The following is a 54,618-nucleotide window of genomic DNA, read 5'->3' as shown; positions in this document are numbered from 1 at the left end:
CGGGCGCCGGGACGATGTCGTCCGGGCGCAGCAGCACGTCCACCGCGCTGCCTTCCGGCCAGGCGTAGGCACGGTTGCCGCTGATCACCCCGAGCTCGGTCTGGACCGTATCCGGGCAGACCTGCTGGCCACGGATGAAGTAGCCCTGGCCGACGAAGCTGGCGACGAAGGGGGTCGCCGGCTCGTGGTAGAGGTTGTAGGGGGTGTCCCACTGCTCCAGGTTGCCGTTGTTGAACACGCCCACCTGGTCGCTGACCGCGAAGGCCTCTTCCTGGTCGTGGGTCACCAGCACGGCGCTGGTGCCGCGGGCCTTGAGGATGTCGCGCACCTCATGGCTGAGGCGGCGGCGCAGCTCGCCGTCGAGGTTGGAGAAGGGCTCGTCGAGCAGCAGCAGCGCCGGCTCCGGCGCCAGGGCGCGGGCCAGGGACACGCGTTGCTGCTGGCCGCCGGAGAGCTCGTTGGGGTAGCGCTTGGCGAGGTGGCCGAGCTTGACCAGCTCCAGCAGCTCGCCGGTGATGCGCTCGCGCTCGGGGTGCTTGCGGATGCCGAAGGCGACGTTCTCCTCCACCGTGAGGTGGGGGAACAGCGCGTAGTCCTGGAACACCATGCCGATGCGGCGCTTTTCCGGGGCCAGGGTGAAGCCGGCCCTGGAGATCACCTCGCCGGCCAGCACTATCTCGCCTTCGAATACGGGTTCGAAGCCGGCGATGGCGCGCAGGGTGGTGGTCTTGCCGCATCCGGACGGCCCCAGCAGGCATCCGATGTCGCCGGCGTTGAGGTGCAGGTTGAGGTTCTGTACGACGCGCTGGTCCTGGTAGCCGCAGCTCAGGTTGCGCAGGTTTAGAAGCAGTTCGTGGCTCATGCTCGGGACGCGTGTTCGACGAGGAGTTCCAGCAGCGCCTTTTGCGCATGCAGACGGTTTTCTGCCTGGTCCCAGGCCACGGAACGCGGGTCGTCGAGCAGGTCCATGCTGATTTCCTCGCCCCGGTGCGCCGGCAGGCAGTGCATGAAGATAACCGCTTCATCGGCCAGCGCAAGCAGCGCCTGGTTCACCTGGTAGGGCTTGAACAGCGCAAGGCGCCGCGCGGTCTCCTCTTCCTGGCCCATGGAGGTCCAGACGTCGGTGCTCACCAGGTGGGCGCCGCGTACCGCTTCACGCGGGTCGCGCATCACCTGCACGCGGTCGCCGGCCTGGGCGAGGAACGCCGGGTTGGGCTCGAAGCCCTCGGGGCAGGCGACGTTGAGGCGGAAGTCGAACTGGATCGCCGCTTCTATATAGGTGTTGCACATGTTGTTGCCATCGCCGATCCAGGCCACGGTCTTGCCCTGGATGGCGCCGCGGTGTTCCTGGAAGGTCTGCATGTCGGCCAGCAACTGGCAGGGGTGCAGGTCGTCGGACAGGCCGTTGATCACCGGAACGCGCGAGTTGGCGGCGAATTCCACCAGCTTGCTGTGGGCGAAGGTGCGGATCATCACCGCATCGAGCATGCGCGACATGACGATGGCGCAGTCGCTGATCGGCTCGCCCCGGCCTAGCTGCGTGTCGCGGGGCGAGAGGAAGATAGCCTGGCCGCCGAGCTGGATCATGCCGGCCTCGAAGGAGAGGCGGGTGCGGGTGGAGGCCTTCTCGAAGATCATGCCCAGCACGCGGCTCTTCAGGGGCTCGTAGGGGACGCCTCGGTGGCGCAGGTCCTTCAGCTCGATGGCTCGACGGATCAGGCTGCTCAGCTCCTGGGGGGTGCAATCCATCAGGGAGAGAAAGTGCCTTGCGCTCATTGCTGACTACCTTTTTTTGCCTCTGGCCGCGGGTCCTGGTCGGTTTTTTCAGGGAAAAGCAGGCGGGACCGGCGGGCTAAGCCGCACGGGGCGACGGAATAGGGGGAGGCGCGATCTTATAAGGAATTGTCGCACTCTGCCAACCAGTGCCTCGAAGGGCCCGTGCCAGAGGTGTGCGGGCGTCTTCTTCGGTGTCTGGTCGAGGGGCGGGGCGGAAACCATCCTGAGCGTTAAGCAGAGAGTGCTGCCAGGGATAGCGGCCGGACCGGGTGGCACGAACGCCTGGCCCAATGCAAGGAAATTCGGCGAAAAGGTGGGGTTTGGGAAATTTCCAGAGGACAAATCAGCCTGCATGAACTTATGTGACGCAGGGTGCGTTGCTAGCTTGTGCCGCCTCGAAATCATCCGGTTTCGGGGGCGGGGCCCGCCTATGGATGTTGGGTCCGGCCAGCATGTTCTGATCATGGAGATACCAATGAAGAAGTTCCTCGTACCTGCCGCCCTGGTCGTCGCAATCGCCGGTATGACCGGTTGCAGCAGCTACAACGTCAGCCAGCCGAGCTCACCGCTCAACGGCAACGTCAAGACCGGCCTGAAGGCCGACGTGGCGGTAGGCGAGCCGATCAGTGGCCAGTCCGAAGTGAACATCCTGTTCCACTTCCTGCAGTTCGGCGGCGACTCCCAGTTCGCTGATGGCGTGGTCTACGGCGGTGATGCCGGTGGCAGCCTGCCTTTCGGGCCCGATCCCATCTCGGCGGTGAAATCCGCTGCCGCGTTCAAGGCCGTCAAATCCTCCGGTGCCGACCTGATCGTGGCGCCGCGCTACGAGCTCACCATCCAGGACTATTTCGTCTTCAAGAAAGTGAGCGCCAAGGTGACCGGCAACAAGGGCACCATCCAGTCCATCCGCTGACCCGCGAAGCGAATCGGCAGGCCTGATGCCTGCCGATTCATATCATTGAATCTACTGGCCGACCGATCGATCTGCTTCCATAGTTCTACCCTTGCGACCCGACCGGTCGTCTCGACACAAGAACATGAGGCAAGGCCATGACCAAGTCCGTTCACCACCGTGCATGCCATCTCTGCGAAGCCATCTGCGGGCTGACCATCGAAACCGAGGATCGGGAAGATGGCTCCCGGCACATCCTGTCCATCAAGGGGGATGCCCAGGACAGCTTCAGCCGTGGCCACATCTGTCCCAAGGCCGTTGCCCTTCAGGACATCCAGAACGACCCCGACCGCCTGCGCCAGCCCATGCGCCGCGCCGGCAGCGAGTGGCAACCCATCGGCTGGGACGAGGCGTTCGCACTGGTGGCGGAGCGCATGGCCGACATCCAGGCGCGCCACGGCAATAACGCAGTGGCCGTGTACCAGGGCAACCCGAGCGTGCACAACTATGGGTTGATGACCCATAGCAACTACTTCCTGGGCCTGCTGAAGACCCGCAGCCGCTTCTCCGCCACCTCCGTGGACCAGTTGCCCCACCACCTGGTGAGCCAGCAGATGTACGGCCACGGCCTGCTGATTCCCATCCCCGACATCGACCACACCGATTTCATGCTGATCCTCGGCGGCAACCCGCTGGCGTCCAACGGCAGCATCATGACCGTGCCCGACGTGGAGAAGCGCCTGAAGGCCATCAAGGCGCGCGGCGGCCGCCTGGTGGTGGTGGACCCGCGTCGCAGCGAGACGGCCGCCATCGCCGACCAGCACCTGTTCGTGCGGCCGGGGCAGGATGCAGCGCTGCTGCTGGCATTGCTCAACACCCTGTTCGAAGAGGGGCTTGGCCGTCCGACGCACCTGGCGGTCGACGGGCTGGACGAGGTCCGCCGTGCCATCGCCGCGTTCACCGCCGAGGCCATGGGCCCGCGTTGCGGCATCGATCCCGCCGCCATCCGCCAGCTGGCGCGTGACTTCGCCGCTGCCGGGAGCGCCGTCTGCTACGGGCGCATGGGGGTTTCCACCCAGGCCTTCGGCAGCCTTTGCCAGTGGCTGATCCAGGTGATCAACCTGGTCACCGGCAACGTCGACAGCGTCGGCGGTGTCCTCTGCACGGAGCCGGCCGTGGACCTGGTCGCAACCACTTCGGGCGGTCATTTCAACCGCTGGCAGAGTCGCGTCTCCGGGCTGCCGGAGTACGGTGGCGAGCTGCCCGTCTCGGCCCTGGCCGAGGAGATGCTGACCCCGGGTGAGGGGCAGATCCGCGCGTTGGTGACGGTCGCCGGCAATCCGGTGCTGTCCACTCCCAACGGGCGACGCCTCGAACAGGCCCTCGACGGGCTGGAGTTCATGCTCAGCATCGACCTTTACATCAACGAGACGACGCGCTACGCCGACCTGATCCTGCCGCCCACCGCGCCGCTGGAACATGATCACTACGACACCACCTTCAACCTCTTCGCCGTGCGTAACGTCACCCGCTTCAACGAGCCGGTGCTGGCCAAGCCCCAGGGTGCATTGCATGACTGGGAGATCTTCGTCGGCCTGGCCAAGGCGTTCGCGGCGCGTACCGGCGTGGAGCTGAAGCCGACCCTGGAGCCCAGGCAGATGATCGACATGGGCCTGCGCTTCGGCCCCTATGGCGATCGTTCCGAGCACAAGCTGTCCGTCCAGCGCCTGGGCGAGTTCCCCCACGGGCTGGACCTGGGCGCGCTCAAGCCCAACCTGGCGGGTCGCCTGAAAACAACCGACAAGCGGGTGGTCGCAGCCCCCTCGATCTTCCTCGACGACCTGGCCCGCTTCGCCACGCAGGCCGCACCCGAGGAAGGCGGGCTGGTGCTGATCGGCCGCCGTCACGTACGCAGCAACAACTCCTGGATGCACAACTACCACCGGCTGGTGAAGGGCAAGCCGCGTCACCAGCTGCTGATGAACCCGGGCGACCTGGAGCGTCGTGGGCTGGTCGATGGCCAGCGGGTGAAGGTGCGTTCGCGGGTCGGGATGATCGAGGTCGAGGTGGCGGCCAGCGAGGAGATGATGGCCGGCGTCGTCAGCCTGCCCCACGGCTGGGGGCATGCGCGCCCGGGCGTGATGATGGGCATCGCCAGCGAGCAGCCGGGGGCCAGTGCCAACGACCTGACCGACGAGCGGTATCTGGATGCGGTCTCCGGCAACGCCGCACTCAATGGCGTGCCGGTGGAGGTGGTGGCGGCCTGAATGTCGCGGGGCAAGTCCGAGCGTTGAGCTCGGACTTCCGTTACAATGCCGCCATCCTGCCGACCGACGAGTCGGAACGTTCAGCCGAGGTAGCCATGGATATCATCGAAACCATCAAAGAGCAGATCGCCAACAACACCGTACTGCTGTACATGAAAGGCTCGCCGAATGCGCCCCAGTGCGGCTTCTCGGCACGTGCCGCTCAGGTCGTCATGGGCTGTGGCGAGAAATTCGCCTACGTCGACATCCTGCAGAACCCGGAAATCCGCGCCAACCTGCCCACCTACGCCAACTGGCCGACCTTCCCCCAGCTGTGGGTGAATGGCGAACTGGTCGGCGGCAGCGACATCCTCGCCGAGATGTTCGAGAAGGGTGAGCTGCAGCAGCTGATCAAGGACGCGGTGAGCAAGAAAGCCAGCGCCTGATTCCCCGCTGCAAAAGAAAAGCCCCGCCGATGCGGGGCTTTTTCATGTCCGGACGTCTTACTCGTCCATCTGCGACTGCAGGTAGTTCTCCAGGCCGACCTTCTCGATCAGGCCCAGCTGGGTCTCCAGCCAGTCGACGTGCTCTTCCTCGGATTCGAGGATGTCTTCCAGCAGTTCGCGGCTGCCGTAGTCACCGACGCTCTCGCAGTAGGCGATGGCGGCTTTCAGGTCCGGGATGGCGTTGAGCTCCAGCTTCAGGTCGCTGGCGAGCATTTCCTTGGTGTTCTCGCCGATCATCAGCTTGCCCAGGTCCTGCAGGTTGGGAATGCCTTCCAGGAAGAGGATGCGCTTGATGAGCTTGTCGGCGTGCTTCATCTCGTCGATGGACTCGTGGTACTCGTGCTTGCCGAGTTTCTCCAGGCCCCAGTCCTCGTACATGCGCGCGTGCAGGAAGTACTGGTTGATGGCCACAAGTTCGTTGCCGAGGATCTTGTTGAGATGCTGGATGACTTTCTTGTCGCCTTTCATGTGGAGTCCTGCCGTGCAAATGGGTGTAAGTGGTCGAATTTTATCCAGTTGCCCGGCAAAGTCAACGTAAGTTATTGATATGTAAGATAATTTGAATGTGAATAAGAATGTTTAGATTCTGCGTCTTGGCGCTAACTGTTTGAATTGCAGGCATAAAAAAACCGGACGCCAGGTCCGGTTCTTCAAAACTATTTCACCTCACGCAGGCACGAAACTCGCGGGGTAGGCGAGGGACGCCTGGCTGCTCCGTACGTCCGAGAGGGTTTCACGCACGACCTGCTTGGCGAGGCAGGCGCACTTGCCGCATTGGGTGCCGACGCCGAGGGTCTCGCGGACCTCGCGGTAGCTGCAGCAGCCTTCATAGATCGCATCACGAATGTGGCCGTCAGTGACACCTTGGCAGAGACAGACGTACATGGGTGGGCTCAATGCTCGGTTGTGGGCTTGATGGAAAGCGATACTAATCAGAATGAGAATGATTGTCAAAGTCCGTCCGTCAGGCCCCGTCCCAGAGCGTTTCCGAGGGGGCGGCTGGTTCCAGGCCGATAGTGGGAGGACGCAGCGTCTTGCTGCTCGGTGGCGAGAGGGGTCGAATCCAGGCAAAAGAAAACCCGGCATCGGCCGGGCTTCCTTCTTATATAGAGGCGTTGGAGCGGGGACGTCAGTCGTCGTCCTCCATCCAGCCGCCCATCTCCTTCCAGCGGTTGACGATGCCGCAGAACAGCTCGGCGGTCTTCTCGGTGTCGTAGCGCGCAGAGTGGGCTTCGCGGCCGTCGAATTCGATGCCGGCCACCTGGCAGGCTTTCGCCAGTACGGTCTGGCCGTAGGCGAGGCCCGCGAGGGTCGCGGTGTCGAAGCTGGAGAAGGGGTGGAAAGGGTTGCGCTTGATCCCGGTGCGGTTCACCGCCGCGTTGAGGAAGCCCAGGTCGAAGCTGCTGTTGTGCCCCACGAGGATGGCGCGCTTGCAGCCGCTCGCCTTGATCGACTTGCGCAGGCCCCGGAAGATTTCGTTCAGCGCGTGCTCCTCGCTAACCGCCATGCGCAGCGGGTGGTCGAGCTTGATGCCGGTGAACTCCAGCGCCGCCTGTTCGATGTTGGCGCCCTCGAAGGGCTCGACGCGGAAGAAGTGGGTGTGATCCGGGTAGAGGAAGCCCTGTTCGTCCATGGCGATGGTGGTCGCCGCGATCTCCAGCAGGGCGTCGGTGGCCGCATTGAAGCCGCCGGTCTCGACATCCACCACCACCGGCAGGTAGCCGCGGAAGCGGGCGGCCATCGGGTGGCGGGGACCTTGCGGCAGGCTGCCGTCGAGCTCTTCGTCGTACAGGTCTTCGCTCACGCGTTGTCCTCCAGCAGGCGCCAGCGCAGCGTCTCGCCAGCGCGCAGCGGGATCACGGTCTGCTCGCCGAGCGGCAGGCTCGCAGGGGCGGTCCATTCTTCACGGACCAGGGTGATGGTGTCGGTGTTGCGCGGCAGGCCGTAGAAGTCCGGGCCGTTCTTGCTGGCGAAGGCTTCCAGCTTGTCCAGCGCGTTGCGCTGTTCGAAGGCTTCGGCATAGAGCTCGATGGCGGCGTAGGCGGTGTAGCAGCCGGCGCAACCGCAGGCCGCTTCCTTCGCGTGCTTGGCATGCGGTGCCGAGTCGGTGCCGAGGAAGAAGCGCTCGCCGCCACCGGTGGCTGCGTCCAGCAGGGCTTCCTGGTGCACGTTGCGCTTGAGGATCGGCAGGCAATAGAAGTGCGGGCGGATGCCGCCGACCAGCATGTGGTTGCGGTTGTACAGCAGGTGGTGGGCGGTGATGGTGGCACCGACGTTGGCCGAGGCCGATTCCACGAACTGCACGGCATCGCGGGTGGTGATGTGCTCGAAGACCACCTTCAGGGTCGGGAAGCGCTCGACCACGCGACGCAGGTGCTCATCGATGAAGACCTTCTCGCGGTCGAACACGTCGATTTCGCTGCGGGTGACCTCGCCGTGCACCAGCAGCAGCATGCCGACCTCGGCCATGGCTTCCAGGGCCGGGAAGATCGTGTCGATGCGGGTCACGCCCGAATCCGAGTTGGTGGTCGCGCCGGCCGGGTAGAGCTTGGCAGCATGCACGAAGCCGGAAGCCTTGGCCGCACGGATGTCCTCGGGGCTGGTGCGATCGGTGAGGTAGAGCACCATCAGCGGCTCGAAGCGGCTGCCGGCCGGGCGTGCGGCGAGGATGCGCTGGCGATAGCCGTCGGCCTCTTCGGCGTTGCGCACCGGTGGCACCAGGTTGGGCATGATGATGGCGCGGCCAAAGGTGCGCGCGGCATCGGCGACTGTGTTGGACAGCACGGCACCATCGCGCAGATGGATGTGCCAGTCGTCGGGGCGCAGCAAGGTCAAACGGTCGGACATGGGGGGCTTCCAGGCGGGCAAAACTCGTCGTGCATGCTACCGGAAAAGCTTTTTCGGGGCACGCGGGGCTTGTGTTTCAGGGCGTCGGCGGCTTTTCACGATGTGACGGGGGAGGGCGCCACCGCTGGCCTTCTCCTACAAGGGCATGCGTCGAATCCACTCAAGTTTTACCCGACGCCACCGATAGCCCTGGGGAGTGCAGAAATTTCTCCGTGGAGCCCGCCGCCGTGCGCCAGCGCTATGTCGCCCTGCTCAGCCTGTTCGCCAGCCTTCCGGCCATGGCCATTACCTTCCAGACGCGCCTGGAGAAGGCCGAATGGACGGTCGAGGGGGACAAGTTCGAATGCCGCCTGTCGCAACCGATCACCGATTTCGGCAGCGGCGAGTTCGTACGTCGCGCGGGCGAACAGGTGACGTTCCGCATCAAGGCCCGCGAGCGCTGGCTGGGCGCAGGCTCCGCCACCCTGCTGGCCGCCGCCGCGCCCTGGCAGCCAGGACGCGGCGACATCAACCTCGGCGCGGTCAGCGTCGGCAATGGCGATGTGCCCTTCAACAGTTCCCAGCTCCAGGGCGGTCGCCTGCTCGCCGGCCTGCTGGAAGGGCGTAGCCCGCTGGTGCGCCACCGCACCCTGCAGGGGGGCGATGCCATCGAGGTGCGCCTGTTGCCGGTGAAGTTCAACAAGGCCTACAACGACTACCTCGCCTGCACGACCAAGCTGCTGCCGGTCAACTTCGACCAGATCAAGAATGCCCAGGTCGGCTTCGCCGGCGGCGGCACGGCGCTGGACGAGATGGCGCGGGCCCGGCTGGAGATCATCCTCGACTACCTGAAGGCCGATCCCAGCGTCAATCACCTCGAAATCGACGGCCATTCCGACAACGCCGGCAACCGCCTGACCAACCGCGACCTGTCGCGCCGCCGCGCCCTGGCCGTGTACGACTACTTCAAGGCCAACGGCATTCCCGAGTCGCACATGGTCATGCGCTTCCACGGCGAGCGCTACCCGTTGGTGCCCAACAACAACGAAGCCAACCGCGCGAAGAACCGCCGCGTCACCCTCAGCCTGTCCCGCGAGGCCGAGGCGCCTCCTGCAGAAGCCCCCGCAGCCGCTCCCGCGCCGATCATCCCCGAGGCCGACAAGGCCACCCAGGGCGCTGCTTCCTGATTCCGTTCAGGTCGATTCGACGAAAGAATCTGTCGCTTGGTCGTCATTGCCTGTCGCGCCACTGTAATTTGGCCGCCAGGGTCAGTAGAATCACGGGTTTTTCGTACAACCCCGTGGAGTTGATGGCATGGCGGACGTGAAGAAGGTTGTCCTGGCGTATTCCGGTGGCCTGGACACCTCGGTAATCCTCAAGTGGCTGCAAGACACCTATAACTGCGAAGTGGTGACCTTCACCGCCGACCTCGGTCAGGGCGAAGAGGTCGAACCGGCCCGCGCCAAGGCCCAGGCCATGGGCGTCAAGGAAATCTACATCGACGACCTGCGCGAAGAATTCGTCCGCGACTTCGTCTTCCCGATGTTCCGCGCCAACACCATCTACGAAGGCGAGTACCTGCTGGGTACCTCCATCGCCCGCCCGCTGATCGCCAAGCGCCTGATCGAGATCGCCAACGAGACCGGCGCCGACGCCATTTCCCATGGCGCCACCGGCAAGGGTAACGACCAGGTCCGCTTCGAGCTGGGCGCCTACGCGCTGAAGCCGGGCGTGAAGGTGATCGCCCCCTGGCGCGAGTGGGACCTGCTGTCCCGCGAGAAGCTGATGGACTACGCCGAGAAGCACGCCATCCCGATCGAGCGCCACGGCAAGAAGAAGTCCCCGTACTCCATGGACGCCAACCTGCTGCACATCTCCTATGAAGGCGGCGTGCTGGAAGACACCTGGACCGAGCACGAAGAGGACATGTGGAAGTGGACCAAGTCGCCGGAAGCGGCGCCGGACACCCCGACCTACATCGAACTCACCTACCGCGCCGGTGACATCGTCGCCATCGACGGCAAGGACATGACCCCGGCCCAGGTGCTGACCGAGCTGAACCGCATCGGCGGCGAGAATGGCATCGGCCGCCTCGACATCGTCGAGAACCGCTACGTCGGCATGAAGTCCCGTGGCTGCTACGAGACCCCCGGCGGCACCATCATGCTGCGCGCCCACCGCGCCATCGAGTCCATCACCCTGGACCGTGAAGTGGCCCACCTGAAAGACGAGCTGATGCCCAAGTACGCTAGCCTGATCTACACCGGCTACTGGTGGAGCCCCGAGCGCCTGATGCTGCAGCAGATGATCGACGCCTCCCAGAGCAACGTGAACGGCGTCGTGCGCCTGAAGCTCTACAAGGGCAACGTCATCGTGGTCGGCCGCAAGTCCGACGACTCGCTGTTCGACGCCAACATCGCGACCTTCGAGGAAGACGGCGGCGCCTACAACCAGGCGGACGCGGCGGGCTTCATCAAGCTCAACGCCCTGCGCATGCGCATCGCCGCCGGCAAGGGTCGCAAGCTGTTCTGAGCTGGAAGCCGAGAGCCTGAAGCGGGAAGACTTCCCGCTTCGGGCTTCCGGCTTTAAGCTGCCTTCCAAGCCCCGGTCACGAGCCGGGGCTTGTCGTTTCAAGCCAATGAGGAGAAACCGAGATGCGACTGCTGCATACCATGCTGCGCGTCGGCGACATGGACAAATCCATCGCCTTCTACACCGAAGTCCTGGGCATGACCCTGCTGCGTCGCAAGGACTACCCGGACGGCCAGTTCACCCTGGCCTTCGTCGGCTACGGCAACGAGGCCGAGAACAGCGTCATCGAGCTGACCTACAACTGGGGTGTGGACAAGTACGAGCTGGGCACCGGCTACGGCCATATCGCCCTGGAAGTGGCCGATGTCTACAAGGCCTGCGAAGACATCCGCGCCCGTGGCGGCAAGATTACCCGCGAGCCGGGTCCGATGAAGCACGGCACCAGCATCCTGGCCTTCGTCGAAGACCCGGACGGCTACAAGATCGAACTGCTCTCGCCCTCGCGCAACGACTGAGCCGCCAGAGCCTGAAAAGCCCCGCCGATGCGGGGCTTTTTTCCGTCTGCAGGTTGGGGAGAGGCACGAAGCCCAACGCGTCCATGTTCGGCCCTCGGCCCTCGGCGTTGGGCCTCGCCGGCCCGGCGCCGACCTGCGGGGTGTGAAACCCGGCCAACAAAAAGCCCCGCATCGGCGGGGCTTTCGGCGGCTTCACAGATCAGAAGTCGAAATCGTAATCGGACAACTGCTTCTGCAGGCGGCGCTCTTCCAGGTAGTTGTCGATGATGCGGCGCTTGGTCAGGTTGGTCTTGGCAACTTCGACGGGAGTTTCGCCTTCATCGCTGTCTTCGGCGACGAAGTCTTCCTCGGTCTCGATCTCTTCTTTGCCTGTGCTCATACGGTCACTCCACGATGCGGGGCGCTATTGGCGCACCTTATAGCGACAAAGCCGGAGCCGGTAAAAAAGATTTTTTCAATCGAAACATTGGGCGATTCAATGAAGCTTCAATCGTCCGAGGTTTTCGCCTTGTATTCGCACAGGTCCTCGATCCGGCACGCGCCGCAGCGCGGCTTGCGGGCCACGCAGACGTAGCGGCCATGCAGGATCAGCCAGTGGTGGGCGTCGAGCAGGTAATCCCTTGGTACGAATTTGAGCAGCTTCTTCTCCACCTCCAGCACGTTCTTGCCGGGGGCGATGCCGGTGCGGTTGCTGACGCGGAAGATGTGCGTGTCCACCGCCATGGCCAACTGGCGGAAGGCCGTGTTGAGCACCACGTTGGCGGTCTTGCGACCGACGCCGGGCAGGGCCTCCAGCGCCTCGCGCTCCTGCGGCACCTGGCTGCCGTGCTTCTCGACGAGGATGCGGCAGGTCTCGATGACATTCTTCGCCTTGCTGTTGTAGAGGCCGATGGTCTTGATGTACTCCGACAGCCCCTCCACACCCAGCGCATGAATGGCTTCCGGCGTGTTGGCCACCGGGAACAGCCTGGCCGTGGCCTTGTTCACCCCGACATCGGTGGCCTGGGCGGAGAGGATCACCGCGATCAGCAGTTCGAAGGGCGAGGAATAGGCCAGCTCGGTCTTGGGCTCGGGGTTGTCCTCATGCAGGCGGCGGAAGATTTCCAGGCGTTTGGCGGCATTCATGGTCGAGGGCTTCTGATTAGGGTTTGAGGCGCGCTAGCGCCAGGAGCAGGCCGAGGAGGATAAGGCCTCCCGGTGCCGAGGCGAAGAGCGGCAGGCCATCGGCCGCGGCCTGCCAGTGCAGGGCTCCGAGGCCCAGCCACTCGCCATGGGCCAGCAGGCTGGCATGGCCGAGCAGTTCCCGCAGCGCGCCCAGTGCCAGGGCGAACGACGCGAACACCAGCCCCTGGCGCAGGCCCATGCCAGGGCCGGCCGGCTCGTGCGCCACCAGCAGCAGGCAGGGCAACGCCAGCAAGGCGAGGAAGGGGCCGAGCGCGCGCAGCAGTTCGAACGCTGCGGCCTGCATCAGCAACTGCGCGGCGCCTATCAGCGCGCCGGCGAGCAGCGAGGCGCCGAGCCACAGGGCGCGCCCCTGGAGCAGCCGGCGCAGGGTGGGCAGCGCCGCGCCGAATAGCGTCAGCAGCGGCAAGGCGACCAGGGTGATGCCCAGCGCCTTGACCAGCAGGTCGCTGGTGCCCAGCAGCGGCGCCAGGCATAGCAGCGGCAGGGGGCCCACGGGCTTCATGGCGCCGCTCCCAGCAAGTGCTCGCGATGGCTGTCGAAGTAGCGCAACCCCTGCTGGGTCGCGGCGAGCACGGCACGCGAGGTGAGGGTGGCACCGGCGATCTGGTCGAATCCGCCGCCATCGGCCCTGACCCGCCATTCCCCGGGCCGGGCGCCGAGCGAGACGCCGTCCAGGCTCGCCAGCCAGGGGCTGCGTGAGGGTTCGATGCGATCGCCGATACCGGCGGTCTCGCGGTGCTCCAGCACCTTGCTGCGTAACAGGCGGCCGTCCGGGGCGATGGCCAGCAGCAGGCGGATCGGGCCTTCGTACCCTTGCCCCGTGACGGGCAGGAGCAGCGCCACCACCTGGCCCTCACGGCGGGCCCGCCACGCCGAGCCGGGCGCCGGGCGGCCCAGGGCTTCGGCATCCGGGAGGGCGACGGGCTCGCGCAAGGGGTGATTGTCATAGCTGCCGGGCGGCAGCAGGTCGAGCAGCGCGCGCTCCTCGGCCGCCTGGCGCGCCTCGTCGATGCGCGGGGCGAGGCCCAGCTGCAGGGCGACCAGCAGGGCGGTTCCCGCCAGCGCCAGGGCCAGCAGCGTTACCAGGGCGCGGCCGTTCATCGGCGTTCGCTCCACGCCGCCAGGCGTTCCAGTGTCGGCACCAGCAGGTTCATGGCCAGTACCGCGAAGGCCAGCCCGTCCGGGTAGCCGCCCCAGGTGCGGATCGCATAGACCAGCAGGCCGACGCCGACACCGAACAGCAGGCGCGCACGGTCGCTGGAGGGGCCGGAGACCGGCTCGGTGACGATGAAGAAGGCGCCGAGCATGGTGGCGCCGGAGAACAGGTGCAGCAGCGGCGAGCCGTTGGAGTCCGAACCGCTGCCGTTCCAGCACAGCAGCGCGATGACGAACAGTGCGGTGAGCAGGCCCACGGGCGCGTGCCAGCGGATCACCCGCTGCTGCAGCAGTAACAGGCCGCCCGCGAGGAAGGCCAGGTTGACCCACTCGACTCCGCGCCCGCCGACGCCCCCGAAGGCATTGTGACTGGCGAACAGCTCGTCGATGGTCAGGCGATCGTTGTGGCGCAGGCTGTCCAGCACCGTGGCCTGGCTCCAGCCGTCCACCAGGCCGTCGCCGATGCCGAACACCTGGTGCGCTGTGGCCCAGAGTCCATGGACATGACCTGCGGCGGGCCAGTGGGTGAACTGTGCGGGGAAGGCCAGCAGGGCGAGGGCGAAGCCGAGCATCGCCGGGTTGAAGGGGTTGTGGCCGAAGCCGCCGAACAGCGACTTGCCGAGCAGGATGGCGCTCGCGCTTGCACACAGCGCCAGCCACCAGGGCGCGTAGGGCGGCAGCGCCAGCGCCAGCAGCACGGCGGTGACCAGGGCGCCGCCCTCGGCCAGGGGCGCCAGGCCGAACAAGGCGTCGGTCGGGGCGATGCGCTGGTTGCGCAGGTGCCGGACCAGCGCCTCGCAGGCCAGCGCCGTGGGGATGGCGATGGCCAGTTGCACCAGGGGGCCGCAGCCGTATTGCCAGAGCAGTGCGAACAGGCCCGGCAGGCAGGCCAGCAACACCAGGCGCATGCCTGGGCGCGGGTCGAAGCCGGGCTGCTCGGTCATGATGCCGCGTGCCCGTCGAGCTGCGCCTGGGCGCGCTCCAGGCGTTCACGGGCGCGGGTCAGTGCCTGTTCGTCGACGGGCTGGCGACGTTCCAGCTTGCTCACCTCGGCGCGGGCCATGGCCAGCTCGGTCTTCAGGGCGCGCAGGGCCGGGTCGATGGGATTCCTGTCGATGCGTTGCAGGTCCGGCGGGGTCTTGCCGCTGGCGTCCTCGGCGGCGTGCAGTGCCTGCTCGGCATCGGCCAGGGCCTGGCGCAGGGGGCCCAGCTCCGTTTCGGTGGCGCCCCGCGCCTCGGCGCTGCGCAGTTCGGCGCGGCGGCTGACCAGGGCGATCTTCGCCTGCTTCAGCGCGGCCATGCCCGGCGTGGGGGTGGCGGCGGCCTGGGCGCCCTGCAGGCGATCCAGCTCGGCTTCGGCCTGGGTCACGACGCCGCGCAGCTCCTCCAGTTGGGCGCGTTGCTCGGGCGTCGGCTCATCGCCGAAGGCCTTCTCCGCCTTGGCCAGCTGGGTGCGGCCCATGGCAGCGGCGATCTTGGCCTTCTTGTAGGCGGCTTCGTCGAAGGCCGCCACCGGTGCCTGGTTGGCGGCCTCCAGCGCGGCCTGTGCCCTGGCGTTGGCGACGCGCAGCGCTTGCACCTGGGCGGCGATGTCGGAGGTGCCATAGACCTCCAGCTGCTTCTCGGCCTTGGCCAGGGCGACCCGGGCCTGGGCGGCCTCGATCTTCAGGCGTTTCTGCAGGTCGGTCTGGGTGCCGGCGGCGGCCTTCTGTGCCTTGACCCGCTCGATGGCGGCCTGCACCGGGTCCGGGGTGGCCGCGGCCTGCTGCCGCGCCTGTGCCTGGGCGGCCCTGGCGGCACGGGCTTCGCGCTCGGCCAGGCGGCGGGCTTCGTCACGGGCGAGGCGGCGGTTGCGTTGTTCGTAGCGGCGGCGGAACTGGTCGGCGTGCTGGCGCTGCAGGCTGGCAGCGGGCTCCGCCAGGGGCAGGATGTCGATGCAGTCCACCGGGCAAGGGGCGACGCACAGCTCGCAGCCGGTGCATTCGTCGGCGATCACCGTATGCATCTGCTTGGCGGCACCGACGATGGCGTCCACCGGGCACGCCTGGATGCACTTGGTGCAGCCGATGCACTCGGCCTCGCGGATGAACGCCAGCTGTGGCGGCACCGGGCCGCCGGGCGCCTCTAGGGGCAGGGCCGGCACGTGCAGCAGATCGGCCAGGGCGATGATGGTGGCGTTGCCGCCGGGCGGGCACTTGTTGATCGCCTCGCCCCGGGCCATGCCTTCGGCGTAGGGCTTGCAGCCGGGGTGGCCGCATTTTCCGCATTGGGTCTGCGGCAGCAGGGCATCGAGGCGCTCGACCAGCGCGGCCTGGTTCATGCCGCCACCATGCCGTTGAAGCCGAGCAGGGCAACGCCCATCAGCCCGGCGCAGACGAGCATCACCGGCAGGCCGCGGAAGGGCGCGGGCACGTCGGCCGCCTCCACACGCTGCAACAGGTCGTCGAACAGGCGCAGGGCGACCCAGAAGCCGATGCCGCCGCCGATGCCCAGGCCGATGGCGCTGGTGAAATCACCGGCAGCGGCCAGCAGCATGGCGCCCAGTGCCGCGCCGTTGCCCAGCAGCAGGGGCAGCAGGCCGTCGCGGGGCAGGCGCGGCGCTGCGCGGGCGAGCAGGGCTAGGCTCGCCCAGGCCAGCGGCAGCAGGGCGGGGATGAACAGGGCGATGCCCAGGTAGCCGAGGCCCAGGGGCGCGAGCAGCCGGTCCAGCGCCCAGGCCAGCGGCGTGGCGAGTGCCAGCAGCAGGCCGCCGGCCAGCGCCAGGCTGCGGCTGCGGGGCTGGCGCAGGGCGTCGGTGCCCAGGGGCAGGACGAGAATCAGGTTGTTGACCAGCGCTGCGCCGAGCAGGGCGAGGATGAAATCAGTCATGGTCAGGGGCGTCGGGTCTATCGAAAAGGCCGCGCATTATCCGGGATGCCGCCGGAGCGGTACAGGGCCGCGCGGTCGCGGCCCTTGTCAGCAAGGCTAGCTCAGGGCTGGGCGGCGGCCTTGCCGCGACGCGTGGATTTGCGCCACAGCCAGCGCACCAGCAGCGCCAGGGGGAAGAGGATGATCACGAAGGGGATGCCGTAGCCGAGCATCTCCAGGGCCTGGGCGGTGCCCTCGGTGGCGTTGTCCAGCAGGCCGGCGGCGGCATCGCCGATGCGCGACAGGCGGCTCGGGCGCTGCTGGTCGGTGGTGAAGTCCAGGGTCAGCAGGTTGGTGGCGATGCGGCGCTGCTGCTGGGCGGATTCCTGGGCGGTGGCGGCCAGCTGCACCTCCAGCTCGGCCATTTCCCGGGCCAGGGCCAGCAGGTCGGCGACGGCCAGGTCCTTGCGCCCCTGGAACGCTTCCAGGGTCTTGTACTGGCGCTCCAGGCGCTCGCGGGTGCGGGCGTTGTCGCCCACTGCCTGGGCCAGGTCCTCGGCGCGGGTGTTGCGGCTTTCCAGCGTGCCGCCCTCGGCCGCCAGGGCGACCATCTTCTCCACGCCTTCGGGGACGATGCGCAGCACCAGCTGGCCGGCGCGGTAGCCGCCCTGGCTCTGCTCGATGGCCAGCAGGTCGCAGGTGCCGAAGCGGCCGTCATTGCAGGCTTCCCGGGCGGCGGCCAGGCGCGGGGCAACCTTGTCGGCGGCGAGGTGGATGGAGACCTGGTGCTCGTAGGCGAGGAAGGCGCCGGGTTTGGAGGCTTCGCCCTGGAAGGCGGCACCGCCGCTCGACTCGCGCTCCGATGGGGAGCAGCCGGCCAGGGCGGTGAGGGCCAGCAGCAGGGGCAGGGTCCAGTGCTTGATCATGTGCGTTCCTTGCGTGGTGTCGCGTGGTTTGTCGGTTCCTGAAACGACGAAGCGCCTGGCCGGTGAGCGGGCAGGCGCTTCGTGAGGGACAGCGTGCTTACTTCACGCGCTGGCCGGGCTTGGCGCCGCTGTCGGGGCTGAGCAGGTAGATCTCCTCGCCACCGGGGCCGGCGGCCAGGACCATGCCTTCGGAGACGCCGAACTTCATCTTGCGCGCGGCCAGGTTGGCCACGTACAGGGTCAGGCGGCCTTCGAGCTTGCTCGGGTCCGGGTAGGCGCTCTTGATGCCGGAGAACACGTTGCGTTTCTGGTCGCCGATATCCAGCGACAGGCGCAGCAGCTTGTCGGCGCCTTCGACGAACTCGGCCTTCTCGATCAGCGCGATGCGCAGGTCGACGGCGGCGAAGGCGTCGAAGCCGATCTCGGCGGCCAGCGGGTCCTTGGTCAGCTCGCCGTTGCCGGCGGGGGCCGGTGCGGCGGCGGCCAGGTCTTCCTTGGACGCGGCGACCATGGCTTCGATCTTCGCCGGCTCGATGCGGGTCATCAGCGGGGTGAAGGCGTTCAGTTGGTGGTCGGCCAGCAGCGTCTCGTGGTCGGCCCAGCTCAGCGGGGCGACGTTGAGGAACTGCTCGGCAGCGGCGGAGAGGTTCGGCAGCACCGGCTTGAGGAAGATCACCAACTGGCGGAACAGGTTGACGCCTGCGGCGCAGACGGCCTGGACCTCGTCCTGCTTGCCTTCCTGCTTGGCCAGGGCCCAGGGCGCCTTGTCGGCGATCCAGGCGTTGGCACGGTCGGCCAGGGCCATGATCTCGCGCATGGCGCGGGCGAAGTCACGGTTCTCGAAGGCCTCGGCGATGCTCGGCGCAGCGGCCTTGAACTCGGCGAACAGCTCGGGCGCGGCATTGGCGGCCACCAGGCGGCCGGCGTTGCCCTTGTGGATGAAACCGGCGCAGCGGCTGGCGATGTTGACCACCTTGCCCACCAGGTCGGAGTTCACCTTCTGCACGAAGTCCTCGAGGTTCAGGTCGAGGTCGTCCACGCCGCGGCCCAGCTTGGCCGCGTAGTAGTAGCGCAGGTATTCCGGGCTCAGGTGGTCGAGGTAGGTGCGCGCCTTGATGAAGGTGCCGCGGGACTTGGACATCTTCTGCCCGTTCACCGTCAGGTAGCCGTGCACGTTGAGCGCGGTCGGCTTGCGGTAGCCGGCGCCTTCGAGCATGGCGGGCCAGAACAGGGCATGGAAGTTGACGATGTCCTTGCCGATGAAGTGGTACAGCTCGGCGCTGGAGTCCTTGCCCCAGAAGGCGTCGAAGTCCAGCTCCGGACGGCGCGCGCAGAGGTTCTGGAAGCTGGCCATGTAGCCGATGGGGGCGTCCAGCCACACGTAGAAGTACTTGCCCGGGGCGTCGGGGATCTCGAAGCCGAAGTAGGGGGCGTCACGGCTGATGTCCCACTCCTGCAGGCCGGCGTCCAGCCATTCGGCGATCTTGTTGGCCACCGACTCCTGCAGGGCGCCGCTGCGGGTCCACTGTTTCAGCATGGCGTCGAAGTCGGGCAGCTTGAAGAAGTAGTGCAGCGACTCCTTGAGCACCGGCGTGGCGCCGGAGATGGCCGACTTGGGGTTCTTCAGCTCGGTGGGCGAATAGGTGGCGCCGCAGGACTCGCAGTTGTCGCCGTACTGGTCTTCGGCCGCGCATTTCGGGCAGGTGCCCTTGATGAAGCGGTCGGCCAGGAACATCTGCTTGTCCGGGTCGAAGTACTGGGTCACCGGGCGGGTGGCGATGTGACCGGCGTCGCGCAGCTTGGTGTAGATGCTGCTGGACAGCACACGGTTCTCGTCCGAGTGGGTCGAATGGTAGTTGTCGAACTCCACCAGGAAGTCGGCGAAATCGGTGGTGTGCTCGGCGCGCACGTTGTCGATCAGCTGCTCGGAGGTGATGCCCTCCTTCTCGGCGCGCAGCATGATGGCCGAACCGTGGGCGTCGTCGGCGCAGACGTAGATGGCCTGGTTGCCGCGCATCTTCTGGAAGCGCACCCAGATGTCGGTCTGGATGTACTCGACCATATGCCCGAGGTGGATGGAACCGTTGGCATAGGGGAGGGCGCTGGTGACGAGGATCTTGCGGGCTTCGGTCATGGTGATCGGCTGCACTGGGAACACGGGAAAGTCGGTAACTATATAGGCGCGGCGGGGCATTTTCATCTGTTGCATGGGCTTTGGGTTAAGATGCCCGCCTGTTTCGCTCGGTCTTTTCCCGGAGTCTTCCATGCCTGTCACCCGCGCCGTGGTGGAAGCCACGCTTCGCCAGTTCACCGATCCCCACCTTGGCCAGGACCCGGTCAGCGCCGGCTGCCTGCGCGAGGTCGACATCCAGGGCGGCAAGGTCCACGTACGCCTGGAATTGGGCTACGCCGCCGGCCTGTTCAAGAGCGGCTGGGCGCAGATGCTGCAGATGGCCCTGGAGAACCAGGACGGCATCGACTCGGCCAAGGTCGAGGTCGACTGCGTGATCGAGCCGCACAAGGCCCAGGCCCAGGTGCCGGCCCTGGCCAACGTCAAGAACGTGATCGCCGTGGCCTCGGGCAAGGGCGGTGTGGGCAAGTCCACCACTGCCGCCAACCTGGCGCTGGCGCTGGCCCGTGAAGGCGCCCGCGTGGGCATCCTCGACGCCGATATCTACGGCCCGAGCCAGGGCATCATGTTCGGCATCGCCGAGGGCACCCGCCCCGAGGTACGCGACCAGAAGTTCTTCGTGCCGATCAAGTCCCTCGGCGTGGAGGTCATGTCCATGGCCTTCCTCACCGATGACAACACGCCGGTGGTGTGGCGTGGCCCGATGGTCTCCGGCGCGCTGATCCAGCTGATCACCCAGACCGCCTGGGACGACCTCGACTACCTGGTGGTGGACATGCCCCCGGGCACCGGCGACATCCAGCTGACCCTGGCGCAGAAGGTGCCGGTGGCCGGCAGCGTGATCGTCACCACCCCGCAGGACCTGGCCCTGCTGGACGCGAAGAAGGGCGTGGAGATGTTCCGCAAGGTCAACATCCCGGTGCTGGGCGTGGTGGAGAACATGGCCGTGCACATCTGCTCCAACTGCGGCCATGCCGAGCACCTGTTCGGCGAAGGCGGCGGCGAGAAGCTGGCGGCCCAGTACGGCGTCGACCTGCTGGCCTCCCTGCCGCTGTCCATGGCCATCCGCATGCAATCCGATGGCGGCAAGCCGACCACCGTCGCCGACCCGGAAAGCCAGATCGCCATGATCTACCAGGAAATGGCGCGCTGCGTCGGCGCGCGCATCGCGCAGTCCGGCATGGGCGCCGGTGCCATGCCGACCATCACCATCAGCGACGACTGATGTCGCACAGCGGTGGGGGCTCAATCGCCCCCACCGCCGCCACACCCTCCGCCGCATCCGCCTCCACTGTCCCCGCCTCCGTCCGAACCGCCCCCGTCGCTCGATGAATCGCTGCCGTGATGGCTGCCGCCCGTGCCGCTGCCGTCGCCGAAGTCGCTGGAGCCGTAGCCCGAGTCGCTGCCGACGAAGTCCCCGCCGCAGTAGATGACGCCGCTGCCCGCGTCGCCGCCGTCGTTGCGCCGTACGCCCTTGCAGTCGGTGACATAGAGGAAGCCGCCGAGGATGCCCAGGCGGCTGTCCAGGTCGAACAGCAGCGGCACGCGGCCGGGCCGCTGCGGGTCGATGCGTTCCTGTTCGCAGGCGTACCACCAGCAGCGGCGCAGGCCGGCGTCGGCCTGGCGGGCGTTGCCCGAGAGGGTGCGCGCCGGGCGGTGGTGCAGGAAGCGGCCGAAGGCCTGCTGGCAGAAGCGCTTGTATTCGCGGGTGTCGAGGATGAAGGCGTGCCACAGGTCGTCCACCACCTGGGAGGGCATGGAGACGTAGCCGTAGCCGCTCTTGAGGTAGCAGAGGAAGTACTGGCGCAGGCCGGCGCTCACCAGCATGCAGTCTTCCAGGCTCAGCTGCGGATGGCGTTTGCGCAGTTCGTCGAACAGCCAGGGCGCCGGGCGGAACTCGCGGATGAAGCGTTCCCGGCCGCTTGCGCGGCGGCGCTTGAAGAACGAGAAGGAAAAGACGGCGAAGAACAGGCCGGGGATGATCAGCCAGGGGGTCATGGTGGGTCCTTTCTCCACAAGGGCGGGCCAACAGTGGCGCACTCGGCGGCATCGCCACAAGCCCCGCTCGGCGGCACTGGGCGCCAGGGCACGCTCCCGGTCGCTGCCCTTTGCCCGAAAGGCCCGCGCCCGGTAAGATTCGCGATCATTTTTCACCTTCACAGGACCCCCGCCATGAGCATCAAATCGGACAAGTGGATTCGCCGCATGGCCCAGGAACACGGGATGATCGAGCCCTTCGTCGAGCGCCAGGTGCGCGGCGCGGACGACAGCCGGGTGATTTCCTATGGGGTGTCCAGCTACGGCTACGACGTGCGCTGCGCGGCCGAGTTCAAGGTCTTCACCAACATCCACTCCGCCGTGGTCGACCCGAAGAACTTCGACGAGAAGAGCTTCGTCGACATCAACAGCGACGTCTGCATCATCCCGCCGAACTCCTTCGCCCTGGCCCGCACCGTCGAGTACTTCCGCATCCCGCGTGACGTGCTGACCATCTGCCTGGGCAAGAGCACCTACGCGCGCTGCGGCATCATCGTCAACGTCACCCCGCTGGAACCGGAGTGGGAAGGCCACGTGACCCTGGAGTTCTCCAACACCACCAACCTGCCGGCGAAGATCTACGCCCACGAAGGCGTGGCGCAGATGCTTTTCCTGCAGTCGGACGAAGCCTGCGAAGTCTCCTACCGCGACCGCGGCGGCAAGTACCAGGGCCAGACCGGCGTCACCCTGCCCAAGGCCTGAGTCACCTGCCACACCAGAGAGCCGGGCCCTTGCCCGGCTTTTTCATGCCTCTCTCCAGTCAAGGGAACTGACGAATGAACCTGCTCAAACCTGTCCTGTTCATCCTGGGCCTCGGCTTCTGCGCGCTGCTGCGGGCCGAGGAGCTCAACGTGGTCAGCGGCACCGAGGCCTTCGGCCTGCCCGCCACGGCCACCCGCGCGCAGTTCGTCGAGCGCCTGGGCCCGCCGACGGCCGAGCTGCCGATGTACGGCAAGCGGCGCGGGCTGCTGTATGGCAATTCGATGATGCTGGTTTTCCTCGGCGACCGCCTGCGCGAAGCGCGCTGCTGGGAGCTGGGCGGCTACAACGACAGCCTGTTCCTCGGCTGGATGCAAGGCGTGGGCGAGCGCGGCGCGAACTGGCGTTTCAGCCTGGATGGCCAGTTGCGCCTGGGCCAGCGTCGCGAAGAGACGGGCCCCTGGCTGCAGGGGCTGGAAGGCACTGGCGACGAGCGTTCGGACCTGGTGGTGAAAAATGGCAGCGAGGTCTGGCTGGGCTATGGCTTCGAGCCGGAGTACCGCCAGGGCGACGAGGACCAGCCGGTGCTGGTCTCCATCACCGTGCACTTCAACGACCGCCCGTAGGAGCGAGCTCTGCTCGCGAAGCCTTTGACGGCTGAAGCCGGGCTACAGGTCGGCGGGGACGGAAATAAGCGGAATTCTTCGATTGATGCGGGGCTCTACTGCTTGAAGCCACTGTGAACGCCGGAGGATTGCCATGCGCTCCCAGATCATCATCGAAGCCCTGACGCCCAGTGCCAGCGCACTGGTGGACGCCATTCTCGCCCGCAGCGACCCGTCGCTGGTGCTGCAACAGGTGCCGGGGCCGGACAGCCCCGAGGAACCGGGCGAACCCACCCAGCCCCACGAGCCGGGCGAACCGACCCTTCCCGACCAGCCGCCGCCCGCACCCGTGGTGTAGCGCCTCAGGGCACCAGCGGTAGGTCGCGCTTGTGCTGGGTGGCGTCGTAGGTGCGCACGATGATGTCGTAGGCCTCCTGGCGCACGGTCTCGCCGTGCAGGAAGGCGTCGATCTCGGCGTAGCTGACGCCATGGGCCTCTTCGTCCGGCTTGCCGGGGCGCAGCTCTTCGAGGTCGGCGGTCGGCACCTTCTGCACCAGGTTGTCCGGTGCACCCAGGTAGCGGGCGATGGCGCGCACCTGGTTCTTCACCAGGCCGGAGAGCGGTGCCAGGTCGCAGGCGCCGTCGCCGAACTTGGTGAAGAAGCCCATCACCGCCTCGGCGGCGTGGTCGGTGCCGATCACCAGGCCGTTGTTGGCGTTGGCGATGGCGAACTGCGCGACCATGCGGATACGCGCCTTGATGTTGCCGACCACGAAATCGCGGCGGGCGTCGCTCAGCGCCTGCAGGTGGGTGACCTGCTCACCGAGGCCGATCACGCTGTTGGCGATGTTCACCGTGTCCTCGACATCGGCGCGGATGAATTTCAGCGACTCCTGGGCATCGTGCTCGTCGTGCTGGGTGTTGTGCGGCAGGCGCACGGCGATGAAGCGATAGTCCGGGTCGCCGGTCTCGGCGCGCAGCTCCTCCACCGTCAGCTGGGCCAGGCGGCCGGCGGTCAGCGAATCCACGCCACCGCTGATGCCCAGCACCAGCACCTTGAGCCGCGCGTTGCGCAGGCAGGTCTTGATGAAGGCCTTGCGCCGCTCGATCTCGGCCTGCAGGGCGGCCTCGTCGGCGAAGGGGGGCACCACGTCCAGGGCGGCGGCTATCTCTTTCTGGCGATTGCTCATGATGGTTCCTCGGCGCTAGCGCGCGTCTGATACGCGAAATACGTGTTTCAGGTAGGCGACGAAGTTCTCGTCGCGGCACTGGGTCTTGCCCGGGGTATCGGAGATCTTCGCCACCGGCTGGCCGTTGCAGGCGGTCATCTTGATCACGATGTTCATGGGCACGACACCGGGGATGTCGCAGGTCAGGTTGGTCCCGATACCGAAGCTGACGTGGATACGACCGTGCAGGGCGCGATACAGCTCCAGCGCCTTTGGCAGGTCGAGGCCGTCGGAGAATACGAGGGTCTTGGTCTGCGGGTCTATACCGAGCCTTTCATAGTGGCGGATGCACTTCTCGGCCCATTCCAGCGGGTCGCCGGAGTCGTGGCGCAGGCCGTCGAAGAGCTTGGCGAAGTACAGGTCGAAGTCCTTGAGGAAGGCATCGGTGGTGATGCAGTCGGTCAGGGCGATGCCGAGCAGGCCCCGGTACTCGCGGACCCAGCAGTCCAGCGCGGCGATCTGGCTGTCGATCAGGCGCGGGCCCAGCTGCTGGTGGGACATCAGCCATTCGTGGGCCATGGTGCCGATGGGCTTGATGTCGAACTCGCGGGCCAGGTGCACGTTGCTGGTGCCGACGAAGCGCCCCGGGAAGTCGCGCTTGAGGATGTGCACCATCTCTTCCTGCACCCGGTAGGAGAAGCGCCGGCGGGTGCCGAAGTCGGCGATCTGGAAGCCCGCCAGCTCGCTGGCGCTGGCTTCGCCCTTGAGCCAGTCGAGCTTCTGGTACAGGCGCTCGCTGGCCTGCTCGAGGATCACCTCGCGGTAGCGGTAGCGGTTGCGCACCTCGCTGACGATGGCCAGCAGTGGGATCTCGAAGAGGATCACGTGCAGCCAGGGGCCGCGCAGGCGGATGCACAGCTGGTCGTCCTCGATGCCGGCCTGGACGTAGCGCATGTTGAAGCGGAACAGGCTGAGGAAGCGGGTGAAGTCCGGCTTGATGAAGGGGATGCGCTCCAGGAAGGCCAGCTGGTCGGCGGTGATGGAGATCTCCGTCAGGCGCTCGATCTGGTAGCGGATCTCCGCCAGGTAGGGCTTGAGGTCCTCGGCGTTGCGGCAGCGGAATTCCCACTCCACCTCGGCGTTGGGGTAGTTGTGCAGCACCGCCTGCATCATGGTCAGTTTGTAGAAGTCGGTGTCCAGCAGGTTCTGCACGATGCGGTCGGAAAACACGCTCTCGGCCATGATCAGCTCTCCTTCTCGATGCTGTTCAGCAAGGCGTCCAGTTCGGCCTCGCTGGCGCACAGCGTGATGCCCAGTTCGTTCATCTGCAGTTGCGCGGCTTGTGCCGTGGTTTCGGCGATTGCCCGGCACGCCGGGAGGTAGACGATAACCGCAAAGCCGGCGCGACGCAGTTGCAGCGCGGTGGTCTTCACGCAGTAGTCCAGCGCCAGGCCGCCCACCAGTACATGGCTGACCGCGTTCTGCCGGAGGAATTCGATCACCCCGGTGCTACGGCGCTCGGCCAGGTCGTGGTAGCAGGCGCCGTAGGGGTGCAGGTCGGGCTCCACGCCCTTCCACACGAAGTAGTCGTAGTCCAGCGGCTGGGGCAGCTCGTCCAGCAGCTCGAAGCCTGCGGTGCCCGGTACGCAGTGGCTGACCCAGGTGATGTCGGCATTGGCCAGGGGCAGCGGTGCGAGCATCTCGGCGTGGCTGGGCACGACCCAGGCGGCCTGCGGGCTGTGGGCGTCCTTGCTGCCGATGCGCAGTTCGGCGCGGCGGGCCAGCAGGTTCAGGTGCGCTGCGATCTCGTCGCCGCCCGGCACCGGGAGTTCGGCGGGGCAGAGGGGGGTGAAGCCTTTCTGGGCGTCGACATCGAAGCTGGCGATTTTCATGGCTGCGTTCCTCGTTCGGTTGCGGCTGGCTACATATTCCATCTCGTGTAATATGTCGTCAAGCACTCTTTGATCGCAGGAGGACAGCGATGAGAAACAGTCGGCAGGAAATTTTCGATTCCAGCCTGCGAGCCTACCCGGCGGGAAGCGCTGAACCTACACCCGCGTGCTTTGGCCTGGCGGTGTATGGCGGCGCCTTCGACCCGCCCCATCCGGGCCATGAAAGCGTGGTGCGCCGGGTACTGGAGCGCGCCGAGCAGGTGCTGCTGGTGCCCAGCCACCGCCACGCCCACGGCAAGCGCATGGTCGATTTCGCCCTGCGCTGTGCCTGGCTGGAGCGCCTGGCGGCGCGCATCGACCCGGCGCGGGTGCGCTGCGACCCCATCGAGGCGCGGCTGGCGCCCGGCGCGGCGGCCGTGTACAGCTACGACCTCCTGCAGGCGCTGGCCGCGGAGCACGGCATGCTGCCGGAGGACATCGCCCTGGTCATCGGCGAAGACAACCTGCCCCAGGTGGCGGGCTTCCATCGCGGGGCGGAGCTGCGCGAGCGCTTCGGCCTGCTGGTGGCGGACGAGACGCTGCTGCTGCACAGTTCGGCCATCCGCCTGCACCTGCGCGAGGGCCTGGCGCTGCCGCCGGCCTGGTGCCTGCCAGAAGTGCAGGGTGAACTGGATATCTATAGGGAGCTGCAATGAGTTCTGCACAGGTACTGGCCAGCGTCGACATCGTCGCGCTGCGCCTGAACGAAGCCCAGGGGCTGGAGCTGCTGCTGATCCGCCGGGCCCAGGCGCCCTTCGAGGGCGAATGGGCGCTGCCGGGCGTGCTGGTCAACGGCCGCTGCGACGACGCCGACCTGGACGCGGCCGCCACCCGGGCCCTGGCGGAGAAGGCACGGGTGCGCCCGCAGCACCTGGAACAGGTGGCCACCGTGGGCAACGCCCGGCGCGACCCGCGCGGCTGGTCGCTGTCGACCTTCTACCTCGCCCTGCTGGAGCCCGACACGCAACTGAGTGACGCGGACCTGCGCTTCCTGCCGCTGGACGAGGCCAGCGGCTTGCCCTTCGATCACGACCAACTGGTGCGCCAGGCCCGCGAGCGGCTGGCCGGCAAGTCGGTCTACACCTCCCTGCCGCTGCACCTGCTGCCGCGACGCTTCACCGTCACCGAAGCCCTGGGCGCCTTCCAGGCCTGCCTCGGCCAGGCGGTGCAGCACACCACCCTGCGCGGGCGCCTGGAGAAGATGAAGGGGCAGGGCTGGGTGCTGGATACCGGCGAACACAACCACCCGAAGATGGGCCGCCCGCAGAAGGTGCTGGAGCACTGCCCGGCGGAAGGCGGCGTGTTCACCTTCGACCGCAGCGTGCTGTCCTGACAGCGCGGCCAGGGCGAATTCCGGGCAAAAAAATAGGCGCCAACGTGGGCGCCAGGGAGCAATGAACAATGCATAGGTTCTGAGTGTTGCCTGGCGCGTAAGTTCAGAAAAACAGCAAAAAAGTCGACATCCTGCGGCTAATGGATGGCTAACAAGCCAGGCGGCGATCAACTATGGCGGGCGGGCCAGACGCCGCCGTCGCCGCAGACGAAGATCCGTGAACCCGTTGCGCTGGCCTGCTCCATGCCGCCGGTGAACTCACCGAAGGCCGGCAGCAGGCTCAGGTTTTCGCCCAGGTGGAAGCAGGGCAGGCGCAGGCTTTGGCGACCGGCTCCGCGCAGGCGGAAGGTCGGGTGCAGGTGGCCGGCCAGCACGTGCAGTGCCGGGTGCGGCTCGGGCTCGTGCTGCAGGGCGAAGGGGCCGAGGGCCAGCGGCTCGTGGTGCAGGGTGAAGCCGAGGGCAGCGGGCGGGTCGCCGGCATGGCGGTCGTGGTTGCCGCGTACCAGGTCGATGGAGAGCTCCGGATGGCCGGCCCGCCAGGCAGCCAGCGCCGGCCACAGGGGGGCGTCTGCGCCCTGGCGGGCATGCAGGAAGTCGCCGAGGAACACCAGCCGGCGGCAGCCGTGTTCGTGCAGCAGGTTGTCCAGGCGGCGCAGGTTCGCCGCCGTGGTGCCGCTGGGCACCGGCTGGCCGAGGCGGCGGAAGCTGGCGGCCTTGCCGAAATGGATATCGGCCACCAGCAGGCAGCCTTCCTCGGGCCAGTACAGCGCGCGGTCGGCCAGCAGCAGGACGCGGGTACCAGCCAGCGCCACCTCCAGTGCGGCCCTCATCGCGCGCGGCTCCGGCGTGGCGGCCTGTCGGCGGCGCGCTCCAGTTGCTCGACCATGCGCGCGATGCGGTCGGCCAGCTTCTCGCTGCTCAGGCCTTCGCGGAAGCGTTCCACCAGCAGCGGGAAGGCCAGCGGTGTCGGGCGTGGCACCTCCACCAGGCGCAGTTCGCGCTCGCGGATGCGCCGCAGGCAATCCTCCAGGCGCGGCAGGTCCAGTTCCTGGCGCAGCACTTCCTCGCGGGCCTGGTGCAGCAGCAGGTTGTCCGGGTCGTACTGGCGGAACACATCGAAGAACAGCCCGCTGGAAGCCTGCAGCTGGCGCGCGCTCTTGCTGGCGCCGGGGCGGCCGGCGAACACCAGCCCGGAGATGCGGGCGATCTCGCGGAAGCGCCGGCGCGACAGCTCGCTGGCATTGAGGCTGTGCAGCAGGTCGTCGAGCAGCGCGTGCTCGCTGAACAGTTCGGGACGCAGGCACTCGGCCCAGTCCACCTCGGTGGCCGCCAGCAGCTCCAGGCCGTAGTCGTTGACGGCGATGGAGAAGCTCACCGGGCGCTGCCGGGCCAGGCGCCAGGCCAGCAGGCTGGCCAGCCCGAGGTGCACCTGGCGGCCGGCGAAGGGGTAGAGGAACAGGTGCCAGCCTTCGCGGCTCTTCAACCGCTCGGCCAGCAGGCTGTGCTCGTCGGGCAGCGCCGACCAGGCCTGCTGCAGCTCCAGCAGCGGCCGGGTCAGCTTCAGCTCCGGGCTGTCGTAATGGCCTCGCGCGGCTTCGCCCAACTGGTGAACCAGGGCGTCGGCCAGTTCGCTGGAAAGCGGCATGCGCCCGCCATTCCAGCGCGGGATGGCGGCCTTGCGTGCGGTGCTGCGGCGCACGTAGGCGGTCATGTCCTCGACCCGCACCAGTTCCAGCGGGCGGCCGGCGAAGAGGAAGGCGTCTCCCGGGCGCAGGCGCGAGATGAAGCCTTCCTCGATGCTGCCCAGGGAGCCGGCCGCGCCGCCCTTGCCCCAGAAACGCACCTGCAGGCTGGCGTCGCTGACGATGGTGCCGATGCTCTGCCGGTGCCGCCGCGCCAGTTGCGCGCTGGGCACGTGCCAATGGCCGGCGCCGTCGGGCTCGGCGCGGCGGTATTCGGGGTAGGCGGTGAGGGAGTGTCCGCCGTGGCGGATGAAGGCCAGGGCCCAGGCCCATTCGTCGTCGCCCAGGGCGCGGTAGGCCCAGCAGCTGCGCACCTCGGCGAGCATCGCCGCGGACGTGAAGCCACCGCCCAGGGCCATGCTGACCAGGTGCTGGACCAGCACGTCCAGCGGCTTCTCCGGGCTCAGGCGCGCTTCGATACGGCGCTCGGCGATGGCCTGGCGCGCGGCCACCGCCTCCACCAGTTCCAGGCTGTGGGTGGGCACCAGGGTCACCCGCGAGGCGCGGCCCGGTGCGTGGCCGGAGCGGCCGGCCCGTTGCATCAGCCGCGCCACGCCCTTGGCGGTGCCCACCTGGAGCACCCGCTCCACGGGGAGGAAATCGACCCCCAGGTCGAGGCTGGAGGTGCACACCACCGCCTTGAGCCGGCCCTGCTTGAGGCCGTTCTCGACCCACTCGCGCACCTCGCGGGACAGCGAGCCATGGTGCAGGGCGATCAGCCCGGCCCAGTCCGGCCGCGCCGCCAGCAGGGCCTGGTACCAGGCTTCGGACTGCGCGCGGGTGTTGGTGAACACCAGGCTGCTGGCGCTGGACTCCAGCTCCGCGACCACCTGCGGCAGCATGCGCAGGCCCATGTGCCCGGCCCAGGGGAAGCGCTCGACGTTGGCCGGCAGCAGGGTGTCCACCTCCAGGCGCTTGCGTTGTTCGCCCTGCAGGAGCATGCCCTCGCCGCCGGGCACCAGCACCTGCAGCGCGTGGTCCAGGTTGCCGAGGGTGGCTGAGAGGCCCCAGGTGGCGAGCGTGGGGTTCCACAGGCGCAACCGCGCCAGGGCCAGTTGCAGCTGCACGCCGCGCTTGTTGCCGAGCAGCTCGTGCCATTCGTCGACCACCACCATGCGCAGCCCGGCGAAGGCCCGGGCGGCGTCGGCGCGAGTCAGCAGCAGGGTCAGGCTTTCCGGCGTGGTGACCAGCACGCTGGGCAGGTTGCGCGATTGCCGGGCCCGCTCGGCGCTGCCGGTGTCGCCGGTGCGCAGGCCCAGGCTCCAGGGCAGGCCGAGTTCGTCGATGGGCGCCTGCAGGGCGCGGGCGGTGTCGGCCGCCAGGGCGCGCATGGGGGTTATCCACAGCACCGAGAGCGGCAGCACCTGGCCCTTGCCAGGTGCCTTGCGGGTGGGGGCGGCGCCGGCCAGCAAATCGAGGGCGGCGAACCAGGCGGCGTAGGTCTTGCCGGCGCCGGTGGTGGCGTGGAGCAGGCCGGAGCGGCCCTGGGCGACGGCGCGCCAGAGGGCCTTCTGGAAGCTGAAGGGGCGCCAGCCACGGCTGTCGAACCAGCGTGAGGAGGGCCGGGGCGGGCGGCTCAAGCCTCGGGCTCCGGCGGGGCATCGGCGAGCAGTGCCTGGAGGCTGGCGAGGGTGTCGGCCTCGGCCACCGGCTTGTCGCGGCGCCAGCGCAGCATGCGCGGGAAGCGCACGGCGACGCCGCTTTTGTGGCGCCTGGACAGGGCGATGCCTTCGAAGCCCAGTTCGAACACCAGGGTCGGGGTGACGCTGCGCACCGGGCCGAATTTCTCCACCGTGGTGCGGCGGATGATGGCGTCGACCTGGCGCATTTCTTCGTCCGTGAGGCCCGAGTAGGCCTTGGCGAAGGGCACCAGGGCGCGCTCGGCGGTGGCGTCGTCGCCATCCCAGACGGCGAAGGTGAAGTCGGTGTAGAGGTTGGCGCGGCGGCCGTGGCCACGCTGGGCGTAGATCAGCACGGCGTCGACGCTGTAGGGGTCGAGCTTCCATTTCCACCAGGTGCCCTGGTCCTTGGTGCGGCCGACGCCGTAGAGCGCGTCGCGGGCCTTGAGCATCATCCCTTCGACGCCGAGGGCGCGGGCGCCCTCGCGCTGGCGGGCGAGGTCATGCCAGTCTTCGCCGTGCACCTCGGGGGACAGTTCCAGCACCGGGTCGCCCACTTCCTCCAGCAACAGTTCCAGGCGTTCGCGGCGCTCGGCCAGGGGGCGCTGGCGCCAGTCCTCGCCACGCCACTCCAGCAGGTCGTAGGCCACCAGGCGCACGGGGGCGTCGTCGAGCACCTTGCGCGTCAGGCGCTTGCGGCCGATGCGTTGCTGCAGCAGGGCGAAGGGCTGCACGCGGCCGTCCTTCCACACCAGGATCTCGCCGTCGATCACCGTGCCTTCTGGCAGTGCATGGGCCAGGCCGTGCAGTTCGGGGAAGCGTTCGCTGACCAGCTCCTCGCCCCGCGACCAGATCCACAGGTGGCCGTCGCGGCGTACCAGCTGGGCGCGGATGCCGTCCCACTTCCATTCGACCAGCCAGTCCGTCGGCGGGCCGAGCAGGTCGGCGAAGGCGCCGACCTCTGCCTGCAGCGGGTGGGCGAGGAAGAAGGGGTAGGGCAGGCCGCCGCGTTCCAGGTGCTCGGCCTCGCTCTGTTCGGCGATGAGCCGGGCGTAGCCCTGGGCGCTGGGCGGGCGCGAGGCGTCGGTGTAGCCGACCAGGCGCTGGGCGACGCGCTTGGGGTCGAGGCCGGCGAGGTTGGCCAGGGCGCGGGTGACCAGCAGGCGCGAGACGCCGACCCGGAAGGCGCCGGTGACCAGCTTCAGGCACACCAGCAGGCTGAGGCGGTCGAGGCGCGCCCAGAGCGGTGGCAGGCGTGCGGCGAGTTCCGCCGGGGGCAGCCCGCGCAGGGGCAGCAGGTGCTCCTCGACCCAGGTGGCGAGGCCCTCTTCGGAACGCTGGACGCTGGGCGGCAGCAGCAGGGAAATGGTTTCGGCCAGATCGCCCACCGCCTGGTAGCTCTCCTCGAACAGCCATTCGGGCAGGCCGGTGATGGCCAGGGTGATCTCCCGCAGCTGCCGCACCGGCACCAGCTGGCGCGGCTTGCCACCGCTGAGGAAGTACACCGCCCAGGCGGCGTCCTCGGGCGTGGCGCTGGCGAAGTAGTCCTGCAGGGCGGCCAGCTTGGCGTTGCTGGAGGTGCTGGCGTCGAGGCGACCGTAGAGCTCGGCGAAGTCCTTCACGGGGTCGCCTCCGGGGCGCTGGCCGGTTCGTCCTCGTCGCCGTATTCGGTGCTGAAGGCCTGGGCGTCCAGGCCCTGTTCGCTGAGGTAGCGCACCAGCACGTTGACCGAACCGTGGGTGACGAACACCCGCTCGGCGCCGCTCTGCTCGATGGCCCAGAGCAGGCCCGGCCAGTCGGCGTGGTCGGAGAGCACGAAGCCGCGGTCCACGCCGCGCCGCCTGCGGGTGCCGCGCAGCATCATCCAGCCGCTGGCGAAGGCGTCGCTGTAGTCGCCGAAGCGGCGCATCCAGGTGCTGCCGCCGGCGGAGGGCGGGGCCATGACCAGGGCCTGGCGCAGCAGTGGGTCGTTGCGGGCGATGTCGCCGGCGTAGCGGGTTTGCGGCAGGGCGACGCCGGCTTCGCGGTAGACCCGGTTGAGCGGCTCCATGGCACCGTGGACGAGGATCGGGCCGATGCTCGCGTCGATGCCATGGAGGATGCGCTGGGCCTTGCCGAAGGCGTAGCAGAACAGCACGCTGGCGCGCCCGGCGGCCTGGTTGGCGCGCCACCAGGCGTCGATCTCGGCGAACAGGGCGGCTTGCGGCTGCCAGCGGTAGATGGGCAGGCCGAAGGTGGATTCGGTGATGAAGCAGTGGCAGCGCACCGGCTCGAAGGGCGCGCAGGTGCCGTCGGCCTCGGTCTTGTAGTCGCCGGAGGCCACCCACACTTCGCCCCGGTACTCCAGGCGCACCTGGGCCGAGCCGAGCACGTGGCCGGCCGGATGCAGGCTGAGGGTGACGCCGCCGTGCTCCAGGCGCTCGCCGTAGTCGAGGGTCTGCAGGCGGATGTCGCCGAGGCGCGCACGCAGGATGCCGGCGCCGGCGGCGGCCGCCAGGTAGTGGCCGTTGCCGGTGCGCGCGTGGTCGCCGTGGCCGTGGGTGATGACGGCACGTTCCACCGGTTTCCAGGGGTCGATGTAGAAGTCACCGGGCGGACAGTAGAGGCCTTCGGGCCTCGCGACGACCAGGTCCATGGGGCTGCCTCGTTGTGGGCTCATGTCTATGAGCATGGTCGGGTTCGGTTGGTTCGGCTGGCAAGTTCGCCCAGGGATCGCGACACAGGTCACGGAAGCCCCGGGTGTTCGTCGGAACAGGTGGCCTGGAACGGGGTAGGGACGTCAAGATCGGGAGCGGCTTTTCTGCCGACTTCATGGAGGATGTGCGAATGCAGGCGATCAAGGCCTATTTCCAGCGCCACGGTCATGATCCGTTCCGGATCGGCGAAGGGCGTATCAGCGGTTATCTTTCCGCGGCGCTGGGGCTGCTCAGCCTCTGCGCGGTGCTGTGTTTCCTGTTCCCCGAATGGCTGACCTTCGCCGAGTTCCGCAAGGTCTACAGCGAGCAGTTCGCCCGCAGCGTGCTGCTGGTGGGGCTGGTGGCGTCGTTCTCCCTGGGCACGCTCAACATCCTGCTCAACCGCCGCAAGCGGCTGGGCTTCACCGGCATCGCCGCCTCGGGCCTGGCGGTGTTCCTCGGCGGCACCAACATCCAGTTCGAGACCATCGGCCAGACCCCCTATTCCCTGGGGCTGGACTGGTTCGTGCTGGCGCTGCTGGTCTCGGCCATCGTGTTCATCCCGCTGGAGAAGCTCTACGCCAAGGACCCGGAGCAGAACATCCTGCGCCCCCACTGGCGCACGGACCTGGCGTACTTCTTCGTCAGCCACATGCTGGTGCAGTTCATCCTGATCTTCGTCACCGCCTCGTCCACGCTGCTGGGGGGCTGGGCGGTGTCGCCGGCCTTCCAGGCGGGCGTGCAGTCGCTGCCGATCTGGCTGCAGTTCATCCTCGCGGTGCTGGTGGCGGACCTGGGCCAGTACTGGCTGCACCGCCTGTACCACGTGGTGCCCTGGCTGTGGCGCTTCCATGCGGTGCACCACTCGAGCACGGCGATGGACTGGCTGGCCGGCTCGCGCATCCACTTCGTGGAGATCCTGCTGACCCGTACCGGGGTGCTGGTGCCGCTGATGCTGATGGGCTTCTCGCCCCAGGCGATGAATGCCTACGTGATCCTGGTGGGCGTGCAGGCGGTGCTGGCCCACGCCAACGTGCGCATCGACGGCGGCTGGCTGAACTACCTGCTGGTGCTGCCGCGCTACCACCACTGGCACCACGCCCGGCACCCGGACTACATCTACAAGAACTACGCGATCCACCTGCCGATCGTCGACATGCTGTTCGGCACCTTCAAGCTGCCGCCCAAGGAGTGGCCGACCCGTTATGGCGTGTTCGGCAAGCCGCTGCCGGACGGCATCCTGCGCCAGCACCTGTACCCCTTCCAGAAGCCGGAGCCCAAGGCACCGGTGAAGCCGAAGGCGTCCTGACCTTCGATGGCGGCCCATGTGCAATGCATGGGCCGCTGCTTCTGATTCTTCCCCTTTCCCTTTTTGCCGATTCCCGGGCTGAGGCCCGGGCTACGTCCGTAGGTTGGCGCCGAGCCGGCGAGGCCCGACATCGCGGCAGGGATGGGCTCCGGTGCGTTGGGCTTCGTGCCTCAGCCCAACCTACGAGGCTTTTCGCGGGCAAAAGAAAGGGCGCCGGTGAGGGCGCCCTGAAATGATGTGATCTATGGAGTAAGTCCGCTTACATAGACAGTGCCGGGGCGGTTAGTTCCCGCCCCGGGCGATCATTTTTGCGGGGTGAGCATCAGCCGCTTGGTGCCGTAGACCTTGTCGAGGTTCTGCGACTGGAAGGGGAAGCTCATGTAGCGGGCCTTGAGCCAGGCGTCGATGCCGTCGGCGTAGTTGGGGCTGGCCGGGTTGCCGGACTGGCCGGAGCTGTTGAGCCCGATCATGGGTTCCGGCTGGCCGAAGTCGACGATGATGCGCATGGCCGGGATCAGCCAGGTGTCGAAGTCGTTGCCCCACTCGTAGGCCGAGACGTTCAGCGTGTTCATGTCGCCGCCGGCCGGGTAGGGGCCACGGTCCAGGTAGCCCTGGATGGCGTTGATCCCGGTGCGCTGGCTGGCGCTCATGAAGGGCGCGAGCCTGGTGGTGTCGGTGGCCCAGGTGTAGCTGTGCAGCTTGCCCCACTGCCAGGTCTTGCGGTCGGTGCCGAGCTTGCCTTCGGCGAAGCTGACGGCGGCGGCCAGGCTGCGGGCGAGGATGGCGGGCTTGTCTTCCTTCTGCGCTGTGCGCACGTCGTCCCAGAACGGGCTGTCGGCGCGGCCCAGCAGGTGGTCGGCCTGGGCGGAGTAGGAGAGGTTGGCGGTCTCCACCAGGGCCTGCCAGGCCGGGCTGCCTTCGGGGCCGAGTTCGTCCTGGAAGATCTGCCTGGCGCTTTCCTGCAGGAAGGCTTCGTAGAACACCGCATCGGCCGAGGTCGGGCGCAGGTCGCCATCGAAGGCCAGCAGGCGGCTCAGGGCTTCACGGGCCTTGTCGCGCTCGGACGCGGGCAGGGCGTCGAAGGCCTTCTTCAGCGGCTGGGCCATGGCCGGGTCTTCGAACATCGCCTTGAGCTTGGCGGCGAAGGGCGTGGTCTGGTCGTACTGCATGGCGATGGTGCTGCGGGTGTCGTGCTTGCCGCTGCCGGCGAGCTCGGCGATGCGCTCGGCCCGCTCCGGGTAGAACCAGGAATTGGACAGCTGCACCCCATAGCCGCCCTGCACGGTGCGGTGGTTGGCTGTGCCGAGCCAGCCCTGGGTCGGGTCCTGGTCATAGGGGTGCAGCATGGGGTCGGCGAAACCGTCCCAGTCGTAGCGGCTGTCCCAGCCGGGGGAGGGCATCAGGCCACGGCCTTCGCGACGGTTGGGGTAGCGGCCGGTGACCTGCCAGGCGATGTGCTGGGCATCGGCGGTGAGCAGGTTGAGGCCGATGGCGCGGATCGAGCGCGTCGCCTCGCTGGCCTGCTCGACGGATTGCGCGCGGGACAGGTCGAAGAAGGCGTCCAGGGTCTGGTCGTTCTCGAACTGCGCGGTCTTCAGGGCGATGCCCAGGCCGCTCTTCATCTCCAGGGGCTGCAGCGGGTGCTTGCGCTGGCCGAGCACGGAGTTGAGCAGCGGGCCGTGGCGGGTCTCGTAGAGGGTTTCGCGGATCGGCCGCTCGCCCTTGATGAAGAAGGTCTCGTTGCGCTCGATGGCCGGCTGCCATTTGCCGTCGGCGAGGTAGTAGAGGCGGTTGCCCTCGCGCTTGACCTTTTCCAGGTAGAGGTCCTGGTTGTCGGCCATGACCATGGTCATGCCCCAGGCCAGCTTGCCGTTGAAGCCGGCGACCACGGCGGGCACGCCGGCGATGGTGACGCCTGCGGCCTGGAACTTCGGCGAGCGGATCTGCATGAAGTTCCAGTACGAGGGCATGGCCAGCGGCAGGTGGGTGTCGTTGGCGAGGATGCTCTTGCCGTTGCGCGTGTGCCCGGGAGCGATGGCCCAGTTGTTGGAGGCGGCGACGCCGAGCATGTTCAGGCCCGCCAGTTGCCCGGCGGCCTGGTCGATGGCGGCGAGGCCCTGGATCTGCCCGCCGAGGTTGAGGCCCTTGAGCTTGTCGGCTTCGTCGAAGGGCAGGTCCTCGTCCGGGTAGGTGGGCAGCAGCCAGGCGACCTTATCGGCCCCGACCTTCTGCGCCATGACCAGCGAGGCGATCTCTTCCTGCAGGTTCACCGCCAGGCCGAAGTTGAGCAGGCTGAAGACCAGCACCGAGTCCTCGGGTTTCCAGTAGGCGGGCTTGTAGCCGGACTCGGCGAGGTCCATCGGCAGCTTGTCGCGGTACTGGAAGAGGTAGGCGTTGACGCCGCGCGCGTAGACCTCGAAGAAGGACTTCAGGCGCGGGGAGGCGTTCTTGTAGAGGATGTCCGCGCTCTTGCGCAGGTTCACCGCGCGCATGAAGCGATCGACCTCCAGCACGCCGGGGCCGGCCATCTCGGCCAGGCGACCTTCGGCCATGAGGCGCAGGCCGACCATCTGGCTGAGGCGGTCGGAGGCGTGCACGTAGCCCATGGCGAACAGGGCGTCGTGGAAGGTGGTGGTCTCGATCAGCGGCATGCCCAGCGGGTTGCGGCGGATGGAGACGCTCTGCGCCAGGCCCTTGACCGGCTTGAAGCCGGAGGTGGGGGGCAGGCTGTCGGAATAGCGGCTGTCGAGCCAGGACTGGCAACCGGTCAGCGCGACCATGGCGCCGAGGGCGGCGGCCAGGCAGAAACGAGGCAGGAAGCGCTTGGGCGCAGGCGAGGCCATGGAGCGGTATCTCCCGAAGAGGCGGCGGTTTTCAAACGCGCTACGTTAGAGAGCGGCCTCGCACTGCGCAAGCGCCGTTGGCCCTACTTTTTAGCGGCGGCGGGGTTGATCTTTTCCACCAGTTCATAGGCGCGGATCGTGGCCGGGCGGGCCTGGATGCTGTGGAACCAGCGCTTGAGATTGGGGAAGTCGTCGAGGTCCTGTTCCTGGTAGGTGTGCGGGACGATCCAGGGATAGATGGCCATGTCGGCGATGCCGTACTCGGCGCCGGCGACGAAGGGGCGGTCGGCCAGGCGCTTGTCGAGCACGCCGTAGAGGCGGGCGGTCTCCTTCACGTAGCGCTGGATGGCGTAGGGCACCTTCTCCGGGGCGAAGCGGTTGAAGTGGTGGTTCTGCCCGGCCATCGGGCCGAGGCCGCCCATCTGCCAGAACAGCCACTGCAGGGTTTCTTCGCGACCGCGCAGGTCGGCGGGGATGAAGCGCCCGGTCTTCTCGGCGAGGTAGAGCAGGATGGCGCCGGACTCGAACAGCGATAGCGGCTCGCCGCCGTCCGCCGGGGCGTGGTCGACGATGGCGGGGATGCGGTTGTTCGGGGCGATCTTGAGGAAGCTCGGCTGGAACTGCTCGTCCTTGCCGATGTTGATGGGGTGGATCCGGTAGGGGAGGCCGGTCTCCTCGAGGAACAGCGTGATCTTGTGGCCGTTGGGGGTGGTCCAGTAGTAGAGGTCGATCATGGTGGGACTCCTCAGGATGCGGGCGGCCAGCCTAAAGGATTCCCCACGCCAACGAAAAGGCCCGTACTAGACGGGCCTTGGTTGCACTGGCGCGGATCAGGCGCCGTGGCATTTCTTGAATTTCTTCGCGCTGCCACAGGGGCAGGGATCGTTGCGGCCCACTTCCTTCAGCGGGTTGCGCACCGGCTCCTGCGGGCCGTGGTTGCAGTGCGGGCCGTGCACATGGCCGTGATCGTGGTGGTGGTCATGATCATGGTCGTGGTTGCAGTCGGGGCCATGGACATGGGGTTCTTGACTCATGGAAAGGTCACTCCGGGATGTAGTTGCCCGGGATTATCTCGCCATTGCGCGAGAGGTGCACGCTCTTGCCGAACATCAGGCCGGTCTTCACCTCGCCTTCGAGGCGGTAGTGGATCGGCTCGTCGGGCTTCTCCAGGAGCTTGACGATGTACTTCATGTGGCGCCAGAGGTTGGTGCGCACCGGGACATCGAAGGTCTCGTGGCCATTGGCGGGCACGGTGAACCAGGTGCTGGACTCGCCGGAGGCGAGCTTCACGTCGTTGAGGTGGACGGTATAGACCAGGCCGCGGACGGGCAGGCTGACGTCGTTGGGGTTGTCCACGCGAAAGCGCAGCAGGAACTGCTGCTCGAGGAGTTTCGCCTTGATCACATCGACCTTGACCAGCCGTACGTCCGGATCGCGGAAGCCGCCGGTCATCCAGGTGGAACATCCCGTCAGGCCCGAAAGAGGGAGGGCCAGTAACATCATTAGGCTGAGAATTCTTATCGTTTGCGCCTGAGAAAACATTGCATTACTCCATCGACGCTCAAGTGTAACAAGCAACTGCTTGGCTGCAACTTGTTGTTTGCAGAAAAAAACCTGCGCCATACTGCGGTCTGTTTCGGACAGGAGTGTGACCATGAGCCGCTACGAGATCGCTTTCTCCGGCCAACTGGTTCCGGGAGCCCGGCTGGAGCTGGTGCAGGCCAACATGGCCAAGCTCTTCCAGGCTGACGCGCAACGCATCGCCATGCTGTTTTCCGGCAGGCGCATCGTGATCAAGAACAACCTCGATGAGGCCGCCGCCGAGAAATATCGTGCAACGCTTGAGCGTGCCGGTGCGGTGGTGGACGTGGTGTCGATGGACGTCGAGATCGAGGAGGTGGAGCTGGCGCCGCCGCCCGTGCAGGAGCCGGTCGCCGCGCCGCGCGCCCCGGTGGCCCAGCCGGCCGGGGAGGGCGCTCCGGTGGGGCGCCTGAAAGTGGCGCCGCGTGACGAATACATGGCGGCGTTCGCCGAGGTGGACGCGCCGGACTTCGGCATCGCTCCGGTGGGGGCGGACCTGCAGGACGCCAAGGCCGAGGCGCAGGCGCCCAAGGTCGACCTGAGCCAGTTCAGCCTGGCGCCGGTGGGCAGCGACATGGGCCAGGCCAAGGCCGCCCCGGCCGCGCCGCCGCCGGATACCTCGCACCTGCGCATACAGGAGTGAGTGCCCGCCCATGAAAAAGCCCGCCGATCGGCGGGCTTTTTCATCTGTGGCCTGGGCATCCCCGCCTTCGGCGCGGCGTCAGCCCAGCTCGCCCACAGCCCTCCAGGCCTCGTCGATGGCGGCGTGGGCGTAGGCGCTCCAGGCCGCGTCGGAGTTGGCGATGGTGACGTTGCCGACCTGGGTGCGCGCCAGGTTCATCAGCTTCTCGCTCTCGTCTTCGTCGTCGAACAGGCTGTTGGCGAAATAGGCGTAGCCATGGGACCAGCGGTTCACGGTGATGCCGAGGATGTCCTTCTGATGGTCGAAGCCGGCCGGGCCGAGCATGGCCTGGAGCTGGTCGCGGATGGCCGTCTCCATCTGCTCGAAGCTCATGCCGTAGAGCTTGGTGCGACCGACCCGCGCCTGGGTGCGGGCGTCCATGCCCATGTTCGGGCTGGTGGGCACGTGGACCATGTGCAGGCCGATGGGCTGGTTCGGGTCGCGTGGGTGGCGGTAGCCGCCGATGTCCACCGGGTAGTCGAGCTTGACCCGGCTGTAGGGCTGGTTCGGCGCGTAGATCTCGTGCACGCCGAGCTTGCGGAAGCTTTGCCAGTTGCGGATCACCACCTTGGTGTACACCAGCGGGAACTTCACGTTCTGCGACAGCGCGTGGGCCTGCTCGGCGGAGAGGTCGCGCAGGATGTAGGGGATGATCATGTTGTAGCAGGCCAGCACCGTGTGCTTGCCGCGTACCCGGTGCAGCTGGCCGCCGCGGCTGTAGCCGACGTCCACGCCGCCGTCGCGGTTGCGCACGCTGACCACGGTGCTGTTCAGGCGCAGGCGCACCGGGCTGCCCGGCTGGTCGAGCCTGGCGTAGTCGAAGTCGGCGAGGACGATGTCGTCCATGCCCTTGCCCGCTGCCACGGCCGGGATCAACCCGCGCACCAGCAGGCGCGCCAGGGACGCGTTGCCGTCCGGGAAGTGGTAGATGTACGGCTCTTCCATCTCCGCCTTGGCCTCTTCGCTGACGGGGGAGAGGTCCATGGCGGCGAAGCCGGGGAAGCCCACCGAGTAGGCGTCGGCGGCGGCCACGGCGTCGATGCTCAGGGCCGAGAAGTCATTGGTGCGGGCGAGGAAATAGCGGGTGGCCGCCTCGCTCAGGCCCACGTCCTTGCGCAGGAAGTCCTGGTAGCTGGTCTTGGCCAGGTGGTCTTCCTTCTCCTCGCGGCTCTTGCCGGCGAGGTAGTCGCGCGGTGCCTCGTGCAGGTCGATCAACGCCTGGCGATCGGCCTCCGGCAGCGGGAAGTCCTCGATGAAGGCGCGCCAGCTGCGGGCGTTGAGTTTTTCCGGGGCGATGTCGTCGGCCACCATGGGCGTCGGGTCGCCGGTCACCAGCTTGTCCTGGCCGAAGCCGGCCTTGTCGAAGAACACCCCGCGCGACAGGCCCAGGCCCGGGTAGAAGTCGCGGTCGAAGGCGGTCTCGAAGCGGTCGATGTCTACGCCCAGCTGCTTGAGCAGGCCGTTGACCTCCTTGCTGTAGAGGCTCTTGGGCGACTGGAAGGCTTCGCTGCCGCCGTAGCCGAGGATCATCCGCCCGCCGGCCTGGAATTCGTTGCGCTTGGCGTGGCCGCCGAAGTCGTCGTGGTTCTCGACGATGAGCACGCGTGCCTGCGGGTGCTTCTGGCGGTAGAACCAGGCCGCGGCGAGACCGCTGATGCCGCCGCCGACCACCACCAGGTCGTATTCCTCCTCGATCTTCAGACCGTCGGTATCGAACACCTTCTTTTCCCAGCCCATCTGGTGCGCCACCTCGAAGGCGCCGGGGTGGCTACCGCGCAGGCCGGTGAGGGCGGGCGGGTAGTAGCGGCCGGAGGGGGCGGCCTGGAGCAGCTGCAGCGGAGTGAGTCCGGCGCCGATGGCGAGGGCAGCGCCGTTGAGGAAGTCGCGGCGGGTGATGGTCATGGTGTACCTGCAAGGCGTTGTCGTTTTTTATGCATGGCGCCCGGGTCGTGCCGGGTGCCACGTCGGGCTTACCAGCCCAGTTGCTTATTGAAGCCGAGGGCGTCGTAGTAGTCGCCCTGGTAGGCGATCTTGCCGTCCTTGATGCGCACGAAGCTGACCCCTTCGAACTTCAGGGGCTTGTTCGTGGCCGGGGTTTCCGCGCCCCAGGCGCCGCTGTTGGTGCCGCTGAACTCCCACTGGAAGGCGATGCCGTCGGGCCCGACGATGGGCTCGCTGGTCATCTTCCATTTCAGGTCCGGCACCGCGCCGATGAACACCTTGATGACGTTGTCGCGGGCGGCGGCCTTGCCTTTCTGCGGGGTGCCGACGGTGGCGTCGAAGTACTCCGCATCCTCGGCGAGGAAGGTTGCGGCCTTGTCCGCATCGTGGGCATTCCAGGCGGCCATGTAGCCCTCGACGACGGACCTTGCATCACCGGCGGCCTGGGCCAGGCCGGTGGCGGCGCACAGCAGGATGAAGCTGAAACTACGCAGGGTGGTTCGCATTTCGGTTCTCCTGGGGGTGGGGTGCAGCGGTTTGAAGCGGAGCCTGTGGTGAGCAGGGATCTGTGGGAGCGAATTCATTCACGAAAGCCGCGCAGCGGCCAGCCGTTTACCTGCCGGCCCTGCGGGCCGGATCGCGAATGAATTCGCTCCCACAAAAAAAGCGTGCGGAGCGCTGAGTGGCTGAGCGTCGTGAGCGACGGCCAGGCTAGGCGGAAGACGGCGAGAAAGCGGAATGTACGTTTGTACATGAGCATTTCGAGCCGGCTTCCAACAACGCCTGGCCTAGCGCAACAGCTCAGGGTCAGTGTTTGAACATGACGTGGCGGATGGCGGTGTAATCCTCCAATCCGTACATCGACATGTCCTTGCCGTAGCCCGACAGCTTCACGCCGCCGTGGGGCATCTCGCTGACCAGCATGAAGTGGGTGTTGACCCAGGTGCAGCCGTACTGCAGGCGCGCGGAGAGGCGGTGGGCGCGGCCGACGTCGGCGGTCCACAGCGAAGACGCCAGGCCATAGTCGGAGTCGTTGGCCCAGGCCAGCACCTGCGCCTCGTCGTCGAAGGCGGTGACCGAAACCACCGGGCCGAAGACTTCGCGGCGCACGATCTCGTCGTCCTGGCGGGCGTCGGCGATCACCGTGGGTTCGAAGAAGAAGCCGGGGCCTTCGACCTTCTTGCCGCCGGTGACGATGCGGATGTGCGGCTGGGCGGCGGCGCGCTCGACGAAACCGGCCACGCGCTCGCGGTGCTGCTCGGTGATCAGCGGGCCGAGCTCGGTGCCGGCGTCGTCCTGCAGGCCGTACTTGATGGTGGAGACGGCGGCGCCGAGCTTCTCGACGAACTTCTCGTAGATGCCCTTCTGCGCGTAGATGCGGCAGGCGGCGGTACAGTCCTGGCCGGCGTTGTAGAAGCCGAAGGTGCGGATGCCTTCCACGGCGGCGTCGATGTCGGCGTCGTCGAAGATGATCACCGGGGCCTTGCCGCCCAGTTCCATGTGCATGCGCTTAACGGTGTCGGCGGTGCCGGCGATGATGCGCGAGCCGGTGGCCACCGAGCCGGTGAGCGAGACCATGCGCACCTTGGGGTGGGTGGTCAGCGGCTCGCCGACGCTGGGGCCGCGGCCGAAGACGATGTTGACCACGCCGGCGGGGAAGATCTCGGCCAGGTACTCGGCCAGCTTCAGCGCGGTCAGCGGGGTCTGCTCGGAGGGCTTGAGCACCACGGTGTTGCCGGCGGCCAGTGCCGGGCCGAGCTTCCACGCGGCCATCATCAGCGGGTAGTTCCAGGGCGCGATGGAGGCGATGACGCCCACCGGGTCGCGACGGATCATCGAGGTGTGGCCGGGCAGGTATTCACCAGCGGCGGAACCGCTCATGCAGCGGCTGGCACCGGCGAAGAAGCGGAACACGTCGGCGACGGCGGGCAGCTCGTCGTTCAGCGCGGCGGTGTAGGGCTTGCCGCAGTTGTCCGACTCCAGGCGCGCCAGTTCCTCGGCGCCGGCGTCGATGCGGTCTGCGAGCTTGAGCAGCAGGGTGGAGCGGTCCTTGGGCGGGGTCTGCGACCAGGCGTCGAAGGCGGCGTCGGCGGCGCGCACGGCGGCGTCGACCTGGGCCTCGCTGGCTTCGGGGATGTCCACCAGGGTGGTGCCACGGGCGGGGTTGAGCACGGCTTGCGCGGCGCCTTCGCCGGCGACCAGTTGGCCGTTGATCAGGAGTTTGGTCTGCATGGTGAATCCTCCAGTCGGGGTTTCGCGAATCCGGGGTTGAGGCCCCCGCCGTCGTGACGGGGGCGGTGTGTCACTTGCCGCTGCCGGCCACGCCTTCGCCACCCTTGGTCAGGTAGTAGGCGCCGAGGATCGGCAGCATGGTCACCAGCATCACCAGCATGGCGACGACGTTGGTGACCGGCACATCGCGCGGGCGGCTGAGCTGGTTGAGCAGCCACAGCGGCAGGGTGCGTTCGTGGCCGGCGGTGAAGGTGGTGACGATGATCTCGTCGAAGGACAGCGCGAAGGCCAGCATGCCGCCCGCCAGCAGGGCCGAGCCGAGGTTCGGCAGGATGATGTAGCGGAAGGTCTGCCAGCCGTCGGCGCCCAGGTCCATCGAGGCTTCGATGAGGCTGTGGGAGATGCGCCGGAAACGCGCGATCACGTTGTTGTGGACGATCACCACGCAGAAGGTGGCGTGGCCGATGATGATGGTCAGCAGCCCCGGCTCCAGGCCCAGGCTCTTGAACGCCGAGAGCAGCGCGATGCCGGTGATGATGCCGGGCAGGGCGATGGGCAGGATCAGCATCAGCGAGATGCTCTCCTTGCCGAAGAAGCTGCGCCGGTACAGCGCCGCCGAGGCCAGGGTGCCGAGCACCATGGCGATCAGCGTGGCGACGCAGGCGACCTGCAGCGACAGCTTGATCGACTCCAGCACGTCCTCGCGGGCGAAGGCCACGCTGAACCAGTGCAGGGTGAAGCCCTTGGGCGGGAAGCTGAAGGCCGCGTCCTCGGTGTTGAAGGCATAGAGGAAGATGATCAGGATCGGGAAGTGCAGGAAAACCAGCCCGCCCCAGGCGGCCGCTTTCAGGCCCCAGGAAGCTTTCTCAGAGTGCATCGAATGCCCCCAGACGTTTGACGATGGAGAGGTACACGGCGATCAGCACGATCGGCACCAGGGTGAAGGCGGCGGCCATGGGCATGTTGCCGATGGCACCCTGCTGGGCGTAGACCATGCTGCCGATGAAGTAGCCGGGCGGGCCCACCAGTTGCGGCACGATGAAGTCGCCCAGGGTCAGGCTGAAGGTGAAGATCGAGCCGGCGGCGATGCCCGGGATCGACAGCGGCAGCACCACCTGCAGGAAGGTCTGGCGGGGCTTGGCACCGAGGTCGGCAGAGGCTTGCAGCAGGTTCGGCGGCAGGCGCTCCAGGGAGGCCTGGATCGGCAGGATCATGAACGGCAGCCAGATGTAGACGAACACCAGGAAGCGTCCCAGGTGCGAGGTGGACAAGGTGCTGCCGCCGACGCCGGGGATGCCGAGGATGAACTGCAGCACCGGCTCCAGTCCGAACTGCTGGACGAACCACTGGGCCACGCCGCCCTTGGCCAGCAGCAGGGTCCAGGCGTAGGCCTTGACGATGTAGCTGGCCCACATGGGCATCATCACCGCGATGTAGAAGAACGCCTTGGTCTTGCCCGTGGTGTAGCGCGCCATGTAGTAGGCGATGGGGAAGGCCAGCATGCCGCTGGCGATCGACACCGCCACGGCCATGGCCAGGGTGCGCTGGATGATGTCGAAGTTGGCGGCCTGGAACAGCGCCGAGAAGTTCGCCAGGGTCAGGTCCGTGGACACCGCCATGGTGAAGTCGTCGAAGGTGTAGAAGCCCTGCCACAAGAGGCTCAGCAACGAGCCCAGGTAGATGGCGCCGAACCACAGCAGCGGCGGGATCAGCAGCATCGACAGGTACAGCGTCGGCCGGCGGTAGAGCAGGTTGGACAGGCGCCGCATGGCCCCGCTGGGGGCGGCCTGTGCCTGGGCGGTGAGGGTCGCGTTCATGTCACACGCCCTCGCTCAGTTGCACCATGGCCTCGCGCGCCCAGCGCACGGTGATGCGTTCGCCCGGCTGGAACGACGGCGCGGCGGCCTGCCACTGGTTGTTGGCCTGGCTGATGCACAGGTTCTGGCCGTTATCCAGGCGCAGCTCGTAGCGGGTGGCGGCGCCCTGGTACTGGATATCGTGCAGCAGGCCGCTGATCTGCACCTCGCCGGCCAGGGCGGCCTCGCCGGTGGCGAAGCGGATGTGCTCGGGGCGGATGGAGAAGGGCTGCTCGTTGCCGGTCAGCTCCAGGGCCACGGCACCGCGCAGCACGTTGGAGGTGCCGACGAACTCGGCGACGAAGGGCGTGGCCGGCTGCATGTAGAGGTTGCGCGGGGTGTCGACCTGCTCGATGCGGCCCTTGTTGAACACTGCCACGCGGTCGGACATCGACAGCGCCTCGCTCTGGTCGTGGGTGACGAAGATGAAGGTGATGCCCAGCTGGCGCTGCAGCTTCTTCAGCTCGCTCTGCATCTGCTCGCGCAGCTTCAGGTCCAGTGCGCCCAGGGGTTCGTCCAGCAGCAGCACGCGGGGGCGGTTGACCAGGGCGCGGGCCAGGGCCACGCGCTGGCGCTGGCCACCGGAGAGCTGCGCCGGCTTGCGGTCGCCGTAGCCGGCCAGGGCCACCATGCCCAGGGCCTCTTCGGCGCGGTTCAGGCGCTCGGACTTGCCGACGCCCTTGACCTTCAGGCCATAGGCGACGTTGTCACGCACGTTCATGTGGGGGAACAGCGCGTAGTCCTGGAACACGGTATTGACGTCGCGCTGGTAGGGCGGCAGGCCGGCGGCCTCCTCGCCATGGATGCGGATGGAACCCGAGCTGGGCTGCTCGAAGCCGGCGATCAGGCGCAGGCAGGTGGTCTTGCCGGAACCGGATGGGCCGAGCATGGAAAAGAACTCGCCGTCCTGGATATCGATGGATACCCGGTCGACGGCCTTGACCTCGCCGAAGAGACGGGAAACCTGGGTGAACTGGACTGCAAGCGTCATGGTGCGGTGCTCCGGTAAAGCGAAAAGGGTGCAGGTGTGGCGAAACGGCCCCCCGCCCGCAGGCGAGGGGAAAACTTCAGGTACTGCTGTTCATCTGTCCCCCGTCTCCTGCAAGGAGAGGGAGGCACTTCGAAAGAGGCTGGAAAAAACGTTCAGCCCACGTCGCGAGCGGGCCTCAGCCGTGGTTGGCCAGCGCACAGGAACCGGAGCGTACGACCGTACGTGAGGATTCCGAGCACTGCCCGAACACGGATCAGGCACGCGCAGCAGCGGGCTGAGTGTTTTTCAGCGGCCGCCCATGATGGCGATATAGTCCTGGGTCCACCGGCTATAGGGCACGAACTTGCCGCCCTGGGCCTGCGGGGTCTTCCAGAAGGCGATCTTGTCGAAGTTGTCGAAGCCGTTGGTGGCACAGCCTTCGGCGCCGAGCAGCTCGCTGGCCTTGCAGCCGGCGGGAACGGCAGGGAGGGAGCCGAACCAGGCGGCGACGTCACCCTGGACCTTGGGTTCCAGGGACCAGTTCATCCACTTGTAGGCGCAGTTGGGATGCTTGGCCTCGGCGTGCAGCATGGTGGTGTCGGCCCAGCCGGTGGCGCCTTCCTTCGGTACCACGGAGGCGATCGGCTGCTTCTCTAGCTGCAGGGCGTTGACCTGGTAGGGCCAGGCGCTGGAGGCGACCACGCCTTCGTTCTTGAAGTCGCTCATCTGCACCGTGGTGTCGTGCCAGTAGCGGTGGATCAGCGCGTGCTGCTTGCGCAGCAGGTCGAGCACGGCGGCGTACTGCGCCTCGTTCAGCTCATAGGGGTCCTGGATGCCCAGGGCCGGCTGGGTGGCCTTCAGGTAGAGGGCGGCGTCGGCGATGTAGATCGGGCCGTCGTAGGCCTGCACGCGGCCCTTGTTGGCCTTGCCGTCGGGCAGGTCCTGGGCCTCGAAGACGGTGGCCCAGCTGGTGGGGGCTTCCTTGAAGGTGTTGGTGTTGTACATCAGCACGTTCGGGCCCCACTGGTAGGGCGAGCCGTAGTGCTGGCCGTCCACCGTGTACCAGGGCGCGTCCTTCAGGCGCTCGTCGAGGTTCTTCCAGTTGGGGATCAGCGCGGTGTTGATCGGCTGCACGCGCTTGCCGTAGATCAGGCGCAGCGAGGCGTCGCCCGAGGCGGTGACCAGGTCGTAGCCACCCTTGGCCATGAGGCTGACCATCTCGTCGGAGGTGGCGGCGGTCTTGACGTTGACCTTGCAGCCGCTGTCCTGCTCGAACTGGCTGACCCAGTCGTAGTTCTTGTCGGTCTGGCCGCGTTCGATGTAGCCGGGCCAGGCGATGATGTCGAGCTGGCCTTCGCCAGTGCCGACTTGTTTCAGGGGCTCGGCGGCCTGCAGGCTGGCGCTGGCCAGCAGGGCGGTGGTAAGCGCACTGAGCAGAGCGGTTTTGCGCGCGGACATTGATGTTCCCTCTTGTTGACTAGTTATTGGTCGGGGCAGTTGAACGTCGTTTCGCGGGCCTTCCGGCCTTTGTTGTTTTAGAAGTCCTGGCCGTGGCGCGCCATGATGTGGCGCACCACGCTGTAGTCCTGCAACGAGTCGCTGGACAGATCCTTGCCATAGCCGGAGCGCTTCAGCCCGCCATGGGGCATCTCGCTGGCCAGGGTGAAATGGGTGTTGATCCAGGTGCAGCCGTACTGCAGGCGGTTGGCCAACTGGAAGGCCTTGTCGAGGTTCTGCGTCCACACCGAGGAGGCCAGGCCGTACTCGGAGTCGTTGGCCCAGTCCAGCGCCTGGTCGAGCTGGTCGAAGCGGGTCACGGTCACCACCGGGCCGAACACTTCGCGCTGGACGATCTCGTCGCCCTGCTTGCAGCCGGCCAGCAGGGTGGGCTGGTAGTAGAAGCCGGCGCCGGAATGCACGGCGGCACCGGTGACGCGCTCGATGTGCGGCTGGCCGAGGGCGCGCTCGACGAAGCTGGCCACGCGGTCGCGCTGGCGCGAGCTGATCAGCGGGCCGATCTCGTTGTCCTGGTCGCGCTTGCGGGCGAAGCGCAGGCTGGCCACGGCGTCGCCCAGCTCGCTGACGAGGCGGTCGTGGATGCCGGCCTGGGCATAGATGCGGCAGGCGGCGGTGCAGTCCTGCCCGGCGTTGTAGTAGCCATAGGCACGCACGCCCTGGACCACGGCTTCGAGGTCGGCGTCGTTGCAGACGATCACCGGGGCCTTGCCGCCCAGTTCCAGGTGGGTGCGCTTGAGCGTGCGGGCGGCGGTTTGGAGGATCTTCTGCCCGGTGACGATGTCGCCGGTGAGCGAGACCATGCGCACCCTGGGGTGGCTGACCAGGTGGCTACCGACGCCTTCGCCACCGCCGGAGACGATGTTGATCACCCCGGCCGGGAGGATCTCCGCCAGGGCCGGGGCCAGGGCCAGGATCGACAGCGGGGTGTGTTCGGAGGGCTTGAACACCAGGGTGTTGCCGGCCGCCAGCGCCGGGGCGATCTTCCAGGCGGCCATCATCAGGGGGTAGTTCCAGGGCGCGATGGAGGCGACCACGCCCACCGGGTCGCGGCGCACCATGCTGGTGTGGCCGGGCACGTACTCCCCGGCGAGCTGGCCCTGCTGGCAGCGCACGGCGCCGGCGAAGAAGCGGAACACATCGGCGGTGGCGGGGATGTCGTCCTGGCGCGCCAGGTGCAGCGGCTTGCCGCAGTTCAGCGATTCCAGGCGGGCCAGTTGCTCGGCGTTGGCCTCGACCGCATCGGCGATGGCCAGCAGGGCGGCGGCGCGTTGCGCGGGGGTGGTGCGGGACCAGCCGGCGAAGGCCTTGTGCGCGGCGAGGACGGCGGCTTCCACCTGCTCGATGGAGGCCTCGGCGATGGCGATCAGGGTTTCCCCGGTGGCGGGGTTGAGGATGGGCTCGACCAGGCCTTCACCGATGACCAGCCGGCCATCGATCAGCAAATGGGAATGCAGGGTGGGCGTGCTCGCAGTGCCGGCCATCTTCGGGGCTCTTTTCTTCCTGGGTTTTTGTTCTTCAGTCATGGCTGTGCTCCTGGCGGCGCCCGGCATGACTCTGTTTATAGGAAGCAGAGCCTAGTGGGCGGGCTTGAGGTCGACAAATTCTAAATATTGAAAGCGGCGTTCGATTAAATCGAAGGCTTGCGGGCGTTCGGCTGTTCGCGGGCCAGGGTGAGGAAGGGGTCCACCAGCGGCGGCCGCGCGGTGCCGCGACGCCAGGCCAGGCCCACGTCCAGCGGTTCGCCCAGGTCCACCAGCGGGCGCGCCTCGATGATGTCGCCCTCCAGGGACCAGGGGCGGTAGGTCATGTCCGGCTGGATCGACAGGCCGAGCCCGGCCGCCACCAGGCTGCGCACCGCTTCCACCGAGGCGGTACGCAGGGTCACCTGGGGCGTGAGGCCGGCGCGGGACCAGATGCGCTGGGTGTGCAGGCCCATCTCGTCGGCGTTTAGCTGGATCAGCGGCTCGCTGGCGACGTCCGCCAGGCTGATGCTGTCGTGCTCCAGCAGCGGGTGCTGGGCCGGCAGCCAGAGACGGTGGGGCGAGTGGGTCAGCACCTCGGTCTGCAGGGCGTGGCGGTCTTCCAGGTTGGAGAGGATCAGCACACCGACATCGATCTCGCCGCTCACCAGCAGGTGCTCGATGTAGGGGCGCTCGTCCTCCACCACGCGGGTCTTCACGTTGGGGTAGGCGCGCTGGAAGCGAGTGATCAGGTCGGCCAGGTAATAGCCGGCGACCAGGCTGGTCACGCCGATGGTGAGGCTGCCGGCCACCTGGTCGGTGCTCTGCTGCAGGCTGCGCTTGGCGTTGTCCACGGTCGCCAGGATCAGGTGCGCCTGGCGCAGGAACTGGTGGCCCTGGTGGGTCAGGGACATGCCCTTGGCGTGGCGGTTGAACAGGCTGACGCCGATCTCCTCCTCCAGCTGCTGGATGGCCAGGGTCAGGGTGGACTGGGAGATGAAGACCGCCTGGGCGGCGGCGGAGATGGAGCCCGTCTCGGCGACGGCGATGAAGTGGCGGATCTGGCGCAGGGTCATCATGGGGCGGGGTTCCGCAGGTGGAAAATGCCGAGCGACAGTATGGTTTATCGAAAATCGAGTGGGGGATTCTTTTTTATCGAATGCCGGCACGATAAAGCCACGCTCCCCTCCCTCCCTGTAGGAGCGAGCTCTGCTCGCGAAGCTCTACAGCCGGGCACGGTGGCGGGGCTGAATGAGGAGGTTGCTACCTCCACCGCGTGGGTTTCGCTTCGCTCTACCCACCCTACGGACTCGGTGTATGCCGGTATGAACGGAGCGCGGTTGCAGGCTTCAGGTACGCCCCGCATCCGACATATGCCTTGTGCCGATTCATCGGACGGGGGCTCCCGGCCCAGCGGCAATATCCCGAAGCAATCCGGCGCTTACGTGCTCGGAAACTCGGCGGCTAGAGTGCAGTCCATCAGAAGATTCGCCCACCGAAGGAGGTTGTGATGAACACCCGTGGATTGCTCGATCAACTGCTCAAATCCGGCCAGGACCTGCTGCAACAGAAGACCGGTGGCAAGTCCGGCGGCTTCGCAGGCGGTGGCTCCGGCGGCGTGGGCGGCAACCTCGGCAGCCTGCTCGGCGGTGCCGGTGGCGGCGCGCTGGCGGCCGGTGCGCTGGGCCTGCTGCTGGGCAACAAGAGTGCGCGCAAGCTCGGCGGCAAGGCGCTGACCTATGGCGGCCTGGCCGCACTCGGCGTGCTGGCCTACAAGGCCTATGGCAACTGGCAGGCCAAGCAGGCGGGGGCGCCCCAGGGCGAGCCGCTGACCCTCGATCGCCTGCCTGCGCCCCAGGCCGAGCAGCACAGCCAGGCCGTCCTCAAGGCGCTGGTGGCGGCGGCGAAGGCCGATGGTCATGTCGATGCCCGCGAGCGCCAACTGATCGAGGGCGAGCTGGGCAAGCTGACCCAGGATGCCGAGCTGCGCTCCTGGCTTGAACTGGAGCTGAACAAGCCGCTGGACCCCGCCGATGTGGCCCGCGCCGCATGCACGCCGGAAATGGCGGCGGAGATGTACCTCGCCAGCGTGCTGATGGTGGATGAGGAGCACTTCATGGAGCGCGCCTACCTCGACGAACTGGCCCGCCAGCTCAAGCTCGACCCCGACCTGAAGACCGAGCTGGAAAGCCAGGTCCGCCAGGAATTGCAGGTCAGCTAGGTCCCTGCAGACTGCCTGCACGTCCGATCGCGAATGAATTCGCTCCTACAGGGTGTCGCTGTGCGCCGTTGGGCGGCTGAAGTCGCCCCCGCACCGTCCGCCGGATGGACACGACCGCTGCGTCGGGTGGAGGTCGCCCTTTACCTCCACCGGGCGAAGCCGGGCCCTGGCACCCCATGATGGGCTTCGCGGTGCTCGCCGAACACCGATGTCCTCGCTCGGCTGTGGCGCCGCCCATCCTCCCAACACGCCCAGCACAATTTCTCGTTTCTGCCAGACTTCCAGGCGGGCCCGCCAAAGGGCTGATGCCCCGTTGCGCTTTGTCTTGCAAGGACGTGGGGCGAGTCTCTAGAGTCGCCGCTCAATGACGACGCGCGCGATGTCCGGCGCGGTAAACGACAGGGTTTGACAAGCGGGGGTCTACGTGAAGAACTGGTCGGTGCGGCTACGAATCCAGGCGAGTTTCGCCATCATCATCGCGATCATGCTGCTGATGGCCATCGCGTCCTATGTGCGCTTGTTCACGGTGCAGAAGGGGGCGGAGCGCCTGGCGGATAACGCCATGCCCGGCATGTTCCTCATCACCCAGGTGCGCAGCGCCTGGACCGACGTGTTCATCCAGACCCTGGAGCGCGTAGGCGCCTCCGACCAACCGCTGGAGAAGGTGGATCAGGACAAGCTGCGCCTGCTGGACGAGAGGCTCGATGCTGCCCTGGCGGAGTACCGCAAGACCATCAGTGACAGCAACGACGAGACGCTCCTGGAAAACTTCAACCAGAGCCGCAAGCGCTATGACGCGGTCCTCTCCACGGTCATCGAGCTGCACCAGCAGAAGCGGCTGGGCGAAGCCCGCTCGCTGCTCACCGATGACCTGACCAAGATATGGAACGAAGGCCGCAACGGCCTCACCGAACTCATCAGCTACAACCGCAAGACCGCCGAGGGGGCGACCGGCGACATTGTCGACGCCGTGCGCAATGCGGAGCTGAGCATGATCGTCTCGGTGCTCCTGGCCATCGCCGCCGCCTTCGTCTGTGGGGCGCTGCTGGTGCGTGCCATCACCGAGCCGGTCCAGCGTGTGGTGCAGAACCTCCAGGCGCTCGCCTCGGGCGATCTCACCGCGCGCCTGCACCTCGGGCGCAAGGATGAGTTCGACTCCATCGAGACCGGTTTCAACAGCATGGCGGAGGAGTTGAAGAGCCTGGTATCCCAGGCTCAGCGCTCATCGGTGCAGGTCACCACTTCGGTGACCGAGATCGCCGCGACGACGCGCCAGCAGCAGGCCACCGCCACTGAGACGGCTGCCACCACTACGGAGATCGGGGCCACTTCACGTGAGATCGCCGCCACGTCGCGGGACCTGGTGCGCACCATGACCGAGGTTTCCGGCGCCGCCGAGCAGACCTCCACCCTGGCCGGCTCCGGCCAGCTGGGTCTGGCGCGAATGGAGGAGACCATGCACCAGGTGATGGGCGCCGCCGACCTGGTCAACGCCAAGCTGGCGATCCTCAACGAGAAGGCCGGCAACATCAATCAGGTGGTCACCACCATCGTCAAGGTCGCCGACCAGACCAACCTGCTGTCCCTCAACGCCGCCATCGAGGCGGAGAAGGCCGGCGAGTACGGCCGCGGGTTCGCCGTGGTGGCGACCGAGGTGCGCCGCCTGGCCGACCAGACGGCCGTGGCCACCTACGACATCGAACAGATGGTGCGCGAGATCCAGTCTGCCGTCTCGGCCGGGGTGATGGGCATGGACAAGTTCTCCGAGGAGGTGCGCCGCGGCATGTCCGAGGTCGGCCAGGTCGGCGAGCAGCTGTCGCAGATCATCCAGCAGGTGCAGGCCCTGGCGCCGCGTGTGCAGATGGTCAACGAAGGCATGCAGGCGCAATCCACCGGCGCCGAACAGATCAACCAGGCCCTGGTGCAGCTGGGCGAGGCTTCGGGGCAGACGGTGGAGTCCTTGCGTCAGGCCAGCTCCGCGATCGATGAGCTCAACCACGTCGCCCAGGGCCTGCGGGCCGGCGTCAGCCGCTTCAAGGTCTGAGATGACGACCCGCGCGACTGGCCAGCAGCCCCGTCGTGGGCAGCTATACCTGCTGTTCGGCATGGGCAGCGACCGCTATGCCCTGGACGTACGCGACGTGCTGGAGGTGATGCCCCTGCGCCGTCTCAAGCGCCTGCCCGAGGCGCCTGCCTGGGTGGCTGGCGTTTTCGACTGGCGCGGTGCGCCGGTGCCGGTTCTGGATCTCGGCGCCCTGGCTTTCGGCGAGCCCGCCCGCCCGCGTACCAGCACCCGACTGGTGATGGTGCGCCATGCCGGGCACAGTCTCGGCCTGGTCCTGGAGCAGGCCACCGAGACCCTGCGCTGCCAACCCGAGGAGTTCCAGGACTACGGGCTGGATGGGGGCGAGGCGCGTTACCTGGGGCCGGTGTTGCGCAGTGCACAAGGGCTGGTGCAGCGTGTCGAGGTCGCCGAGCTGCTCGGTGAAGAGGCACGCGCGCTGCTGTTCCCGGCCGATGCGGAGGCCACATCATGACCCCGCGCTTCGAGCGCCTGCTCAAGGAGCGCATCGGCCTTGACGTCGACTCGGTCGGCCGCGAGCTGGTGGAGCGCGCCATACGCCTGCGCATGCAGGCCAGTGGTTGCCGGGACGTGGA

Annotated in this window: 54 protein-coding genes and 1 other RNA gene (2 of these 55 only partly in view); 18 read left to right on the top strand and 37 right to left on the bottom strand. The window is 67.4% G+C overall.

All coding sequences use genetic code 11. The features are described from left to right. Together WFQ67_RS06070 and argF are read right to left on the bottom strand one after the other, a co-directional pair. Positions 1 to 862, bottom strand: the 5' portion of a protein-coding gene (locus tag WFQ67_RS06070) for an ABC transporter ATP-binding protein (protein WP_213626001.1). The gene continues 245 nt to the left of window position 1, outside the view; 862 of the gene's 1,107 nt are visible here — the first part of the coding sequence; the start codon lies at positions 860 to 862; its stop codon lies off the left edge, out of view. Continuing rightward, on the bottom strand, positions 859 to 1,776 hold the full coding sequence (argF, locus tag WFQ67_RS06065) for an ornithine carbamoyltransferase (RefSeq protein ID WP_111261082.1): 918 nt from the start codon (positions 1,774 to 1,776) through the stop codon (positions 859 to 861). Before argF ends, WFQ67_RS06070 begins: the two co-directional genes overlap by 4 nt. A 475-nt stretch (positions 1,777 to 2,251) precedes the next feature. Here argF and WFQ67_RS06060 point away from each other — a divergent pair, with 475 nt between their 5' ends. From WFQ67_RS06060 to grxD, 3 genes are all read left to right on the top strand, one after another. Continuing rightward, the gene (locus tag WFQ67_RS06060) at positions 2,252 to 2,689 is read left to right on the top strand and encodes a hypothetical protein (protein ID WP_111261083.1); all 438 of its coding nucleotides are present in this window, start codon (positions 2,252 to 2,254) and stop codon (positions 2,687 to 2,689) included. A gap of 137 nt (positions 2,690 to 2,826) precedes the next feature. Next, complete coding sequence (locus WFQ67_RS06055) at positions 2,827 to 4,935, top strand: molybdopterin oxidoreductase family protein (RefSeq protein ID WP_337056391.1); 2,109 nt, start codon at positions 2,827 to 2,829, stop codon at positions 4,933 to 4,935. 95 nt (positions 4,936 to 5,030) lie between these two features. Then, positions 5,031 to 5,360, top strand: coding sequence for a Grx4 family monothiol glutaredoxin (gene grxD, locus WFQ67_RS06050; protein ID WP_111261104.1), 330 nt, complete (start codon positions 5,031 to 5,033; stop codon positions 5,358 to 5,360). Positions 5,361 to 5,417: 57 nt separating this feature from the next. On the opposite strand, the gene bfr is transcribed toward grxD, so the two are convergent. The 4 genes from bfr to pyrC all read right to left on the bottom strand — a co-directional run bounded on the left by bfr (position 5,418) and on the right by pyrC (position 8,267). Further along, positions 5,418 to 5,888 (bottom strand): bacterioferritin, encoded by a 471-nt coding sequence (bfr, locus tag WFQ67_RS06045; protein WP_173175959.1) that lies wholly within the window; start codon positions 5,886 to 5,888, stop codon positions 5,418 to 5,420. A 198-nt stretch (positions 5,889 to 6,086) separates the two neighbouring features. Next, a complete protein-coding gene (locus tag WFQ67_RS06040; protein ID WP_111261086.1) occupies positions 6,087 to 6,305 on the bottom strand; it encodes a bacterioferritin-associated ferredoxin in 219 nt (72 codons plus the stop codon). Between the two features lie 244 nt (positions 6,306 to 6,549). Beyond that, on the bottom strand, positions 6,550 to 7,224 hold the full coding sequence (gene rnt, locus WFQ67_RS06035) for a ribonuclease T (protein ID WP_173175961.1): 675 nt from the start codon (positions 7,222 to 7,224) through the stop codon (positions 6,550 to 6,552). Further along, the gene (gene pyrC, locus WFQ67_RS06030) at positions 7,221 to 8,267 is read right to left on the bottom strand and encodes a dihydroorotase (RefSeq protein ID WP_213625999.1); all 1,047 of its coding nucleotides are present in this window, start codon (positions 8,265 to 8,267) and stop codon (positions 7,221 to 7,223) included. Before pyrC ends, rnt begins: the two co-directional genes overlap by 4 nt. A gap of 227 nt (positions 8,268 to 8,494) precedes the next feature. Between pyrC and WFQ67_RS06025 the strand changes: the two genes are divergently transcribed. The 3 genes from WFQ67_RS06025 (at position 8,495) to gloA (ending at position 11,293) form a co-directional block, all read left to right on the top strand. Continuing rightward, entirely contained in the window at positions 8,495 to 9,433 is a 939-nt protein-coding gene (locus WFQ67_RS06025; RefSeq protein WP_173176267.1) for a flagellar protein MotY, read from the top strand. A 127-nt stretch (positions 9,434 to 9,560) separates the two neighbouring features. Then, positions 9,561 to 10,778: an argininosuccinate synthase gene (locus tag WFQ67_RS06020; RefSeq protein WP_173175965.1), complete on the top strand. Its 1,218-nt coding sequence runs from the start codon at positions 9,561 to 9,563 to the stop codon at positions 10,776 to 10,778. Positions 10,779 to 10,900: 122 nt separating this feature from the next. After that, the gene (gloA, locus tag WFQ67_RS06015; RefSeq protein WP_213625998.1) at positions 10,901 to 11,293 is read left to right on the top strand and encodes a lactoylglutathione lyase; all 393 of its coding nucleotides are present in this window, start codon (positions 10,901 to 10,903) and stop codon (positions 11,291 to 11,293) included. A gap of 199 nt (positions 11,294 to 11,492) precedes the next feature. On the opposite strand, the gene WFQ67_RS06010 is transcribed toward gloA, so the two are convergent. From WFQ67_RS06010 to metG, 9 genes are all read right to left on the bottom strand, one after another. After that, entirely contained in the window at positions 11,493 to 11,672 is a 180-nt protein-coding gene (locus WFQ67_RS06010; protein ID WP_173175969.1) for a PA3496 family putative envelope integrity protein, read from the bottom strand. A gap of 107 nt (positions 11,673 to 11,779) precedes the next feature. Next, entirely contained in the window at positions 11,780 to 12,418 is a 639-nt protein-coding gene (gene nth / locus WFQ67_RS06005) for an endonuclease III (protein WP_213625997.1), read from the bottom strand. Between the two features lie 16 nt (positions 12,419 to 12,434). Then, entirely contained in the window at positions 12,435 to 12,980 is a 546-nt protein-coding gene (locus tag WFQ67_RS06000) for an Rnf-Nqr domain containing protein (RefSeq protein WP_213625996.1), read from the bottom strand. Next, a complete protein-coding gene (locus WFQ67_RS05995; protein ID WP_213625995.1) occupies positions 12,977 to 13,579 on the bottom strand; it encodes an RnfABCDGE type electron transport complex subunit G in 603 nt (200 codons plus the stop codon). The genes WFQ67_RS06000 and WFQ67_RS05995 overlap by 4 nt, the downstream gene beginning before the upstream one ends. After that, on the bottom strand, positions 13,576 to 14,577 hold the full coding sequence (locus WFQ67_RS05990) for an RnfABCDGE type electron transport complex subunit D (protein ID WP_337056390.1): 1,002 nt from the start codon (positions 14,575 to 14,577) through the stop codon (positions 13,576 to 13,578). Before WFQ67_RS05990 ends, WFQ67_RS05995 begins: the two co-directional genes overlap by 4 nt. Further along, a complete protein-coding gene (rsxB, locus tag WFQ67_RS05985; protein WP_337056389.1) occupies positions 14,574 to 15,953 on the bottom strand; it encodes an electron transport complex subunit RsxB in 1,380 nt (459 codons plus the stop codon). The genes WFQ67_RS05990 and rsxB overlap by 4 nt, the downstream gene beginning before the upstream one ends. After that, a complete protein-coding gene (locus WFQ67_RS05980) occupies positions 15,950 to 16,501 on the bottom strand; it encodes an Rnf-Nqr domain containing protein (protein WP_213625992.1) in 552 nt (183 codons plus the stop codon). The genes rsxB and WFQ67_RS05980 overlap by 4 nt, the downstream gene beginning before the upstream one ends. A gap of 101 nt (positions 16,502 to 16,602) precedes the next feature. Next, positions 16,603 to 17,403, bottom strand: a complete 801-nt coding sequence (locus WFQ67_RS05975) for a DUF4349 domain-containing protein (protein ID WP_442969575.1) — start codon at positions 17,401 to 17,403, stop codon at positions 16,603 to 16,605. Between the two features lie 100 nt (positions 17,404 to 17,503). After that, positions 17,504 to 19,540 (bottom strand): methionine--tRNA ligase, encoded by a 2,037-nt coding sequence (gene metG, locus WFQ67_RS05970; protein ID WP_173175995.1) that lies wholly within the window; start codon positions 19,538 to 19,540, stop codon positions 17,504 to 17,506. Positions 19,541 to 19,670: 130 nt separating this feature from the next. Here metG and apbC point away from each other — a divergent pair, with 130 nt between their 5' ends. Then, positions 19,671 to 20,762, top strand: a complete 1,092-nt coding sequence (gene apbC / locus WFQ67_RS05965) for an iron-sulfur cluster carrier protein ApbC (RefSeq protein ID WP_213625990.1) — start codon at positions 19,671 to 19,673, stop codon at positions 20,760 to 20,762. A gap of 20 nt (positions 20,763 to 20,782) precedes the next feature. On the opposite strand, the gene WFQ67_RS05960 is transcribed toward apbC, so the two are convergent. Continuing rightward, on the bottom strand, positions 20,783 to 21,535 hold the full coding sequence (locus WFQ67_RS05960) for a glycine-rich domain-containing protein (protein WP_337056387.1): 753 nt from the start codon (positions 21,533 to 21,535) through the stop codon (positions 20,783 to 20,785). 174 nt (positions 21,536 to 21,709) lie between these two features. On the opposite strand from WFQ67_RS05960, the gene dcd reads away from it, so the two are divergent. From dcd to WFQ67_RS05945, 3 genes are all read left to right on the top strand, one after another. Then, the gene (gene dcd, locus WFQ67_RS05955; RefSeq protein WP_016491514.1) at positions 21,710 to 22,276 is read left to right on the top strand and encodes a dCTP deaminase; all 567 of its coding nucleotides are present in this window, start codon (positions 21,710 to 21,712) and stop codon (positions 22,274 to 22,276) included. A 74-nt stretch (positions 22,277 to 22,350) separates the two neighbouring features. Further along, positions 22,351 to 22,899: a hypothetical protein gene (locus tag WFQ67_RS05950; protein WP_244862932.1), complete on the top strand. Its 549-nt coding sequence runs from the start codon at positions 22,351 to 22,353 to the stop codon at positions 22,897 to 22,899. 133 nt (positions 22,900 to 23,032) lie between these two features. Next, positions 23,033 to 23,236: a hypothetical protein gene (locus tag WFQ67_RS05945; protein WP_213630748.1), complete on the top strand. Its 204-nt coding sequence runs from the start codon at positions 23,033 to 23,035 to the stop codon at positions 23,234 to 23,236. Between the two features lie 4 nt (positions 23,237 to 23,240). Here the strand turns inward: WFQ67_RS05945 and nadE are convergent, their stop codons facing one another. Genes nadE through WFQ67_RS05930 form a run of 3 tightly spaced genes read right to left on the bottom strand, consistent with a single transcriptional unit; the run spans position 23,241 to position 25,981 of the window. Next, positions 23,241 to 24,068 carry an ammonia-dependent NAD(+) synthetase gene (gene nadE / locus WFQ67_RS05940; RefSeq protein WP_173176010.1) on the bottom strand — a complete coding sequence of 276 codons (828 nt, stop codon included), beginning with the start codon at positions 24,066 to 24,068 and terminating at the stop codon, positions 23,241 to 23,243. A gap of 15 nt (positions 24,069 to 24,083) precedes the next feature. Then, the gene (pncB, locus tag WFQ67_RS05935) at positions 24,084 to 25,289 is read right to left on the bottom strand and encodes a nicotinate phosphoribosyltransferase (RefSeq protein ID WP_337056386.1); all 1,206 of its coding nucleotides are present in this window, start codon (positions 25,287 to 25,289) and stop codon (positions 24,084 to 24,086) included. Between the two features lie 2 nt (positions 25,290 to 25,291). After that, positions 25,292 to 25,981 carry a nicotinamidase gene (locus WFQ67_RS05930; RefSeq protein WP_442969572.1) on the bottom strand — a complete coding sequence of 230 codons (690 nt, stop codon included), beginning with the start codon at positions 25,979 to 25,981 and terminating at the stop codon, positions 25,292 to 25,294. 47 nt (positions 25,982 to 26,028) lie between these two features. Between WFQ67_RS05930 and WFQ67_RS05925 the strand changes: the two genes are divergently transcribed. After that, positions 26,029 to 26,634, top strand: coding sequence for an adenylyltransferase/cytidyltransferase family protein (locus tag WFQ67_RS05925; RefSeq protein ID WP_337056384.1), 606 nt, complete (start codon positions 26,029 to 26,031; stop codon positions 26,632 to 26,634). Further along, positions 26,631 to 27,311 carry an NUDIX domain-containing protein gene (locus WFQ67_RS05920; RefSeq protein WP_173176019.1) on the top strand — a complete coding sequence of 227 codons (681 nt, stop codon included), beginning with the start codon at positions 26,631 to 26,633 and terminating at the stop codon, positions 27,309 to 27,311. Before WFQ67_RS05925 ends, WFQ67_RS05920 begins: the two co-directional genes overlap by 4 nt. A gap of 167 nt (positions 27,312 to 27,478) precedes the next feature. On the opposite strand, the gene pdeM is transcribed toward WFQ67_RS05920, so the two are convergent. The 4 genes from pdeM to WFQ67_RS05900 are packed head-to-tail and all read right to left on the bottom strand — an operon-like array spanning position 27,479 to position 33,307. Then, on the bottom strand, positions 27,479 to 28,141 hold the full coding sequence (pdeM, locus tag WFQ67_RS05915) for a ligase-associated DNA damage response endonuclease PdeM (RefSeq protein WP_213625984.1): 663 nt from the start codon (positions 28,139 to 28,141) through the stop codon (positions 27,479 to 27,481). Continuing rightward, the gene (locus tag WFQ67_RS05910; protein ID WP_337056383.1) at positions 28,138 to 30,633 is read right to left on the bottom strand and encodes a ligase-associated DNA damage response DEXH box helicase; all 2,496 of its coding nucleotides are present in this window, start codon (positions 30,631 to 30,633) and stop codon (positions 28,138 to 28,140) included. The genes pdeM and WFQ67_RS05910 overlap by 4 nt, the downstream gene beginning before the upstream one ends. Beyond that, the gene (locus tag WFQ67_RS05905; RefSeq protein ID WP_337056382.1) at positions 30,630 to 32,294 is read right to left on the bottom strand and encodes an ATP-dependent DNA ligase; all 1,665 of its coding nucleotides are present in this window, start codon (positions 32,292 to 32,294) and stop codon (positions 30,630 to 30,632) included. Before WFQ67_RS05905 ends, WFQ67_RS05910 begins: the two co-directional genes overlap by 4 nt. Further along, positions 32,291 to 33,307, bottom strand: coding sequence for a ligase-associated DNA damage response exonuclease (locus WFQ67_RS05900; RefSeq protein ID WP_337056381.1), 1,017 nt, complete (start codon positions 33,305 to 33,307; stop codon positions 32,291 to 32,293). The genes WFQ67_RS05905 and WFQ67_RS05900 overlap by 4 nt, the downstream gene beginning before the upstream one ends. 191 nt (positions 33,308 to 33,498) lie before the next feature. Between WFQ67_RS05900 and WFQ67_RS05895 the strand changes: the two genes are divergently transcribed. Next, a complete protein-coding gene (locus WFQ67_RS05895) occupies positions 33,499 to 34,656 on the top strand; it encodes a sterol desaturase family protein (protein ID WP_337056380.1) in 1,158 nt (385 codons plus the stop codon). A 302-nt stretch (positions 34,657 to 34,958) separates the two neighbouring features. Here WFQ67_RS05895 and WFQ67_RS05890 read toward each other — a convergent pair whose 3' ends face one another. The 4 genes from WFQ67_RS05890 to WFQ67_RS05875 form a co-directional block, all read right to left on the bottom strand. After that, the gene (locus WFQ67_RS05890; RefSeq protein ID WP_337056379.1) at positions 34,959 to 37,499 is read right to left on the bottom strand and encodes a penicillin acylase family protein; all 2,541 of its coding nucleotides are present in this window, start codon (positions 37,497 to 37,499) and stop codon (positions 34,959 to 34,961) included. A gap of 83 nt (positions 37,500 to 37,582) precedes the next feature. Beyond that, positions 37,583 to 38,233, bottom strand: a complete 651-nt coding sequence (locus WFQ67_RS05885; protein WP_213625978.1) for a glutathione binding-like protein — start codon at positions 38,231 to 38,233, stop codon at positions 37,583 to 37,585. 96 nt (positions 38,234 to 38,329) lie between these two features. Further along, a complete protein-coding gene (locus tag WFQ67_RS05880; RefSeq protein ID WP_173176035.1) occupies positions 38,330 to 38,533 on the bottom strand; it encodes an SEC-C metal-binding domain-containing protein in 204 nt (67 codons plus the stop codon). A gap of 7 nt (positions 38,534 to 38,540) precedes the next feature. After that, positions 38,541 to 39,041: an LEA type 2 family protein gene (locus tag WFQ67_RS05875; RefSeq protein WP_173176037.1), complete on the bottom strand. Its 501-nt coding sequence runs from the start codon at positions 39,039 to 39,041 to the stop codon at positions 38,541 to 38,543. 112 nt (positions 39,042 to 39,153) lie between these two features. Here WFQ67_RS05875 and WFQ67_RS05870 point away from each other — a divergent pair, with 112 nt between their 5' ends. Then, positions 39,154 to 39,723, top strand: a complete 570-nt coding sequence (locus tag WFQ67_RS05870; RefSeq protein ID WP_213625977.1) for a hypothetical protein — start codon at positions 39,154 to 39,156, stop codon at positions 39,721 to 39,723. A gap of 78 nt (positions 39,724 to 39,801) precedes the next feature. Here WFQ67_RS05870 and WFQ67_RS05865 read toward each other — a convergent pair whose 3' ends face one another. From WFQ67_RS05865 to WFQ67_RS05820, 10 genes are all read right to left on the bottom strand, one after another. Then, positions 39,802 to 41,664 (bottom strand): FAD-dependent oxidoreductase, encoded by a 1,863-nt coding sequence (locus WFQ67_RS05865; protein ID WP_337056378.1) that lies wholly within the window; start codon positions 41,662 to 41,664, stop codon positions 39,802 to 39,804. A gap of 68 nt (positions 41,665 to 41,732) precedes the next feature. Next, positions 41,733 to 42,209: an ester cyclase gene (locus WFQ67_RS05860; RefSeq protein ID WP_173176043.1), complete on the bottom strand. Its 477-nt coding sequence runs from the start codon at positions 42,207 to 42,209 to the stop codon at positions 41,733 to 41,735. Between the two features lie 301 nt (positions 42,210 to 42,510). Next, complete coding sequence (locus tag WFQ67_RS05855) at positions 42,511 to 43,935, bottom strand: gamma-aminobutyraldehyde dehydrogenase (protein ID WP_337056377.1); 1,425 nt, start codon at positions 43,933 to 43,935, stop codon at positions 42,511 to 42,513. A gap of 70 nt (positions 43,936 to 44,005) precedes the next feature. After that, positions 44,006 to 44,812: an ABC transporter permease gene (locus WFQ67_RS05850; RefSeq protein ID WP_021217182.1), complete on the bottom strand. Its 807-nt coding sequence runs from the start codon at positions 44,810 to 44,812 to the stop codon at positions 44,006 to 44,008. Then, positions 44,802 to 45,752, bottom strand: coding sequence for an ABC transporter permease (locus tag WFQ67_RS05845; RefSeq protein ID WP_213625973.1), 951 nt, complete (start codon positions 45,750 to 45,752; stop codon positions 44,802 to 44,804). Before WFQ67_RS05845 ends, WFQ67_RS05850 begins: the two co-directional genes overlap by 11 nt. Position 45,753: 1 nt before the next feature. Next, entirely contained in the window at positions 45,754 to 46,782 is a 1,029-nt protein-coding gene (locus tag WFQ67_RS05840) for an ABC transporter ATP-binding protein (protein ID WP_213625972.1), read from the bottom strand. 149 nt (positions 46,783 to 46,931) lie between these two features. Next, a non-coding RNA gene (locus tag WFQ67_RS05835) (sX9 sRNA) lies at positions 46,932 to 47,006 on the bottom strand. 61 nt (positions 47,007 to 47,067) lie between these two features. Further along, on the bottom strand, positions 47,068 to 48,219 hold the full coding sequence (gene ydcS, locus WFQ67_RS05830; protein WP_337056375.1) for a putative ABC transporter substrate-binding protein YdcS: 1,152 nt from the start codon (positions 48,217 to 48,219) through the stop codon (positions 47,068 to 47,070). Between the two features lie 77 nt (positions 48,220 to 48,296). After that, complete coding sequence (locus tag WFQ67_RS05825) at positions 48,297 to 49,802, bottom strand: gamma-aminobutyraldehyde dehydrogenase (protein WP_173176053.1); 1,506 nt, start codon at positions 49,800 to 49,802, stop codon at positions 48,297 to 48,299. A gap of 104 nt (positions 49,803 to 49,906) precedes the next feature. Next, positions 49,907 to 50,818: a LysR family transcriptional regulator gene (locus WFQ67_RS05820; protein WP_213625969.1), complete on the bottom strand. Its 912-nt coding sequence runs from the start codon at positions 50,816 to 50,818 to the stop codon at positions 49,907 to 49,909. A gap of 431 nt (positions 50,819 to 51,249) precedes the next feature. Here WFQ67_RS05820 and WFQ67_RS05815 point away from each other — a divergent pair, with 431 nt between their 5' ends. The 4 genes from WFQ67_RS05815 to WFQ67_RS05800 all read left to right on the top strand — a co-directional run. After that, a complete protein-coding gene (locus WFQ67_RS05815) occupies positions 51,250 to 51,960 on the top strand; it encodes a tellurite resistance TerB family protein (RefSeq protein WP_337056374.1) in 711 nt (236 codons plus the stop codon). Positions 51,961 to 52,384: 424 nt separating this feature from the next. Then, positions 52,385 to 54,004 (top strand): methyl-accepting chemotaxis protein, encoded by a 1,620-nt coding sequence (locus WFQ67_RS05810; RefSeq protein WP_213625967.1) that lies wholly within the window; start codon positions 52,385 to 52,387, stop codon positions 54,002 to 54,004. Between the two features lies 1 nt (position 54,005). Further along, positions 54,006 to 54,497 (top strand): chemotaxis protein CheW, encoded by a 492-nt coding sequence (locus WFQ67_RS05805; RefSeq protein ID WP_337056373.1) that lies wholly within the window; start codon positions 54,006 to 54,008, stop codon positions 54,495 to 54,497. After that, positions 54,494 to 54,618: the 5' end (the start) of a CheR family methyltransferase gene (locus tag WFQ67_RS05800; protein ID WP_337056372.1), read on the top strand. The gene runs 1,123 nt beyond the window's last position; the window shows 125 of its 1,248 coding nt (coding positions 1–125); it begins with the start codon at positions 54,494 to 54,496; its stop codon lies off the right edge, out of view. The genes WFQ67_RS05805 and WFQ67_RS05800 overlap by 4 nt, the downstream gene beginning before the upstream one ends.

This window comes from Pseudomonas sp. USHLN015, from assembly GCF_037153275.1.
Classification (GTDB): Bacteria; Pseudomonadota; Gammaproteobacteria; order Pseudomonadales; family Pseudomonadaceae; genus Metapseudomonas; species Metapseudomonas tohonis.
This window is presented reverse-complemented; position numbering and strand designations above follow the sequence as displayed.

Excerpts from the sequence above, each read along its gene's own strand:
- argF (WP_111261082.1), bottom strand. The coding sequence starts at position 1,776 with ATGAGCGCAAGGCACTTTCTCTCCCTGATGGATTGCACCCCCCAGGAG.
- WFQ67_RS06060 (WP_111261083.1), top strand. The coding sequence starts at position 2,252 with ATGAAGAAGTTCCTCGTACCTGCCGCCCTGGTCGTCGCAATCGCCGGT.
- WFQ67_RS06055 (WP_337056391.1), top strand. The coding sequence starts at position 2,827 with ATGACCAAGTCCGTTCACCACCGTGCATGCCATCTCTGCGAAGCCATC.
- grxD (WP_111261104.1), top strand. The coding sequence starts at position 5,031 with ATGGATATCATCGAAACCATCAAAGAGCAGATCGCCAACAACACCGTA.
- bfr (WP_173175959.1), bottom strand. The coding sequence starts at position 5,888 with ATGAAAGGCGACAAGAAAGTCATCCAGCATCTCAACAAGATCCTCGGC.
- WFQ67_RS06040 (WP_111261086.1), bottom strand. The coding sequence starts at position 6,305 with ATGTACGTCTGTCTCTGCCAAGGTGTCACTGACGGCCACATTCGTGAT.
- pyrC (WP_213625999.1), bottom strand. The coding sequence starts at position 8,267 with ATGTCCGACCGTTTGACCTTGCTGCGCCCCGACGACTGGCACATCCAT.
- WFQ67_RS06020 (WP_173175965.1), top strand. The coding sequence starts at position 9,561 with ATGGCGGACGTGAAGAAGGTTGTCCTGGCGTATTCCGGTGGCCTGGAC.
- gloA (WP_213625998.1), top strand. The coding sequence starts at position 10,901 with ATGCGACTGCTGCATACCATGCTGCGCGTCGGCGACATGGACAAATCC.
- WFQ67_RS06010 (WP_173175969.1), bottom strand. The coding sequence starts at position 11,672 with ATGAGCACAGGCAAAGAAGAGATCGAGACCGAGGAAGACTTCGTCGCC.
- nth (WP_213625997.1), bottom strand. The coding sequence starts at position 12,418 with ATGAATGCCGCCAAACGCCTGGAAATCTTCCGCCGCCTGCATGAGGAC.
- WFQ67_RS06000 (WP_213625996.1), bottom strand. The coding sequence starts at position 12,980 with ATGAAGCCCGTGGGCCCCCTGCCGCTGCTATGCCTGGCGCCGCTGCTG.
- WFQ67_RS05995 (WP_213625995.1), bottom strand. The coding sequence starts at position 13,579 with ATGAACGGCCGCGCCCTGGTAACGCTGCTGGCCCTGGCGCTGGCGGGA.
- WFQ67_RS05990 (WP_337056390.1), bottom strand. The coding sequence starts at position 14,577 with ATGACCGAGCAGCCCGGCTTCGACCCGCGCCCAGGCATGCGCCTGGTG.
- rsxB (WP_337056389.1), bottom strand. The coding sequence starts at position 15,953 with ATGAACCAGGCCGCGCTGGTCGAGCGCCTCGATGCCCTGCTGCCGCAG.
- WFQ67_RS05980 (WP_213625992.1), bottom strand. The coding sequence starts at position 16,501 with ATGACTGATTTCATCCTCGCCCTGCTCGGCGCAGCGCTGGTCAACAAC.
- metG (WP_173175995.1), bottom strand. The coding sequence starts at position 19,540 with ATGACCGAAGCCCGCAAGATCCTCGTCACCAGCGCCCTCCCCTATGCC.
- apbC (WP_213625990.1), top strand. The coding sequence starts at position 19,671 with ATGCCTGTCACCCGCGCCGTGGTGGAAGCCACGCTTCGCCAGTTCACC.
- WFQ67_RS05960 (WP_337056387.1), bottom strand. The coding sequence starts at position 21,535 with ATGACCCCCTGGCTGATCATCCCCGGCCTGTTCTTCGCCGTCTTTTCC.
- dcd (WP_016491514.1), top strand. The coding sequence starts at position 21,710 with ATGAGCATCAAATCGGACAAGTGGATTCGCCGCATGGCCCAGGAACAC.
- WFQ67_RS05950 (WP_244862932.1), top strand. The coding sequence starts at position 22,351 with ATGAACCTGCTCAAACCTGTCCTGTTCATCCTGGGCCTCGGCTTCTGC.
- WFQ67_RS05945 (WP_213630748.1), top strand. The coding sequence starts at position 23,033 with ATGCGCTCCCAGATCATCATCGAAGCCCTGACGCCCAGTGCCAGCGCA.
- nadE (WP_173176010.1), bottom strand. The coding sequence starts at position 24,068 with ATGAGCAATCGCCAGAAAGAGATAGCCGCCGCCCTGGACGTGGTGCCC.
- pncB (WP_337056386.1), bottom strand. The coding sequence starts at position 25,289 with ATGGCCGAGAGCGTGTTTTCCGACCGCATCGTGCAGAACCTGCTGGAC.
- WFQ67_RS05930 (WP_442969572.1), bottom strand. The coding sequence starts at position 25,981 with ATGGAATATGTAGCCAGCCGCAACCGAACGAGGAACGCAGCCATGAAA.
- WFQ67_RS05925 (WP_337056384.1), top strand. The coding sequence starts at position 26,029 with ATGAGAAACAGTCGGCAGGAAATTTTCGATTCCAGCCTGCGAGCCTAC.
- WFQ67_RS05920 (WP_173176019.1), top strand. The coding sequence starts at position 26,631 with ATGAGTTCTGCACAGGTACTGGCCAGCGTCGACATCGTCGCGCTGCGC.
- pdeM (WP_213625984.1), bottom strand. The coding sequence starts at position 28,141 with ATGAGGGCCGCACTGGAGGTGGCGCTGGCTGGTACCCGCGTCCTGCTG.
- WFQ67_RS05900 (WP_337056381.1), bottom strand. The coding sequence starts at position 33,307 with ATGGACCTGGTCGTCGCGAGGCCCGAAGGCCTCTACTGTCCGCCCGGT.
- WFQ67_RS05895 (WP_337056380.1), top strand. The coding sequence starts at position 33,499 with ATGCAGGCGATCAAGGCCTATTTCCAGCGCCACGGTCATGATCCGTTC.
- WFQ67_RS05890 (WP_337056379.1), bottom strand. The coding sequence starts at position 37,499 with ATGGCCTCGCCTGCGCCCAAGCGCTTCCTGCCTCGTTTCTGCCTGGCC.
- WFQ67_RS05885 (WP_213625978.1), bottom strand. The coding sequence starts at position 38,233 with ATGATCGACCTCTACTACTGGACCACCCCCAACGGCCACAAGATCACG.
- WFQ67_RS05880 (WP_173176035.1), bottom strand. The coding sequence starts at position 38,533 with ATGAGTCAAGAACCCCATGTCCATGGCCCCGACTGCAACCACGACCAT.
- WFQ67_RS05875 (WP_173176037.1), bottom strand. The coding sequence starts at position 39,041 with ATGTTTTCTCAGGCGCAAACGATAAGAATTCTCAGCCTAATGATGTTA.
- WFQ67_RS05870 (WP_213625977.1), top strand. The coding sequence starts at position 39,154 with ATGAGCCGCTACGAGATCGCTTTCTCCGGCCAACTGGTTCCGGGAGCC.
- WFQ67_RS05865 (WP_337056378.1), bottom strand. The coding sequence starts at position 41,664 with ATGACCATCACCCGCCGCGACTTCCTCAACGGCGCTGCCCTCGCCATC.
- WFQ67_RS05860 (WP_173176043.1), bottom strand. The coding sequence starts at position 42,209 with ATGCGAACCACCCTGCGTAGTTTCAGCTTCATCCTGCTGTGCGCCGCC.
- WFQ67_RS05855 (WP_337056377.1), bottom strand. The coding sequence starts at position 43,935 with ATGCAGACCAAACTCCTGATCAACGGCCAACTGGTCGCCGGCGAAGGC.
- WFQ67_RS05850 (WP_021217182.1), bottom strand. The coding sequence starts at position 44,812 with ATGCACTCTGAGAAAGCTTCCTGGGGCCTGAAAGCGGCCGCCTGGGGC.
- WFQ67_RS05845 (WP_213625973.1), bottom strand. The coding sequence starts at position 45,752 with ATGAACGCGACCCTCACCGCCCAGGCACAGGCCGCCCCCAGCGGGGCC.
- WFQ67_RS05840 (WP_213625972.1), bottom strand. The coding sequence starts at position 46,782 with ATGACGCTTGCAGTCCAGTTCACCCAGGTTTCCCGTCTCTTCGGCGAG.
- ydcS (WP_337056375.1), bottom strand. The coding sequence starts at position 48,219 with ATGTCCGCGCGCAAAACCGCTCTGCTCAGTGCGCTTACCACCGCCCTG.
- WFQ67_RS05825 (WP_173176053.1), bottom strand. The coding sequence starts at position 49,802 with ATGACTGAAGAACAAAAACCCAGGAAGAAAAGAGCCCCGAAGATGGCC.
- WFQ67_RS05820 (WP_213625969.1), bottom strand. The coding sequence starts at position 50,818 with ATGATGACCCTGCGCCAGATCCGCCACTTCATCGCCGTCGCCGAGACG.
- WFQ67_RS05815 (WP_337056374.1), top strand. The coding sequence starts at position 51,250 with ATGAACACCCGTGGATTGCTCGATCAACTGCTCAAATCCGGCCAGGAC.
- WFQ67_RS05805 (WP_337056373.1), top strand. The coding sequence starts at position 54,006 with ATGACGACCCGCGCGACTGGCCAGCAGCCCCGTCGTGGGCAGCTATAC.